The organism is Alcanivorax sp. IL3 (assembly GCF_047495465.1).
Classification (GTDB): domain Bacteria; phylum Pseudomonadota; class Gammaproteobacteria; order Pseudomonadales; family Alcanivoracaceae; genus Alcanivorax; species Alcanivorax jadensis.
On record NZ_CP179931.1, the window covers coordinates 740,418 to 787,500 of the forward strand.

The 47,083-nt window shown below is 60.1% G+C and carries 43 protein-coding genes; 18 read left to right on the forward strand and 25 right to left on the reverse strand.

Going from position 1 to position 47,083, the window contains the following annotated elements; all coding sequences use genetic code 11:
- Positions 1-64: 64 nt before the first annotated feature.
- The 5 genes from infB (at position 65) to pnp (ending at position 6,805) form a co-directional block, all read left to right on the forward strand.
- Positions 65-2,755 carry a translation initiation factor IF-2 gene (infB, locus tag ACMG4M_RS03445; RefSeq protein ID WP_035248413.1) on the forward strand — a complete coding sequence of 897 codons (2,691 nt, stop codon included), beginning with the start codon at positions 65-67 and terminating at the stop codon, positions 2,753-2,755.
- 19 nt (positions 2,756-2,774) lie between these two features.
- Positions 2,775-3,185 (forward strand): 30S ribosome-binding factor RbfA, encoded by a 411-nt coding sequence (rbfA, locus tag ACMG4M_RS03450; RefSeq protein ID WP_035248414.1) that lies wholly within the window; start codon positions 2,775-2,777, stop codon positions 3,183-3,185.
- Between the two features lie 17 nt (positions 3,186-3,202).
- Positions 3,203-4,120: a tRNA pseudouridine(55) synthase TruB gene (gene truB / locus ACMG4M_RS03455; protein WP_414430721.1), complete on the forward strand. Its 918-nt coding sequence runs from the start codon at positions 3,203-3,205 to the stop codon at positions 4,118-4,120.
- A 77-nt stretch (positions 4,121-4,197) separates the two neighbouring features.
- Entirely contained in the window at positions 4,198-4,467 is a 270-nt protein-coding gene (gene rpsO / locus ACMG4M_RS03460; RefSeq protein ID WP_035248417.1) for a 30S ribosomal protein S15, read from the forward strand.
- A 244-nt stretch (positions 4,468-4,711) separates the two neighbouring features.
- Entirely contained in the window at positions 4,712-6,805 is a 2,094-nt protein-coding gene (gene pnp, locus ACMG4M_RS03465; protein ID WP_272998132.1) for a polyribonucleotide nucleotidyltransferase, read from the forward strand.
- Between the two features lie 87 nt (positions 6,806-6,892).
- Here the strand turns inward: pnp and ACMG4M_RS03470 are convergent, their stop codons facing one another.
- The 14 genes from ACMG4M_RS03470 to dksA all read right to left on the reverse strand — a co-directional run bounded on the left by ACMG4M_RS03470 (position 6,893) and on the right by dksA (position 21,619).
- A complete protein-coding gene (locus ACMG4M_RS03470; RefSeq protein WP_035248419.1) occupies positions 6,893-7,204 on the reverse strand; it encodes a TRL-like family protein in 312 nt (103 codons plus the stop codon).
- A gap of 215 nt (positions 7,205-7,419) precedes the next feature.
- Complete coding sequence (acs, locus tag ACMG4M_RS03475; RefSeq protein ID WP_414430722.1) at positions 7,420-9,357, reverse strand: acetate--CoA ligase; 1,938 nt, start codon at positions 9,355-9,357, stop codon at positions 7,420-7,422.
- A gap of 363 nt (positions 9,358-9,720) precedes the next feature.
- Complete coding sequence (panD, locus tag ACMG4M_RS03480; RefSeq protein WP_035248421.1) at positions 9,721-10,101, reverse strand: aspartate 1-decarboxylase; 381 nt, start codon at positions 10,099-10,101, stop codon at positions 9,721-9,723.
- Positions 10,102-10,189: 88 nt separating this feature from the next.
- Positions 10,190-11,047, reverse strand: coding sequence for a pantoate--beta-alanine ligase (gene panC / locus ACMG4M_RS03485; RefSeq protein WP_414430723.1), 858 nt, complete (start codon positions 11,045-11,047; stop codon positions 10,190-10,192).
- A gap of 201 nt (positions 11,048-11,248) precedes the next feature.
- On the reverse strand, positions 11,249-12,037 hold the full coding sequence (panB, locus tag ACMG4M_RS03490) for a 3-methyl-2-oxobutanoate hydroxymethyltransferase (protein WP_414430724.1): 789 nt from the start codon (positions 12,035-12,037) through the stop codon (positions 11,249-11,251).
- 177 nt (positions 12,038-12,214) lie between these two features.
- A complete protein-coding gene (locus ACMG4M_RS03495; RefSeq protein ID WP_272963369.1) occupies positions 12,215-12,916 on the reverse strand; it encodes a deoxynucleoside kinase in 702 nt (233 codons plus the stop codon).
- A complete protein-coding gene (gene folK, locus ACMG4M_RS03500; protein WP_414430725.1) occupies positions 12,900-13,403 on the reverse strand; it encodes a 2-amino-4-hydroxy-6-hydroxymethyldihydropteridine diphosphokinase in 504 nt (167 codons plus the stop codon). Before folK ends, ACMG4M_RS03495 begins: the two co-directional genes overlap by 17 nt.
- A 115-nt stretch (positions 13,404-13,518) precedes the next feature.
- On the reverse strand, positions 13,519-14,874 hold the full coding sequence (pcnB, locus tag ACMG4M_RS03505) for a polynucleotide adenylyltransferase PcnB (protein WP_414430726.1): 1,356 nt from the start codon (positions 14,872-14,874) through the stop codon (positions 13,519-13,521).
- Positions 14,858-15,109 (reverse strand): hypothetical protein, encoded by a 252-nt coding sequence (locus ACMG4M_RS03510; RefSeq protein ID WP_414430727.1) that lies wholly within the window; start codon positions 15,107-15,109, stop codon positions 14,858-14,860. Before ACMG4M_RS03510 ends, pcnB begins: the two co-directional genes overlap by 17 nt.
- A gap of 362 nt (positions 15,110-15,471) precedes the next feature.
- Positions 15,472-16,800: a sigma-54-dependent transcriptional regulator gene (locus ACMG4M_RS03515; protein WP_414430728.1), complete on the reverse strand. Its 1,329-nt coding sequence runs from the start codon at positions 16,798-16,800 to the stop codon at positions 15,472-15,474.
- 36 nt (positions 16,801-16,836) lie between these two features.
- Positions 16,837-19,788 carry a sensor histidine kinase gene (locus ACMG4M_RS03520; RefSeq protein WP_269530065.1) on the reverse strand — a complete coding sequence of 984 codons (2,952 nt, stop codon included), beginning with the start codon at positions 19,786-19,788 and terminating at the stop codon, positions 16,837-16,839.
- Positions 19,778-19,954: a hypothetical protein gene (locus ACMG4M_RS03525; RefSeq protein ID WP_007149317.1), complete on the reverse strand. Its 177-nt coding sequence runs from the start codon at positions 19,952-19,954 to the stop codon at positions 19,778-19,780. Before ACMG4M_RS03525 ends, ACMG4M_RS03520 begins: the two co-directional genes overlap by 11 nt.
- A 199-nt stretch (positions 19,955-20,153) precedes the next feature.
- Entirely contained in the window at positions 20,154-21,041 is an 888-nt protein-coding gene (gluQRS, locus tag ACMG4M_RS03530) for a tRNA glutamyl-Q(34) synthetase GluQRS (protein WP_414430729.1), read from the reverse strand.
- 170 nt (positions 21,042-21,211) lie between these two features.
- Positions 21,212-21,619: an RNA polymerase-binding protein DksA gene (dksA, locus tag ACMG4M_RS03535; protein ID WP_052042879.1), complete on the reverse strand. Its 408-nt coding sequence runs from the start codon at positions 21,617-21,619 to the stop codon at positions 21,212-21,214.
- A 64-nt stretch (positions 21,620-21,683) separates the two neighbouring features.
- On the opposite strand from dksA, the gene ACMG4M_RS03540 reads away from it, so the two are divergent.
- From ACMG4M_RS03540 to sfsA, 3 genes are all read left to right on the forward strand, one after another.
- Entirely contained in the window at positions 21,684-22,460 is a 777-nt protein-coding gene (locus ACMG4M_RS03540; RefSeq protein ID WP_414430730.1) for a hypothetical protein, read from the forward strand.
- Positions 22,461-22,582: 122 nt separating this feature from the next.
- Positions 22,583-23,749, forward strand: a complete 1,167-nt coding sequence (locus ACMG4M_RS03545; RefSeq protein ID WP_414430731.1) for an aminotransferase class I/II-fold pyridoxal phosphate-dependent enzyme — start codon at positions 22,583-22,585, stop codon at positions 23,747-23,749.
- Positions 23,746-24,465, forward strand: a complete 720-nt coding sequence (sfsA, locus tag ACMG4M_RS03550) for a DNA/RNA nuclease SfsA (protein WP_414430732.1) — start codon at positions 23,746-23,748, stop codon at positions 24,463-24,465. The genes ACMG4M_RS03545 and sfsA overlap by 4 nt, the downstream gene beginning before the upstream one ends.
- 312 nt (positions 24,466-24,777) lie before the next feature.
- Here the strand turns inward: sfsA and ACMG4M_RS03555 are convergent, their stop codons facing one another.
- The 3 genes from ACMG4M_RS03555 to ACMG4M_RS03565 form a co-directional block, all read right to left on the reverse strand.
- Complete coding sequence (locus ACMG4M_RS03555; protein WP_414430733.1) at positions 24,778-25,737, reverse strand: serine/threonine protein kinase; 960 nt, start codon at positions 25,735-25,737, stop codon at positions 24,778-24,780.
- The gene (locus ACMG4M_RS03560) at positions 25,734-26,066 is read right to left on the reverse strand and encodes a Rieske (2Fe-2S) protein (protein ID WP_414430734.1); all 333 of its coding nucleotides are present in this window, start codon (positions 26,064-26,066) and stop codon (positions 25,734-25,736) included. The genes ACMG4M_RS03555 and ACMG4M_RS03560 overlap by 4 nt, the downstream gene beginning before the upstream one ends.
- A gap of 105 nt (positions 26,067-26,171) precedes the next feature.
- On the reverse strand, positions 26,172-27,176 hold the full coding sequence (locus ACMG4M_RS03565) for an adenosine kinase (RefSeq protein ID WP_414430735.1): 1,005 nt from the start codon (positions 27,174-27,176) through the stop codon (positions 26,172-26,174).
- A gap of 252 nt (positions 27,177-27,428) precedes the next feature.
- Between ACMG4M_RS03565 and mrcB the strand changes: the two genes are divergently transcribed.
- From mrcB to ybaK, 3 genes are all read left to right on the forward strand, one after another.
- The gene (gene mrcB, locus ACMG4M_RS03570) at positions 27,429-29,666 is read left to right on the forward strand and encodes a penicillin-binding protein 1B (protein WP_414430736.1); all 2,238 of its coding nucleotides are present in this window, start codon (positions 27,429-27,431) and stop codon (positions 29,664-29,666) included.
- A gap of 121 nt (positions 29,667-29,787) precedes the next feature.
- Positions 29,788-30,249, forward strand: coding sequence for a tetratricopeptide repeat protein (locus tag ACMG4M_RS03575; RefSeq protein ID WP_414430737.1), 462 nt, complete (start codon positions 29,788-29,790; stop codon positions 30,247-30,249).
- Positions 30,246-30,713 (forward strand): Cys-tRNA(Pro) deacylase, encoded by a 468-nt coding sequence (ybaK, locus tag ACMG4M_RS03580; protein ID WP_277672966.1) that lies wholly within the window; start codon positions 30,246-30,248, stop codon positions 30,711-30,713. Before ACMG4M_RS03575 ends, ybaK begins: the two co-directional genes overlap by 4 nt.
- 203 nt (positions 30,714-30,916) lie before the next feature.
- On the opposite strand, the gene hemL is transcribed toward ybaK, so the two are convergent.
- The 6 genes from hemL to hemJ all read right to left on the reverse strand — a co-directional run bounded on the left by hemL (position 30,917) and on the right by hemJ (position 37,875).
- A complete protein-coding gene (hemL, locus tag ACMG4M_RS03585; RefSeq protein ID WP_414430738.1) occupies positions 30,917-32,197 on the reverse strand; it encodes a glutamate-1-semialdehyde 2,1-aminomutase in 1,281 nt (426 codons plus the stop codon).
- A 369-nt stretch (positions 32,198-32,566) separates the two neighbouring features.
- Positions 32,567-33,016, reverse strand: coding sequence for a DUF6174 domain-containing protein (locus ACMG4M_RS03590; RefSeq protein ID WP_414430739.1), 450 nt, complete (start codon positions 33,014-33,016; stop codon positions 32,567-32,569).
- Positions 33,010-35,808: a fibronectin type III domain-containing protein gene (locus tag ACMG4M_RS03595; RefSeq protein ID WP_414430740.1), complete on the reverse strand. Its 2,799-nt coding sequence runs from the start codon at positions 35,806-35,808 to the stop codon at positions 33,010-33,012. The genes ACMG4M_RS03590 and ACMG4M_RS03595 overlap by 7 nt, the downstream gene beginning before the upstream one ends.
- 154 nt (positions 35,809-35,962) lie before the next feature.
- Positions 35,963-36,604: a thiamine phosphate synthase gene (gene thiE / locus ACMG4M_RS03600; protein WP_277672969.1), complete on the reverse strand. Its 642-nt coding sequence runs from the start codon at positions 36,602-36,604 to the stop codon at positions 35,963-35,965.
- Positions 36,601-37,359, reverse strand: a complete 759-nt coding sequence (gene thiD, locus ACMG4M_RS03605) for a bifunctional hydroxymethylpyrimidine kinase/phosphomethylpyrimidine kinase (RefSeq protein ID WP_414430741.1) — start codon at positions 37,357-37,359, stop codon at positions 36,601-36,603. The genes thiE and thiD overlap by 4 nt, the downstream gene beginning before the upstream one ends.
- Positions 37,360-37,431: 72 nt before the next feature.
- The gene (gene hemJ, locus ACMG4M_RS03610; protein WP_035248526.1) at positions 37,432-37,875 is read right to left on the reverse strand and encodes a protoporphyrinogen oxidase HemJ; all 444 of its coding nucleotides are present in this window, start codon (positions 37,873-37,875) and stop codon (positions 37,432-37,434) included.
- A 115-nt stretch (positions 37,876-37,990) separates the two neighbouring features.
- On the opposite strand from hemJ, the gene ACMG4M_RS03615 reads away from it, so the two are divergent.
- The 6 genes from ACMG4M_RS03615 to ACMG4M_RS03640 all read left to right on the forward strand — a co-directional run bounded on the left by ACMG4M_RS03615 (position 37,991) and on the right by ACMG4M_RS03640 (position 43,025).
- A complete protein-coding gene (locus ACMG4M_RS03615) occupies positions 37,991-39,409 on the forward strand; it encodes a chloride channel protein (protein WP_414430742.1) in 1,419 nt (472 codons plus the stop codon).
- A gap of 261 nt (positions 39,410-39,670) precedes the next feature.
- On the forward strand, positions 39,671-40,720 hold the full coding sequence (argC, locus tag ACMG4M_RS03620; RefSeq protein WP_414430743.1) for an N-acetyl-gamma-glutamyl-phosphate reductase: 1,050 nt from the start codon (positions 39,671-39,673) through the stop codon (positions 40,718-40,720).
- Between the two features lies 1 nt (position 40,721).
- Positions 40,722-41,447, forward strand: a complete 726-nt coding sequence (locus ACMG4M_RS03625) for a DUF6776 family protein (RefSeq protein WP_414430744.1) — start codon at positions 40,722-40,724, stop codon at positions 41,445-41,447.
- 9 nt (positions 41,448-41,456) lie between these two features.
- Positions 41,457-41,921, forward strand: coding sequence for a bactofilin family protein (locus ACMG4M_RS03630; RefSeq protein ID WP_035248466.1), 465 nt, complete (start codon positions 41,457-41,459; stop codon positions 41,919-41,921).
- A 91-nt stretch (positions 41,922-42,012) separates the two neighbouring features.
- Positions 42,013-42,351: an iron-sulfur cluster insertion protein ErpA gene (gene erpA / locus ACMG4M_RS03635; RefSeq protein ID WP_035248468.1), complete on the forward strand. Its 339-nt coding sequence runs from the start codon at positions 42,013-42,015 to the stop codon at positions 42,349-42,351.
- Positions 42,352-42,545: 194 nt separating this feature from the next.
- Positions 42,546-43,025, forward strand: a complete 480-nt coding sequence (locus ACMG4M_RS03640) for a phosphatase PAP2 family protein (protein WP_414430745.1) — start codon at positions 42,546-42,548, stop codon at positions 43,023-43,025.
- A 184-nt stretch (positions 43,026-43,209) separates the two neighbouring features.
- On the opposite strand, the gene ACMG4M_RS03645 is transcribed toward ACMG4M_RS03640, so the two are convergent.
- On the reverse strand, positions 43,210-44,310 hold the full coding sequence (locus tag ACMG4M_RS03645; RefSeq protein WP_414430746.1) for an anhydro-N-acetylmuramic acid kinase: 1,101 nt from the start codon (positions 44,308-44,310) through the stop codon (positions 43,210-43,212).
- Positions 44,300-45,619, reverse strand: a complete 1,320-nt coding sequence (locus ACMG4M_RS03650; RefSeq protein ID WP_414430747.1) for an OapA family protein — start codon at positions 45,617-45,619, stop codon at positions 44,300-44,302. Before ACMG4M_RS03650 ends, ACMG4M_RS03645 begins: the two co-directional genes overlap by 11 nt.
- 175 nt (positions 45,620-45,794) lie before the next feature.
- Between ACMG4M_RS03650 and tyrS the strand changes: the two genes are divergently transcribed.
- Entirely contained in the window at positions 45,795-46,994 is a 1,200-nt protein-coding gene (gene tyrS / locus ACMG4M_RS03655; RefSeq protein ID WP_035248480.1) for a tyrosine--tRNA ligase, read from the forward strand.
- The last annotated feature ends 89 nt before the right edge of the window (positions 46,995-47,083 follow it).

Sequence of the window (47,083 nt, forward strand, 5' to 3'; positions counted from 1 at the left end):
AAAGGGCAATGGCCCAGGCTATTTTCAATAGCCTGCTAGAGACGGACAGGAGAGTGTTGCTGACATGGCAGAAACGACCGTAAAGAAACTGGCCGACATCGTAGGGACTCCCGTCGAGAAGCTGCTTATGCAGATGAAAGACGCCGGATTACCCCATGGCGATGCCAGCGAAGTGGTCTCCGATGAGCAGAAGCAGCAGCTGCTGGCTCATCTGCGCAAGTCCCATGGTGCCGCGGATACCGAAGCCAAGAAGATTACCCTCAAGCGCAAGTCCACCAGCACCATCAAGACTACCGGTGCGGCGGGCAAATCGAAGACCGTAAACGTGGAAGTGCGCAAGAAGCGCACCTACGTGAAGCGCGAGACGCTTGAAGAGCAGGAACGCGAGGAAGCCGAACGCAAGGCGGCCGAAGAGGCTGCGCGTCTGGCGGAAGAAGAGCAGCGCCAGGCTGAAGAAGTTGCCAAGCGTCAGGCTGAAGAAGCGGCCAGCAAGAAAGAAGAAGACGCCAAGGCCCGTGCGGAAGCCGAGCGCAAGGCTGCAGGCGAAAAGGCGGCAGAAGAGAAGACCAAGCGTGTCTCCGTGCCGAAGACAGCGGCCGCCAAAAAGCCTGCCAAGGCAGAAACGGCTGAAGAAAAAGCCAAGCGCGAAGAAGCCGAACGCAAGCAGCGTGAAGCCGATGAAGCCAAGCGCAAACAGGAAGCCGAAACCCGCAAGAAAGCGGAAGAGGAAGCTGCTCGTCGTACCGCTGAAGAAGCTGCCCGTATCGCGGCGGAGCTGGAAAAACGTGGCGATCAGGAAGAGAAAAAGCCTGAGGAAGAGGAAGACAAAGGGTCTTCCATTGTTGTTGCCGCGCAGGAAGCCAGCTATCAGCGTGAAGAGCGCCAATCTCGCCGCCGTCGTCGCAAGCCGAAATCAGCTGGCGTGGCTCACGGCCAGATGAAGAGCTCCATGAATAAGCAGCACGGCTTTAAAACCCCGACGGAGAAGAAAATCTACGAAGTCGAAGTACCGGAAACCATTACCGTGGGCGATCTGGCCCAGCGCATGAACATCAAGGCCAAGCAATTGATCAAGGCCATGATGAAGATGGGTGAAATGGCGACGGTCAATCAGTTTATTGATCAAGAGACCGCATTCCTTCTGGTAGAAGAAATGGGTCACAAGCCCGTTGCCAGCAAAGGGCAGGAAGAAGTTCTTGAAGATCACCTGGCCGGCATGGTTGTTAACCGTGATGAGGGGGATTTGAATGATCGCGCTCCAGTGGTGACCATTATGGGCCACGTGGATCACGGCAAGACCTCCCTGCTGGATTACATCCGCAAGGCCAAGGTTGCCGACGGCGAAGCCGGTGGTATTACTCAGCATATCGGTGCCTACCATGTAGAGCACGAGAAGGGCATGATCACCTTCCTGGATACTCCGGGCCACGCAGCCTTTACGGCCATGCGTGCCCGCGGTGCCAAGGCTACGGATATCGTGGTGATCGTGGTTGCTGCTGACGATGGTGTGATGCCGCAAACCGCCGAGGCGATCGACCACGCCAAAGCGTCCGGTGCGCCGATCATCATCGCCGTGAACAAGATTGATAAAGAGCAGGCGGACCCGGATCGTGTTCGCAATGAGCTGGCCACCAAGGATGTGATCCCGGAAGAGTGGGGCGGTGAATATCAGTTCATCAACGTGTCTGCACATTCCGGGCAGGGTGTAGATGATCTGCTTGATGCCATCCTGCTGCAGTCCGAGCTGCTGGAACTGAAAGCACCGTCCACGGGCTCTGCCACTGGCGTAGTGATTGAATCGCGTATTGAAAAAGGCCGCGGTACCGTTGCTTCCATTCTGATCCAGGCGGGTCAGTTGAATATCGGTGACATGCTGCTGGCTGGCGCTCACTTCGGCCGCGTACGAGCTATGGTCGACGAGAACGGCAAGCCCATCAAAACCGCCGGTCCTTCCATCCCGGTGGAAGTACTGGGTCTGGATGGTGCCCCGGAAGCAGGTGAACAGGTGCAGGTGGTGCCCGACGAGAAGAAGGCCCGTGAAGTGGCTGAATTCCGTCAGGAGCGTGATCGCGACCTGAAACTCAAGCGTCAGCAGGCCTCCAAACTGGAGAACCTGTTTGAGAACATGGGCAGCGCAGAAACCAAGACCGTCAACATCGTCCTCAAGACCGATGTACGCGGCTCCCTGGAAGCGCTCACTGGCGCCCTGCATGATCTGGGCACCGATGAAGTGAAGGTGAACCTGGTATCTGCCGGCGTAGGTGCGATCAACGAATCCGACGTCAATCTGGCCATGACCAGTGAAGGCGTACTGCTGGGCTTCAACGTCCGTGCTGATTCGAAGGCCAAGAAACTGTGCGAACAGGAAGGCTTGGATCTGCGTTACTACAGCGTGATCTACGAACTGATCGACGACGTCAAGTCGGCCATGAGTGGTCTGCTGGCACCAGAGAAGCGCGAAGAGATCCTTGGTACCGCCCAGGTTCGCGACGTGTTCCGTTCTTCCAAGTTCGGTGCCGTTGCCGGCTGTATGGTCATCGAGGGTACCTTGTACCGCAATCGTCCGATCCGCGTGTTGCGCGATGATGTCGTGGTCTTCGAAGGCGAGCTCGAATCGCTGCGTCGCTTCAAGGACGATGTCCAGGAAGTACGCAACGGCATGGAGTGTGGTATCGCTGTGAAGAGCTACAACGACGTGAAAGCCGGTGACAAGATCGAAGTCTTTGAAGTGAAGGAGGTGGCGCGCTTCCTGTAAGGAGCGTGCCCCGTTAGCCATGAGCCGTCATCGTCGCCCGCAGGGCTTTAACCGTACCGACCGGATTGCCGATCAGATACAGCGTGAGCTGTCGCGGTTACTGCAGTTTGAAATGAAAGACCCGCGGGTAAATCTGGCCACCATCCAGGATGTAACGGTGTCCCGGGATCTGTCCTTTGCCGACGTGTACTTCACACTGCTGGGCAAGGGCGAGGAAGAAGGCGCCGAGGCGGAGGAAGTACTGGTAAAAGCCAGTGGCTTCCTGCGCAGCAGCCTGGCTCAGAGCCTCAACACCCGCACCACCCCCAAATTGCGTTTCCATTACGACATGACCCCGGAAAGGGCGGCACATCTGTCACAGCTGATTGATGAAGCCCGCGCGGAAGACCGGGAATTGCGTCCGGACAACGACGAAACCGAAAACGATTAGTGTAGCGGAGCTGTCAGGTGGCAAAACGTCGTCCTCGTGGCCGTAACGTCAACGGCATCCTGTTGTTGGATAAAGTCGGTGGTGTCAGCAGTAATGGCGCCCTGCAAATGGTCAAGAAAATGTTTGCGGCGGCCAAGGCCGGTCACACCGGCAGCCTGGATCCGTTGGCCACCGGCATGTTGCCGATCTGTTTTGGTGAGGCCACCAAATTCAGCCAGTTCCTGCTGGAGTCGGACAAAAGCTATCGGGTCACCGCCAAGCTGGGAGTGATTACCGAAACCGGCGATGCGGACGGTGATGTGGTCAGCACCACAGCGGTGACGGCGACGCCTGCACAGATTGAAGACGCCCTGATGTCCTTCAAGGGGGATATCGAACAGGTGCCAAGCATGTATTCGGCGATCAAGCACCAGGGTGTGCCGCTTTACAAACTGGCCCGTGAAGGCAAGACCGTGGAGCGTAAACCGCGCCCGGTAACGATTTATGATCTTCGCATTTTGCGTATCGAAGGCGATGAGCTGGAATTCGAAGTGGATTGTTCCAAAGGCACCTATGTGCGTTCGCTGGTGGAAGATACCGGTGAGAAGCTGGGTTGTGGCGGCCATGTCACCGCCCTGCGCCGTCTGTCTGCCGGTCCCTATCCGGCGGAGCGCATGCTGACCCTGGAACAACTGGGCAAGATCAAGGAAACCGGCGGCTTCGAAGCAATCGACGAGCTGCTCTTGCCTTTATCCACCAGCGTGGCAGACTGGCCGCGCATTGAGCTGGGTGACAATGCTGCCTATTACCTGCAGCAGGGTCAGCCAGTGATGACCTCAGACCGTCCTGCGGACGGTTGGGTAAGTATTTACCTGGCATCCAGTGAAGAATTTCTGGGTGTCGGTGAAGTGCTGGAAGACGGGCGGATTGCCCCTCGTCGACTGGTATCGGGCTGAGACGCCCATCCACAGACGGCAGCTATAAATATGCATGGCTGACCGCGTCTTTTTATTGAGCATATTGGAGAAATAGCATGGCGTTAACCACTGAACAGAAAGCGGAAATCCTGAAAGAGCACGGCCAGAAAGAAGGCGATACCGGGTCCCCGGAAGTACAGGTTGCTCTGCTGAGTGCCAATATCAATGGCCTGCAGGACCACTTCAAGGGTCACAAGAAGGATCACCACAGCCGTCGCGGCCTGATCCGCATGGTAAACCAGCGTCGTAAGCTGCTGGACTACCTGGCCAAGAAAGACCGCACCCGTTACCTGCAGCTGATCGAAAAGCTGGGTCTGCGTCGTTAAAAGACCGCAGATCGGGTAACCACAACAGAAGCTCGGCAGTCGCCGGGCTTCTGTTGTTTCTGGCCTGTGGAAAATGGCTGGAGATCACGTTCGGAATACCGCTGGCTAAGGGCTTCGGGCGTATCTGTTGGCTAATTTACGGTTGGGCCAGGCGCCCTGGCGGGCTATGATGCCCGGGCAAAAGATGAATTGTTATCAGAGGCATGGGCCTCGAAGATTGTCGTGAAGAGAGAAGAGACGAGATATGTTCAATAAAATCACTAAACAGATTCAGTTCGGCCGTGACACGGTAACCCTGGAAACCGGGCAGATCGCCCGCCAGGCCACCGCTGCTGTCATGGTTCGTATCGGTAACACCGAAGTGCTGGTTACCGTGGTAGGCAAAAAAGAAGCGGATCCCAACAAACCCTTTTTCCCCCTGACCGTTAACTATCAGGAAAAGACCTACGCAGCCGGCCGTATCCCCGGTGGCTTTTTCAAGCGTGAAGGTCGTCCCAGCGAGAAAGAGACCCTCACTTGCCGCCTGATCGACCGCCCGATCCGCCCACTGTTTCCCAAGGGCTTCATGAATGAAGTGCAGGTAGTCGCCACGGTCATGTCTGCCGACAAGAATCAGGATCCGGATATCGCTGCCCTGATCGGCACCTCCGCCGCCCTGTCTATTTCCGGCATTCCTTTCGGTGGCCCCATCGGCGCTGCCCGCGTTGGTTTCAAGGATGGCATGTATATCCTCAACCCCAGCCGCAGCGAACTGGAAGAATCCGCCCTGGATCTGGTGGTTGCCGGTACCGAGCCTGCGGTGTTGATGGTGGAATCCGAAGCCAAAGAGCTGTCCGAAGACCAGATGTTGGGCGCTGTCCTGTTCGGTCACATGGAAATGCAGCCGGTTATTCAGGGTATCAAGGAATTTGCTGCCGAAGTGGGCACCCCCACCTGGGAGTGGCAGCCCGCTACCGAGAACACCGAGCTGAAAAACGCCATCAAGGAAAAATTTGAAGGCGCGCTGGGCGAAGCCTATACCATCACCGAGAAGATGGCCCGTTACGCCAAAGTGGGCGAGCTGCGTGATGCCTGTGTGGAAGCGTTTGCCACCGGCGAAGAAGGCGCTCCGGAAGCCGGCGAAGTGAAAGAGCTGTTCGGCAAGGTCGAGAAATCCGTGGTCCGTGAAGCGGTAGTGTCCGGCAAGCCGCGTATCGACGGCCGTGCTCTTGATGCAGTACGTGCCATCGAATGTGAAGTCGGCGTGCTGGCCAAGACCCACGGTTCTGCCCTGTTCACCCGTGGTGAAACCCAGGCCATCGTTACCGCCACCCTGGGCGGCATGCGCGATGCCCAGTTCATCGACGCACTGGAAGGGTCCCGCCAGGATCACTTCATGCTGCAGTACAACTTCCCTCCTTACTGTGTGGGCGAAACCGGCATGATCGGCTCTCCCAAGCGTCGCGAGATCGGTCACGGCCGTCTGGCCCGCCGTGGTGTGGAAGCGGTAGTGCCTGACGAGAAGGCTTTCCCGTACTCCATCCGCGTGGTGTCCGAGATTACCGAATCCAACGGTTCCTCCTCCATGGCGTCCGTATGTGGCACTTCCATGGCGCTGATGGATGCAGGTGTTCCCCTGACCGCGCCGGTGGCGGGTATTGCCATGGGTCTGGTGAAGGAAGAAGACGGCCGCTTCGCGGTACTGTCCGATATCCTCGGTGACGAAGATCACCTGGGCGACATGGACTTCAAGGTGGCCGGTACTGCCCGTGGCGTGACCGCCCTGCAGATGGACATCAAGATCGAAGGCATCACTGAAGAGATCATGGAGAAGGCGCTGGAACAAGCCAATGCCGGCCGTATCCACATCCTCGGTGAAATGGCCAAGGCGATCGCTGAATCCCGCACCCAGGTATCTGACAATGCTCCGACCCTGCTGACCCTGAAGATCAATCCGGACAAGATCCGTGACGTGATCGGTAAAGGCGGCGCCACCATCCGTGCGCTGACCGACGAAACCGGTTGCACCATTGATCTGGAAGACGATGGCAGCGTGAAGATCTACGGTGAAACCCGCGAGAAGGCAGAAGAAGCCGTGCGTCGTGTGGAAGAAATCACTGCCGAAGCGGAAGTGGGCGCCATCTACGAAGGCAAGGTCACCAAGGTGGTGGATTTCGGTGCTTTCGTCGCGATCATGCCCGGTACTGAAGGCCTGCTGCACATCTCCCAGATCGCTGAAGAGCGGGTGGAGAAGGTGTCTGACTACGTCAATGAGGGCGACCTGATCAAGGTGAAGGTCCTCGACGTGGATCAGCGTGGCCGTATCAAGCTGTCCATGAAGGAAGCGAAGGAAGACTAAGCTTTTCTTTCTCAGCTCCACAAAAAAGGCCGGCATTTGCCGGCCTTTTTTGTGTCTGAATACCGGGTTTCGCCGGCAATGGCAGACTTAGTCACCACATACGGTGGTGGTGGTCTCGCCGTACAGGCCGAGAATGTTGGTGAAATGAACATCCACGGTACCGACACGGGTGATACCGGCGTTCTGCTTGGCCTTGGCGGTGGAGGCATCGCCGGTGGCCAGAAAGCCCAGATAGTTCTGCATGGTGGCGGAGCCTTCCTTGGTACAGGCGACAGCATTGTCGCGTACGTCTACTGGGGCGGCCATGTCGCTGTAGATCAGGCCGGGGGAGTAGGGGGTCTGACAACCTGTCAGGAAAAGGGAGCCGGAAACGGCGGCAAGCGCAAACAGATTTTTCATTTTTTCTCCTTGGTTTTCAATATATTGATCGCATGTGAAAGGATGCCTTGTGACAGAGATATGTCTGTAGGCTAAGTCAGGCTTTACTTGTAGGAGATCGCTTACAATTGCTACATGGAAATGTTCTGATGCTAGGGCTTGGATGCTCAGACAAAGGAATAAAGGATATGAACCCCCAAGACAGCTGCGGGCTGCCTTGGGGGGAGCGGGCCGGTTTAGTTATTGACTCGGGTGTCGATTAACTGGTCCACCACCGCTGGGTCGGCCAGGGTGGAGGTGTCGCCCAGGCTGTCCAGCTCGTTGGCGGCGATCTTACGCAGAATGCGGCGCATGATCTTGCCGGAGCGGGTCTTGGGCAGGCCGGGGGCGAAATGGATCAGGTCCGGTTTGGCGATGGGGCCGATTTCCTGTGTCACCATGTCGCGCAGTTCCTGCACCAGCTCGTCGCTGCCTTCCTTGCCGGCCATGAGGGACACATAGGCATAGATACCCTGGCCCTTCACGTCGTGCTGGTAGCCGACCACGGCAGCTTCGGAAATGCTGGTGTGCAGTACCAGGGCGGATTCGATCTCGGCGGTTCCCAGGCGGTGGCCGGATACGTTGAGCACGTCGTCAACCCGGCCGGTGATCCAGTAATAGCCGTCTTCATCACGGCGGGCGCCGTCACCGGTGAAGTAGTAGCCCTTGTAGGCGCTGAAATAGGTATCGATCAGCCGTTGATGGTCGCCATAGACGGTACGGATCTGGCTGGGCCAGCTGGCCTTGATGGCCAGATTGCCGGAGGTGGCGCCATCCAGTTCGTTGCCGTCCGGGTCCATCAGTACCGGCTGCACGCCGAACATGGGCAGGGTGGCGGAACCGGCTTTCAGGTCCACGGCACCCGGCAGCGGTGCAATCATGATGGCGCCGGTTTCGGTCTGCCACCAGGTGTCGACGATGGGGCAGCGGGAATCACCCACCACCTTGTAATACCACTCCCAGGCTTCCGGGTTGATCGGTTCGCCCACCGTGCCCAGCAGCTTCAGGCTGGCCCGTGAGGTCTTTGTGACCGGCTCATCGCCCAGCCCCATCAGGGCGCGGATGGCGGTGGGGGCGGTATAGAAGATGTTGACCTTGTGCTTGTCCACCACCTGCCAGCAGCGAGAGGCATCCGGGTAGGTGGGCACGCCTTCGAACATCAGCGTGGTGGCGCCGTTGGCCAGCGGCCCATAGACAATGTAGCTGTGCCCGGTGATCCAGCCCACATCGGCGGTGCACCAGTAGATGTCACCCTCGTGGTAGTCGAACACATATTTATGGGTCAGTGCGGTGTTGAGCAGATAGCCGGCGGTGGTGTGTACCACGCCCTTGGGTTTACCGGTGGAGCCGGAGGTGTACAGGGTGAACAGCGGGTCTTCCGCGTCGACCCATTCCGGTTCGCAGTCGCTGGACGCTTCCGCCATGGCCTCGTGGTACCAGACATCCCGGTCCGCCTGCCAGTCGATATCACCGCCGGTACGTTGAACCGTCAGGCAGGTATGCACGCTATCGGTACTGGCCATGGCCTTGTCTGCATTGACCTTCAGGGGGATGGCTTTACCACCACGGACCCCTTCGTCGGCAGTAATGACGGCACAGGCGCCGGCGTCCTGAATGCGATCTTTCAATGCTTCCGGCGAGAAACCGCCGAACACCACGGAGTGAATGGCGCCGATGCGGGCGCAGGCCAGCATGGCGTATGCCGCTTCCGGGATCATCGGCATGTAGATCACCACGCGATCCCCTTTCTTGACGCCACGGCTTTTCAGTACGTTACCGAACTTGCTCACTTCCTCGAACAGTTGCTGGTAGGAAATGTGTTTGTCCTGATCCGGTTCGTCGCCTTCCCAGATAATGGCAGTCTGATTGGCACGCTCGGGGAGGTGGCGATCCACGCAGTTGTAGCAGACATTGAGGGTAGCACCCTGGAACCAGGTGGCACGGCCTTCGTTGAAGTCCCAGTCGCTGACGGTGTCCCAGGGAGTTTTCCAGTCCAGGAATTCCCGGGCCCGGTCGGCCCAGAAGGTATCCGGGTCATTGATGGACTGTTCGTACCATTTTTCGTAGGTATCGCGGTCCATCAGGGTCTGGGCTTTGAAGTCTGCGGGAACAGGGTGAATGTGGGTCTTGGACATCGGGGCCTCCTTGGGATACTGCCAGTGGGGAGCGCCCGTGGGGCTCCCGGCTTTCCCTTGATTATTGTGTGACGCTCCCTGGCTGGCTATTCAACCATGGTCGAAGGGGGGAGCGGTTTGTTGGCATCAAGAGTAAACAATGTGTTGCTGAATGGCCAAGGGAGGAGGCAGTTAATAGTGAATAGTTAACATTGAATAGTTGCGCGGATGAAGTTTGCGGTTATTGAGGTGCAGATGGACGCGAATGGGTTTGAGTGCTGCCGCTGTAAAAGCTTGCCTGCAAGCGATAGGTCTAGCCGCTGAGCGGACAAAAAAACGCCGGCAAAAGCCGGCGTTTCAGGAATTCCTTTTCGGATTTCGGTATCAGGCAACCTGTACCGGAATCGCGTTGCTGGTGCCCTTTACTTCGTTGCCTTCTGCCATATAGATCAGGCTGGGCTTGAAGTTCACCAGTTCGGCGCTGGAATAGCTGGCGTAGGCGCAGATAATCACCCGGTGGCCGGGCTGGGCTTTATGCGCAGCGGCACCGTTGACGGAGATGATCTTGGAACCGGCTTCGCCACGAATGGCGTAGGTTTCAAAGCGCTCACCGTTATCGATGTTATAGATCTGGATCTGTTCGTATTCCAGGATACCCGCCATGTCCATCAGGTCACCATCAATGGCACAGGAGCCTTCGTACTCAAGCTCCGCGTGGGTCACCCGAGCCTGATGGAGTTTTGCTTTCAGCATGGTGCACTGCATCTTGGTTACCTCTTGCGCTACCCGAAGCCTGCGGATACACGTTGTTACTACCAAGCAGGCGCTTCAAGGGGCCGGAAGTATGCATGAATCACCGGTCACGCACAACGGCCAGACTGACATTGTCTATCAATCGAGTATTGCCCAGTTTGGCGGCCACAGCGACCACCAGATCGCTGTCGTCGAAGCCGGCGGGGGCCAGGCTGCGGGCATTGGCCACGGTCAGATAGTCCACCTGAAAACCGGCCTGCTCGAGGCTGTCACGGTAGCGGCTTTCCAGGCCTCGATAGTCCTGCTCACCGGCTTCGATATCCGCTTTCAGCTGCTGCAGAGTTTGATAGAGTTGCGGCGCAAGTGTGCGCTCACTTTCATTGAGGAAGCCATTACGCGAACTGCGCGCCAGACCGTCACTTTCCCGGCTGGTGCTGGCGCCGACGATCTTGATCGGGAACAGCAGCTCTTCGCTCATGCGGCGGAGAATGGCAAGTTGCTGGAAGTCCTTTTCGCCGAACACGGCCACATCCGGCTGTACGATATTGAACAGCTTGGATACCACCGTGGTGACGCCCCGGAAGTGGCCTGCCCGGCTGGCGCCGCACAGATAGTCGCCAAGGCCATCAACATCCACCCAGGTCTGGTTCTGGCCCAATGGATACATCTCCTCCACGGAGGGAGCAAACAGCAGATCGGTGCCCGCATCCACCAGGGCGGCGGCATCCGCGTCCAGGGTGCGTGGGTAGCGATCAAAATCTTCATTGGGACCAAACTGGGTCGGGTTGACGAAAATGGATACCACCACCACGTCGCAACGAGCCCGCGCCTCCTTGATCAGGCTGATATGACCGTCATGAAGATTGCCCATGGTGGGCACGAAACCGACGGACAGGCCTTTCTGGTGCCAGCCACGCACATATTCACGAACCTGGGAGACGGTATGGACGGTTTGCATCAGGAATCCTCAGGTGAAGCAGTTGAAAGTGGAAAGTTAAAAGTTTCAAAGCGCGGGCGATGCAGTGCTAAATGATGAATGCTCTGCCCGCGATTATAGGTCCAATTTGCTGCTACGGCCTTGAGCGCGGCGACAGATCTTCAAGCCCCAAGGGGCTATGATCGCGTTTTAACTTTGAACTTTTAACTTTCAACTGATGTTCTAGAAACAGTGCTCGTCGGCAGGAAAGCTGCCGTCTTTCACGGCCAGGTCATAGGCCTTGAAGGCAGCGCGGATGTCGCCGGTTTCTGCCATGAAATCCTTGACGAAGCGGGCCGGTTTGCCGGGGCTGATGCCGAGCATGTCGTGCATCACCAATACCTGGGCGTCGCATTCCGGGGCCGCACCGATGCCGATGACCGGCACGCTGACTTCCCGGGTAATGCGGGCGCTGAGCTCCCGGGGCACGCACTCCAGCAGCAGCATGGCGGCGCCGGCCTGATCCAGGGTTCTGGCCGCTTCCAGCAACTCGTTGGCGCCGGCATCATCCTTGCCCTGGACCCGGTAGCCGCCGAGGGCATTGACCGCCTGGGGGGTGAGGCCCAGATGGGCGCAGACCGGGATGCCATTGCGATTGAGAATCTCGATGCTTTCTGCCAGCCAGGCGCTGCCTTCCAGTTTGACCATATTGGCCCCGGCCTGCATCAACGCGGTGGAGGTCTCCAGTGCACGCTCCACGGTGGCGGCGCCCATGAAGGGAACGTCGGCAATAATCAGGCTGCCCTGATTGCCCCTGGCCACGCATTCGGTGTGGTAGGCCATCTGCTCCAGGGTCACCGGCACGGTGCTGGTCTGTCCCTGGATCACGTTTCCCAGAGAGTCGCCTACCAGAATGGCGTCCACGCCAGCTTCCGAGATCAGCCGGGAAAAACAGGCGTCGTAGGCGGTGAGCACGGAAAACTTCTCGCCGTCCTGTTTGCGTTTGTGCAGGGTGCGGATGGTGACTGACATGGGAAACCTCCTGGGGAAATTCAGGGGCGAGCTACAAGCTTCAAGCTACAACACGGTCAAAGCTGTCAGGTTTTGCAGCATTTGTGCCGCGCACAGACTTTGTCGCGGCTTCCTGGCTTTCAGAGCGCACAGGGCCATGTCGCGTTGAAGCTACAGGCTCGAAGCTCGTAGCTAGTTTTAGCCGACTAGCGGCCGGGGGTTAAAATAGTGGCGCCCGGAACGGATGTCCAGCAACTCGCTCACCAGTTGCTGGTAGTCCCGGTCGTGGTTGACCAGATCAATTTCCGCTGCATTGACGATCAGCAGCGGTGCCCGGTCGTAGAAATGGAAGAATTCCGTGTAGGCATCGCTGAGCCGGTCCAGGTAATCGCTCTGGATGCCTTGCTCGAAATCGTTGCCGCGACGGCTGATACGCTGACGCAGCACCTGGGCGGGGGCCTGTAGATAAATCACCAGGTCAGGCTGCGGGGCGTCCAGCGTCAGGTGGTCATCCACATTGCGGTATAGCTCGAATTCATCCTCGTCCAGGGTGACCTGGGCAAACAGGCGGTTCTTGTCGATCAGGAAGTCGGCGATGCGAGGTCCGGCGAACAGGTCCTGCTGCTGGATTTGGCGTAGCTGGTCGGCGCGCTGAAACAGGAAGAACAGCTCGGTCTGCAGTGCATAGCGGGCCGGGTCCTGGTAGAAGCGGGTGAGGAAAGGATTGTCATCCGCCTGTTCCAGCAGTAGATCGTAACCGAAGGTCATGGCGAGCCGTTTCGCCAGGCTGGTCTTGCCGGCACCAATGGGGCCCTCAACGGCAATAAAGCGCGGCAGGGTGCGGGCCTGCCGGCGTTGTTCAATGCGTTCGGTCAGTGTTTTCTCATTCGATGAGTGCATTTCGATCCAGCTCTGCCAGCGGTGAAATCGGTTGTTCGGTTACCTGCCCCAGAAAGCTACTCAGTGCGGTGCCATCCGGCAAGAGGGCGTCGGGGCAAATTTCCAGTAATGGCAGCAGCACAAAGGCCCGCCGGGTCATTTGCGGGTGAGGAACCTGTAAGTCATCGCTATCGATGGCGCGGTTGTCGATTAGCAGGATATCCAGATCCAGGGTGCGTTCGCCCCAATGGCGCAGGCGCTGGCGGCCTGCTGCCAGTTCCAGGGCCTGCAGGGTGTGGAGCAGGGCGTGGGGGGCAAGAGAGGTGTCGACTGCGGCGACCGCATTGACATAGTCAGGCTGATCCTGGGGGCCGACGGGAGCACTGGTGTAGAGCCGGGAGTGCTGGCGCAGGGTTAGACCGGGCAGACGTTGCAGTGCCCACAAGGCCGAGATCAGCCGTTGCGAGGGGTGGTCCAGATTGCTGCCAAGGCCGATAAAAGCGTGCATCAGGGCTCCCGGTTCGGATCAGGGGAGGGGCAAGTTACGAGTGACGAGGAACGAGTTTCGAAAACCAGAACCGGTTGTCTTTCGAAACTCGCTTCTCATCACTTGAGTCGTCTTGTCAGCCTTCCGCTGCCGGTTTCTTGCGCCGGCGGCGGCGTCGCTTGTTGCTGCCACCGCCGGGCTGATTGCCCAGCTCGCTGATCATCTGGCGGCGGCCCTGCTCATCCTGTTCCTGATAGCGGGTCCACCAGTCGCCGAGCCCGGGTTTGATCTCTTCTGCCTGTTCACGCAGTAACAGGAAATCATAGGCGGCGCGGAAGCGGGGGTGCTCCATCATGGCGTCAGCGCGCTTGCCGGCGCGTTTGTCCAGACGCAGCTGCAACTCCCACATTTCACGCATCACGGTGGAGAAGCGGCGGGGGATCGCGGTGTGCTTGATCTGGGTGTTGAGGGCGCGAGTGGCACTCTTGTGCAGGGCCTGGGCCGGCGGCAGGCCGCTGGACAGGTAATGGCCCATGCGTTCCTGAATGATCGGCCACAGCAGTACCGCGTAGATGAAAGCGGGAGTGACCGGTTTGCCATCGGCCAGTCGCTTGTCGGTGTTGTCCATGGCGGCGAGTAGCATGGCTTCCCAGATCTGGCCTTTTTCTCCTTCCAGGGCCTGCTGGGTTTCCGGGAACAGAAAGCGGAACAGGCCAAGGCTCTGCAACTGTTCATAGGAATCCCGGGCATGGCCACTGAGGAACAGCTTGAGCACTTCATCGAACAGGCGGGCGGAGGGGACTTGCAACAGCAATTCCGCCAGGTCGGGTATCGGGTCGCCAGTGGCGGGATCGATATGAAAGCCCAGTTTGGCGGCGAAGCGGGCGGCGCGCAGCATGCGCACCGGGTCTTCGCGGAAGCGGGTTTCCGGGTCGCCGATCAGGTGGATGACCTGCTCGTCGATGTCATCCAGACTGCCGACGAAATCATGCAGGGTGAAATCGGCAATGTTGTAGTACAGCGCGTTAATGGTGAAATCCCGGCGCAGGGCGTCTTCCTCGATATTGCCCCAGGTGTTGTCGCGCAGTACCAGGCCGGTTTCTTCGTGGGCGTGGTGCTGGTCCCGGTCAGGGTTGTCTTCCCGATTCATGGCACGGAAGGTGGAGACCTCGATGACTTCGCGGCCAAAGCGCACATGCACGATCTGGAAGCGGCGACCAATGATGCGGCTGCGCTTGAACAGGCGATTGACCTGTTCCGGCGTGGCATTGGTGCTCACATCGAAATCCTTGGGCTCGCGACCACAGAGAATATCCCGCAGGCAGCCGCCTACCAGATAGGCTTCAAAGCCCGCCTTGTGCAGGCCATAAAGGACATCCAGCGCGGCGCGGGACACCTGTTTGCGGGAAATGGGATGTTGGTCGCGGGGAATGACTCGCGGTTCGAACGTTCTGCGGTTTTTTAGGGAACCCTTCTTAAACCAGCCAGTCATACGTTCTAGGAACTTGCAGGGCATGCGTCAGTATTAGCCTCAAAGGTGTGCAATAAAGCGGCGATAGTAGCACTTTTTCTGGTTCATTGAGATACTGGCCGACGTTGGCCTGGCCCAGAAAGTAAAAAGGAGCCACAACCGAAGTTGTGACTCCCATATTTTGCGCTGATTCTGTTGTTATTATTGTTTGTGTTGTTTTCTGCCTTGTCGCTGCAATCATCAGTTGCAGCAGCATTGCATCGGCTCGTGAAATTATTCTTCTTCTTTCTTGTTGTTATTGTTGAGCCTGTTACGCCGCTGTTTTTATTGTTTGCTGGCGTGGGATTCATAGTGCCCGTCCCACTGGGGCAATGCAACAAAGAGTGAATTCCTTTTAAAACAACAGGTTAAGATAAAAACCTAAAAAAAGCGTAAATAGTATCTGGAAATGTGTAACCCTGGTGTTACCTGCCTGTGTAGCGCGGTAACACTTGTTCCCACCTGAGGTCTTTTGCAGAGCAATGGGCGTTGTTTTCCTCCTGCCAAGGTCAGAAGTTTTTTACATAGCCTGGATCAAAAAGCCGTCTCGCCGGTCGTCCAACAAGGACAGGCGGGGCATTAACGACGACTACCGGCTTTTTTGCGGGGAATCCCAAGCCGTTGGCGGCGTTCCCACAGGCTTTTGCGGCTGATCCCCAGTTTCTGGGCCAGTTCGGTCTCGGTCATGCTGTCCTGGTTCTCCATCACGAAGCGGGTGAAATAATCCTCCAGGGACAGATCCTCGCTGGGATCAAGGCTGGCGCGGCTGACCCGCTGGGGGGTCCGGTTGGGATTCAGCCCCAGCTGTGACGGGCCGATGCCGTCTTCTTCGGTGAGAATAATGGCCCGCTCAATCACGTTTTCCAGTTCGCGCACATTGCCCGGCCAGCTATAGCCGACCATGGCCTGCCAGGCGGCGTCGGTGAAGTAGAGGTCGTGGCGGTTGAGCTTTTCGCAGCCGCGGGCCAGCAGGGCGTTGGCCAGACGTTGCAGATCGTCCTGACGGTCGCGCAGGGGAGGTAGGGTCAGCTCCATGACATTGAGCCGGTAGTAAAGATCCTGACGGAAATGACCTTCTGCCACTCGACCGGGTAAATCCAGCTGGCTACTGGCAAGAATGCGCACGTCCACCTTGCGTGGCGACAGGGAGCCCTGGCGGTGGATCTCGTGGTGGGTGAGCAGGGTCAGCAGACGGCTTTGCACGTCGCTGTTCAGTTCGCCCACTTCGTCGAGAAACAGGGTGCCACCATCAGCTTCCTCGATGCGCCCGGCACTGTCTTCATCGCCGAACAGTTCGGTCAGCTGCAGGTTTTTCGGCAGGGCGGCGCATTGCACCGAGATCAGCGGGCCGCCGGCCCGCTCACTTTGTTCGTGCAGGGCACGGGCGGTGAGTTCCTTGCCGGTACCGGATTCGCCCATGATCAAGACTGGTGTATTGGTAGGGCCTACCCGGTGGATACGATGCTTGAGCTCCTGCATGGCATCACTGTCGCCGATCATGTTGTGTACCGGGTAGCTGCGTTCCATATCCCGGCGCAGAGCGCGATTGCCCCTGTTCAGTCGACCTTCCTTGAGCACCCGCTCCACGGCCAGCAGCATTTCATCGTGATCGAACGGTTTGGGGATATAGTCCACCGCGCCCTGGCGCATGGCGTCTACTGCGGAGCGCAGGCTGGCATAGCTGGTCATGATCAGCACCGGGGTGGCGCCGGCACTTTCTATCAGGGCGGTCCCTGGCTCGCCGGGCAGGCGCAGGTCGCTGATGATGAGATCAAACTGATTGAGGTGCTGTTCCCGGGCCTGCTCCACGGAGTCGGCCTCTGCCACGGAGTGCTCGTGGCGTACCAGCAGCTTGCGCAGGGCGCCGCGAATCACCGGTTCATCTTCAACAATCAGGATGTGACTCATGTATGGCTCTTACTGTCTGTCGAGTTGAGCAGGATACTACGTTTGCGTCTCTTCCGCCGAAGCTTGCCGGTGCACGGGCAGGCTGACCACAAAGCGGGTGCCGCCGTCTTCGCTCAGGGGGCTTTCTACCCGAATGCTGCCCTGATGCTCTTCGATAATACTGTACACCAGAGCCAGGCCAAGGCCGGTGCCGCGGCCCGGTGGCTTGCTGGTGACGAAGGGTTCGAACAGGGCGTCGCGCAAGGTATCCGGGATGCCGTGGCCCTGATCTTCCAACAGAATATCTAGGAAGTCACCGCGCGGTTCACAGTGCACGGTGACCGGCTGCTGGTGTTCGCTGGCATCGGCGGCGTTGCCAAGCAGGTTGATGAAAACCTGGAGCAAACGCTGCGGATCGCCCTTGACCCAGTAGCTGGCCGGGCAGTGATTCTCGAACGGTTGCTGGCGGTGATCCGGGTCCAGCAGCAGCAATGAGATGGCTTCGTCCACGGTATCGCACAGGTTCACCGGTACCTGCTCGCTGAGCTTGATACCGCCGGAATGACTGAAAGTTACCAGGGATTCCACGATACGAGTGATACGCCGGGTTTGTTCCAGAATCTGGTCGCAGGCTTCCTGTTGTTCCTCCGGGTCACTGTCTTCATCGAGATTCTGGGTCAGGCAGGCAATGGCCGTGACCGGGTTGCCAATTTCGTGGGCCACCCCGGCGGCCAGTCGGCCGATGGAGGCCAGCCGCTCGTTATGGGCCAGGTGCGCTTCCATGTGGCGCAGTTCGGTAATGTCCTCGATCACGAGTACCTGACCACCAGCCTGCTCGGCAGTGCCGGCGCCCATCACCTCGGACTTGTGCAGACTCAGCCAGCGCGTCTGGTTTTCCACTTCCAGTGACTGCTGGGGCTGATGGGCGTTGTCGTCGTGGCTGAAGCGGGTAAAGAAGTCGCCCCAGGGCGGATCCAGGTCTGCCAGACGCGAGCCGATAGTGTCTTCAGCGGTAATGCCGGTGAGGCTTTCCATGGCCCGGTTCCAGCCGATGATTTCCCGGTCGGCGCCCAGGGAAATGACCCCCATGGGCAGTTCCAGCAGGGTCTGACGATGGAAGCGTCGCAGGCCATCCAGTTCCGCCGCCAGCCCGGACAGACGATCCCGGTACTGTTCCAGACGGGATTCGATGAACTGGATGTCTTCGCTGGAGTGTTGCTCTTCCTCCGGCAGGTAAGGCAGGTGATCGTCGATCAGTTGGTGGGACACCGAGGGGCCGAGCAGGCCCGACAGATTGGTTTCCAGCTGGTCGCGCAGTCGCCGCAGGGCATAGGGTCGGGTTTCCGTGCGCGGCAGGTGCAGATCCCGCAGGGACATTTCCACTTCCCGGGTGGCAGTGATCGGCCCCAGCGGCTGGCTCATGGCATCAATGAAATCGTCCACGCTCTTCGCTTCCAGTTCCCAGCGATAGGGACGGCGGAGGCTGTCCACGGCGCAGGCTTCGGCGGCGTTTTTTTCCGACCGGGACATGGGGGTGACGATGGAGACGATGGCATAGACCAGCGCATTGGCAGTGACCGAGGCGATGGCCACGTTGTGCCATTGGCTGGCGCCAGTCTGGAAGCGCATGCCCAGCAGCTCCATCAGCGGCTGGAACTGCCAGTTCGGGTAGGCGATGGGTACCAGCAGCAGCATTACCCAGAGGATAAAGCCGACCAGCAACCCGGCGAACAGGCCGTTGCGGTTGCCGGACGGCCAGAACAGGGCGCCGATCAGCCCGGGAACAAATTGCAGGGTGGCCACAAAGGTGAGTACGCCCAGTTCTACCAGGGTGTGTTCGGTGCCGGAAAAACGATAGAACAGGTAGGCGAGAGCCAGGATGGCGGCAATCAGTATGCGCCGGGTCCAGAGCAGATTGCGATACAGGTTTTGGCCTTGCAGCGGGCTGGCGGGCAGTACCAGATGATTCAGACACATGCCGGACAGGGCCAGGGTGGCCACGATGAGCATGCCACTGGCCCCGGCAAGCCCGGCGATATAGCCAAGCACCGCGCCGTGGCCACCGGTAATCATGCCGATGCCCAGGGCGTAATAATCTGGCGGGGTGGGGGCATTACCGGCAGCGGCGGCCCACAGGATGACCGGTACGCACAGTGCCATCAGCAGGAACATCAACGGCAGCGCCCAGCTGGCGGTGATCAGGGCGCGCGGGTTCATGTTCTCGGTAAAGGCCATATAGAACATGTGTGGCAACACTACGGCCGAGACAAAGAACGCCATGATCATGGAATGCCAGGTGCCGTCCTGCAGGGGATAGTAGAGCCGCGCCAGCATTTCCGGATGGTCATCCAGCCAGGCATTCAGGCTTGAAGGTCCATCGAACACACCGTAAAGGCCGAGCAATGCCACCGCCCCGAAGGCCAGCAACTTGATCAGTGATTCCATGGCGATAGCCATCACCAGCCCTTCGTGCTTTTCCCGGGCAGTGGTATGGCGGGCGCCGAACAGGATGGCGAAAATTACCATCATCAGGCAGAACCCGGCGGCCAGATCGCGGGGGTCGGCGGTGCCACTGAGTATCTGGATCGACTCGGCCACGGCCTTCAGCTGCAGGGCCAGCAGGGGTAGTACCCCGATCAGCATGATGATGGTGGTCATGGCACCAGCCAGCCGGCTGCGGTAACGGAAGGCAAACAGGTCGGCCAGCGAGCTGAGCTGATAGGTGGTGGTCAGCCTGAGGATCGGTGCCAGCAGAATCGGGGCAAGCAGAAAGACCCCGGAAATCCCCAGAAAGTAGGACAGGAAGTTATAGCCGTATTGGTAGGCGTAGCCCACCGACCCATACACCGCCCAGGCGCTGGCGTAGACGCCCAGCGACAGCACGTAGACCGCCGGGTGACGTACCCAGTGAGCGGGCAGCCAGCCACGCTCGGTGATCCAGGCCACCGCAAACAGAAACAGCAGGTAGCAACCGGCAATCAGGATCAGATCGCTGACACTATAGACCATCGACATCCTTGCTCTTGGCAATCCAGTAGCTCAGGGCGATCAGGCCCAGCCAGATCAGATAGGGGCGATACCAGGCGCGGCCACCTTCGCTCCACCAGTCGATGATGGCGGGTGAAAGCAGGTAGGTGCCGAGAATAAAGATGATCAGCAGTCGGTCGGTATACATAGGTGGTTTAACCCCTCCGGGCCGATGAGCATACGCCAGGGGGTGAGGCGTGTAAAAGCGGGGACAGCGGCAAGCTACAAGTTTCAAGCTGCAAGGCACGGGATGTGTATTGGTGTTCTGGTCGGTTGTCTCCGCGCTTATACCGTTAAGCGCGGGGATAGCATTTGTTGCGGGGCTTTCCTGATTCGCGGTGCAGCTTTCAGCTTGTAGCGTGCAGCTCCTCTGGAAGTGGCTGCTGACGTCCCGCTGGCCAGTGGTGAGCAGGGTAGTGCGTCGTGCCCCATGCCAATAGCACTGCCGGGCTTTCGCCTTGTAAATCCGAGGGTGGCTGCAGGCCCAGGCAGTGGAGGGCGGCGGTGAGTAGCTGGCTGGCACGAGCGGGGTCGAGGGCTTCGCTGCCTGCGGACTTGGACAGCTTCAGGTTCCGACCATCGGTGACCACCGGTAGATGCGCATACTCAGGCACAGGCCTGCCCAGGCATTCCAGCAGCCAGCGCTGGCGCAGGGTGGAATCGAGAAGGTCGGCTCCCCGCAACACATGGGTAATGTTTTCATCCGCATCGTCCAGGGCGCAGGCTAGTTGATACCCGAACAGGCCGTCGCGACGACGAATGACAAAGGCGCCACCGTCACGGTGCAGGTTGTTGGTGATGGCCCCCTGAATGCCATCCTGGTAGCTCAGCTCCCGGTCGGGAACCTGCAAGCGGATGGCGGTATCGTTGGCGGCGGGCACAGCGGCGCTGATGCCGGGGTGGTTATGATCCAGGGTGGCCAGCTGTTTGCGGGTCAGTCGGCAGGGAAAGGCATGGCCGCTGTCTAGCAGGGAGTCCACCGTTTGCTGATAGGCGGAATGCCGCTGACTCTGGTAGTGCACCGTGCCATCCCAATGCAGCCCGAAGGTGTCCAGCTGACGCAGGATGGTATCGGCGGCGCCGGGCATTTCCCGGGGTGGATCCAGATCATCCACTCGCACCAGCCATTCTCCGCCCGCATGGCGCGCTTCCAGCCAACTGGCCAGCGCAGCCACCAGCGACCCGAAATGCAGGGGGCCGGAGGGGGTGGGGGCGAAACGTCCGCGATAGGTCATAAAGGCAGTGAACAGTGAATAGTGAATAGTTAACAGCGGCGCGCCATGCCTGTGTGAGGAGTTTAAACGCAAGAAGCCGCGCACAAGGGCTGGGCGCGGCTTCAGGCGTTTCAGGAACAACAGCCCGCTATCGCGAGCTGTTAACTGTTCACTGTTAACTCTTCACTGGTTTATCCGGCCAGCTGCTTTTCCTTGATCTCCGCCAGTTCCTTGCAGTCGATGCACAGGTCGGCGGTGGGGCGGGCTTCCAGGCGGCGGATGCCGATTTCGATGCCGCAGGCTTCGCAGAAGCCGTAATCATCCTTGTCTACCAGATCCAGGGTCTTCTCGATCTTCTTCAGAAGCTTGCGTTCGCGGTCGCGGGTACGCAGCTCCAGGGCAAACTCTTCTTCCTGGGTGGCGCGGTCTGCCGGGTCGGGCAGATTGGCCTGTTCGTCCTGCAGATGGTGCATGGTGCGATCCGCTTCTTCCATCAACTCCTGGCGCCAGGCCAGCAGAATCTGGCGGAAGTGTTCGCGTTGCTTCTCGTTCATGTACTCCTCGTTTTTGGCTGGCATGTAGGGCTTGAAGCCGTGCATTTGAGCCTGCGAGGCGGATGAGGCGGTTTTCTTTTTCACGTTTGCTTTTACCTGAGCAGAAGAGGTGGATCGGCTCGGCGAAGTCCCTTTGCCGGCAGTCGCGCTCCGTGCGTTACCGGTATTCGATGCGTCTCTGGCAGCGGCCCGGGCCGCTGCCGATGCCTTCCCGGAGGTAGGCAGTTTTGTTCTGGGTGCAGCGGGTGCTGCTTTTTTGGCTGCCGTTTTTTTGGCAGCGGGTTTGCTGGCCTTCGCCGGCTTGGCGCTGGCAGCAGTGGATTGGGTCTTGCTGGCGGTGGGTTTTGCCGCCGGCGTGCTGGCCGCTTTTTTGGCGGAGGGCTTACTGGCTGGTACCTTTGCTGCGGCTTTTTTGACCGGAGCTTTCTTTGCGGTGGCTTTCTTTGCAGCGGGTTTCGCTGCGGGCTTTGCGGTGACAGCTTTTTTCGCCGGTGCCGTTTTTTTGGCGACCGCTTTTTGGGGAGTGGTTTTTTTCACAGAGGCCTTCTTGGCCGGCGCCTTTTTAGCGGCAGGCTTGGTGGCGGGTTTCTTTACGGCAGCTTTTTTGGCTGCGGTTTTGGCTGGGGCCTTTTTGGCCGCAGGCTTTGCAGTCACCTTTTTCGCCGCTGCTTTCTTGGCCGGAGCCTTCTTCACGGCAGCCTTCTTGGCTGGCGCCTTGCGGGCAGCGGTCGATGTAGTGGCTTTCTTGCTGCTGGAAGCAGACCCGGTAGTTTGTTTTTTAGCCGCCTTTTTCGGGGCTTTCTTTTTGCCGGTGGCCATTTTGAGTAACTCCCTTAGCATCTTCGCGACTCTCTATCCTGTCCCACTATCCCTGGGGCCCGCTTGATATCACCAGGCACGGGCGTAATGTAATCTTTTGACCTTACCCCGTCAGGGTAAGTCTTGTCACCAGTTGGTGAAAATCTGGCCGATTATAGCCATGCCACCCTTATAGGAAAGAGGAATCTTGTGATAACGCTGTCGCACTTCGCCGAACAGATCCCACCCTTCCATGTTATGGCGCTGCTGGAGCGAGCTCAGCAACTGGCTGCTCAGGGGCACGATGTGATTCATCTGGAAGTGGGCGAGCCGGATTTTGAAACCCCGGCGCCGGTGCTGGAAGCCATCGCTGCCGCCACCCGTGACCGGGGGACCGGCTACACGCCAGCGGCAGGGCTGCCTGCTTTGCGCCAGGCGATTGCCGATGATTATCGGGAGCGGTTTGCCGCTAACGTGTCACCGGCGCAGATCGTGGTGACGCCAGGTGCTTCGGGGGCGCTGCAATTGGCGCTGGCGGCTCTGATCAATCCCGGTGACGGCGTATTACTGAGCGATCCGGGCTACCCCTGTAATCGCCAGTTCGTGAATCTGGTGGGCGGTAAACCGCAGCCGCTGGTATTAAAGGCAGACAATCACTTCACCCTGACGGCCAGTGAGCTGCTGGGGGCCTGGCAGCCGGATACCCGCCTGGCCATGGTGGCCAGCCCGGATAATCCCACCGGCAATATGCTGTCACTGGACACCCTGCAGGCCATGGCTGAGGGGGCGGCACAACGAGATGGGCTGCTGCTGGTGGACGAAATCTATCAGGGGCTTTGTTATCGAGGGCCGGCGGAGTCGGTGTTGTCGCGTACCGATCAGGTGCTGGTGATCAACAGCTTCAGTAAATATTTCTGTATGACCGGTTGGCGTCTGGGCTGGCTGGTGGCACCGGAACCGCTGGTGCCGGCCATTGAGCGGCTGGCCCAGAATCTGTTTCTGGCACCCTCCACCCCGGCGCAGTACGGTGCGCTCGCCGCGCTGCAGGAGCCTTCCCTGACTATCCTGGAACAGCGCCATCAGCTGTTTGCTCGCCGCCGCCAGTGTCTGCTCAATGGGCTTGCTCATCTGAAGTTGCCGGTTGTCTCCAATGCTGACGGTGCTTTCTATGTCTATGTGGATGTGAGCCACTGGACCGACGACAGCTTCGCCTTCTGTGCGGACCTGCTGGAAAAGGAAAAGGTGGCCATGACCCCGGGCCTGGATTTCGGTGAGGGTCATGCCCATGGCCGCTATGTGCGGCTGGCGTATACCTGCGCCGAGTCTCGTCTTGTGGAGGCTCTGCACCGGCTGGGCCATTACCTGGAGTCCCTGTGAAGTTTTCTCCTCCCCTGGAAAAGGTCACGCTGCTGCGACGCTACAAGCGGTTTATGGCCGATGTGGTGCGCGCCGATGGCAGCGAAATGACCGTGCACTGTGCCAACACCGGCTCCATGAAAAACTGCGTACTCGGTGAGCCCCAGCAGGCGCTGATCTCCGACAGCGGTAATCCCAAGCGCAAATATCGCCATACCCTGGAAGCGTTGCAGGTGGGCCATGGCCATTGGGCCGGGGTGAATACCAGCCGGCCCAATGCGCTGGTGGAAGAGGCGATCCGCGCCGGGCGTGTTGACGCACTGAGCCCGGACACCGGTGTGGAACGGGAAGTGAAATACGCTGACAGCCGCTTTGATCTGGCATTGGGGGAGCGCAGCGATCCCCACACTTTTATTGAAGTGAAAAACGTCACCCTGGGGCCGGCGCCCGACGACACGGATGATGGAATCATTGCCTTCCCGGATTCCGTCACCGAGCGTGGTCAGAAACATCTGCTGACGCTGATGGACGTGGTGGCATCCGGTAAGCGGGCGGTGCTGTTTTTCTGTGTGCAGCACAGCGGCGCATTGGCCGCCCGGCCGGCGGACGAAATTGATGCTCGCTATGGAGAGCTGCTGCGCGAGGCGGTGCAAAAGGGGGTGGAGGTGCTGGCGTGGAAGGTGGCGTTATCGCCAGACGATTTCCGGCTGGAAAAACCCTTGCCGATACAGTTGTAGGAGTTCCTCTCGAGGGACGAACCACGCGTTAGCGTGGGAAACGCCTCAGAGGCCAGCAACGTCGTTTCTGTGAACCGGGGCGCCTTCAGAGTGACCGGGCACAACCCCTGCCTCGCCTTTTCCCTCGCCGTGGCTCGGATTCGTCCCTCGAGAGGAATTATTCGCTTCGCTCACCCTTCGGGCCGCACGGAACTACGTGCGTTACTCCGCTGCGCTACGTTCCTACAGCGGCTTTGTAGAAAACACGGTGCTTGTTGTCTTTTAAAACCTATCGCGCCGCGAGCGACGCTCCTACAGAAATTCGCTGTTCCTCTACAGGGGGGTCTGCAAACTGCGCAGCTGCTGCTGCAATAATTCCACCTGGACCCGCCAGTAGTTCATCGATTCAAACCAGGGAAAGGCGGGCGGGAAGGCCGGGTCATCCCAGCGTTTGGCGAGCCAGGCGTCGTAGCAGATGATGCGGCGCGTGCGTAATGGCTCGATCAGGGAAACCTGCTGCCAGGGGAAGGGCAGAAAGGTGTCGTAACCGCTGGCGAGGACCCGTAGCTGATGTTGTTGTTCGTCCTGTTCGCCGGACAGCAGCATCCAGAGATCCTGCATGGCGGGCGCGCGCAGGCTGTCGTCCAGATCCACAAAATGCGGTTTGTCATCGCGCCACAGGATGTTGCCGGTGTGGCAGTCGCCGTGCACATTGAGCAGCGGAAAATCCACGTCGCTCAGGCGTTGTTCGATGGTCTCCAGCAGTTGGCCCGAGACATCCCGATACTGGCCACGGTAATTCAGGTCCACCACGTCATTGATCAGAAAGGTGCTGGCGGCACGAATGTCGGCGACCGGGTCCATGGTGTGGCGGAGCTGATAGGGCCGGTCACTGCCGCAGGCATGCCAGCGGGCCAGGGTGCGGCCGAGTTGTTCCAGATGGTTGTCGTTGTCCAGCTCCGGCGCGTGGCCACCCGCTCTGCGGAAGACCGCAAAGGCAAAGCCGTCGCAGTGGAACAGGGTGGTGCCATTCTTTTCGATCGGCGCAACCACGGGCAGATCCCGCTCCACCAGAAACAGGCTGAAGGCATGCTCTTCGAGAATCTGTTCGTCGCTCCAGCGCTGCGGGCGGTAGAACTTGACGATTACCGGCGGGCCCTCTTCCTGGCCCACCTGGTATACCCGGTTTTCGAAGCTGTTCAGTTGTAGCAGGCGGCCGTCGCTCAGGAAGCCGGCGGCGTCTACCGCATCCAGCATGTAATCCGGGGTAAGGTCATCAAAGGGGTGGCTCATGCCGGTTGTGTTACCTCGCCCAGCCAGACTTCGTCGCCGCGAACTTCCAGGGGGACAGGTATCAGCTTGTCACCGCTGCAGGGGCCGGACAAGCAATTGCCAGTATCAATGTCGAACAGGGCGCCGTGGTTGGCGCACATGAGAAATTGGTTGTCGCCATCCATGAACTGGTCGGGCATAAAGTTCAGTTCGATGCCCAGGTGCGGGCACCAGTTGATGTAAGCGTGCATCTGGCCATCAAATTTGACCACGATGACGGGCTGGCCGTCTTTCTGAAATTCCCGCGCGCTCTCGTGTTCGATGTCGTTCACGTTGCAGATGTGTTCCATGGCGTACCTGTGTGCTGTTTATCGGGCGGAGTGCAGCACATCCCCGCCGTTTTTGGGGCTGGCAGAGACGGCCTGTGGCCATGTCTGCCCTTCAAAAAGTGGCGGTTAATCGCCGAGTAAGGTCTGGCGCATTTCCTGATGCACGTCCGCTGAAAGGCGTGGGCCGAATTCGGTCACCAGCCGGGCGGCGGCCGCAGAGGCCAGTTTGCCGGCAGCGGCAAAATCGTGCCCGTGGGTGATGGCGTACAGGAAGGCACCGGCAAACATGTCGCCGGCACCGTTACTGTCGATGGCCTTCACGGGCACCGGATCGATGTGATGGGTCTGATCGCCATCCCATACCAGCGCGCCTTTGGCGCCCAGGGTGATGACGGCGGAACGGCATACGGTCTTGAGCTTTTCCAGGGCCGCTTCCGGGCTGTCGGTATCGGTGTAGCTGGTCGCTTCGGCATCGTTGCAGAACAGCAGATCCACACCGTCACCAAGCATGTCGGACAGGCCGTCCTTGAAAAACTGCACCATGGCCGGGTCGGAGAAGGTCAGTGAGGTTTTCACGCCATGCTTCTCGGCCAGTTGGCGCAGTTTGATGGCCGCCGCCCGGGAGCTGTCACCGCTGACCAGATAGCCTTCCAGGTACACATAGTGGCTGGCGGCGATGGCGGCTTCGTCCAGCTCCGCTTCGGAAACCTGACTGGAAATACCCAGATAGGTATTCATGGTGCGTTCCGCATCCGGTGTCAGCATGACCAGACATTTACCGGAAATGCCGGTGTCGCGGTTGCCGTTCATGTTGGTGTCTACGCCGGCGGCGGTCAGATCGTTGACAAAGATGTCGCCGGTAGCGTCATCGGCCACCTTGCAGGCGTAGTAGCTGTTGCCACCGAAGTAGCGGGTGGCGACCACGGTGTTGCAGGCAGAACCGCCGCTGGTCTGTTTATGAGGCTCGGCTTCGTCGGCCAGAGCAGCGATCAGCTCCGCCTGACGGGCTTCGTCCACCAGGGTCATCAGGCCCTTGCCTACCTCCATGCGCTCAAGGAAGGCGTCGCTGACCTCGATTTCTGTATCCACCAGGGCGTTGCCGAGGGCATAAACGTCGTATTTTTTCGTCATGGAGGCTCCGTGTTTCGGTTCGGATAAGCAAGGGCGGCTATTATGGGCGCCCCGGGTCCGGTTGCAAAATTTACTCAAATCACTGTGAAGGGAACGGATAAGGCAAGAGAGACTCATAAAACACTCACACTTTTCTCTATACTCCGTGCCATGGCGAAAAAAGCGAAAAAGTCCCCCGCACGATCGCGGCGGCAACCAAATCGGAAAAAACGTAGCAGCGGACAACAACGCCGCTGGTTCAGCTGGTCCTTTGTGGGCAAGGCAGCGTTGGTGTGCCTGGTGCTGGGGGCGGCGGGACTGGCCTACCTGGATGCGCTGGTACGCGAGCGTTTTGATGCCCATGTCTGGCAATTGCCGGCGCGGGTGTATGCGCGACCCGTAGAGCTTTATGAAGGCCGCGTGCTGTCCCGCGAGGACATGCTCAAGTTGCTCGATCTGATGCGCTACCGGCGCGATTCCCGTGCGGCTACCCCTGGCAGCTATGCGGTGCAGGGCAACAGCCTGCTGCTGCATACCCGCGGTTTCAACGACAGTGATGGCGGCGAGAAGGCCGAGCGAATCCGGTTGAGCCTGTCCGGCGGGCAGATTCGTTCCCTGGAGGCCGGTGGTGATCGGCTGGCTCGCCTGGAGCCGTTGCAGATCGGCAGCATCCATCCCCAGCATGCGGAAGATCGGGTGCTGGTGCCGCTGGACAAGGTGCCGCCGTTGCTGGTGGAGATGCTGATCGCCACCGAAGACCAGGCCTTTTACGACCACCATGGTATTTCCCTGCGCGGTCTGGCCCGGGCCATGCTGGCGAACGTCAAAGCCGGGCGGCTGGTGCAGGGCGGCAGCACCCTGACCCAGCAACTGGTGAAAAATTTCTGGCTCACCTCCGAACGCACCCTGTCTCGCAAGCTCCTGGAAATGCCCATGGCCATGCTGCTGGAGCTGCATTACAGCAAGGAGCAGATTCTCGAGGCTTACCTCAACGAGGTGTACCTGGGACAGGACGGTGCCCGGGCCATTCATGGCATGGGGCTGGGTGCCCAGTTCCTGTTCGGGCGCCCCCTGGAAGAGCTGGAACCCCATCACCTGGCGACCCTGGTGGCGCTGCTCAAGGGGCCCAGCTGGTATGATCCGCGCCGTCACCCGGAGCGTTCCCTGGAGCGTCGCAACACGGTATTGAAGGTGGCGCTGGATGAGGGGGCCTTGTCGAAAGCGGATTACGATAAATACAGTAACCGCTCCCTGGAAGTGGTGCCGCGTGGGGCCTCCGCGCTTTATGCCTTCCCTGCCTTTATTGATCTGGTGCGCCGCCAACTGGCACGGGATTACCCGCCGGAAGTGCTCAGCGATGAGGGGCTACGTATCCACTCCACGCTGGATGTGCTGGCCCAGCTCGCGGCCGAAGGGGCGCTGCGCGATCACCTGGACCGTCGCGATCCTGACGAAACCAAAAAGCTCAATGGTGCCGTGGTAGTGGTAGCGCCCGCCCAGGGCGATGTGCTGGCGCTGGTCAGCAATCGCAGCTCCCGGGAGGCCGGCTTCAACCGGGCCCTGGATGCCCAGCGCCCGATCGGTTCGCTGGCCAAGCCGGCGGTGGTGCTGTCAGCGGTGAGCCAGCCCAAGCAATGGTCCCTGGCTACCCTGGTGGAAGACGGGCCCGTGGAAGTGACGCTGCCCAATGGCACCACCTGGTCGCCGCAGAACTTTGACAACCAGGCCCGTGGCGCCATGCCGGTGGTGGATGTGCTGACCTATTCGCGCAATCAGGGTACCGCTCGCCTGGGGCTGGATGTGGGCCTGGACAAGGTGGCCGGCACCATGAAGACCCTGGGGGTGACCCGCAATATTCCCCTTTATCCCAGTATTCTGCTGGGCAGTCTGGAGTTGACTCCGTTCGAGGTGGCGATGATGTACCAGCCTCTCTCAACGGGCGGTTTCAGCACTCGCCTGCGCTCCATTACCGATGTGCTCGACAAGGAAGCCAAGCCGTTGGCCCGCTACCCGGTCAATACCGACGAGGTGGTGGATGCCGGCCCGGCTTTCCTGACCCAGTGGGCCATGCAGCAGGTGGTTGAGAAAGGGACCGGCCGTGCCGCCCGGGCCTCGCTGCCGCAGGATCTCAAGGTGGCAGGCAAGACCGGCACCAGTAACGATTTCCGTGACGCCTGGTTTGCCGGTTTCTCTGCCAACCATCTGGCGGTAGTCTGGGTGGGCCGGGATGATAACCGCAATGCGGGGATTACCGGCTCCAGCGGTGCCTTGCCGGTATGGGCGCAGCTGATGGGCAAGCTGCCCCAGCGCAGCCTGTCGCAGACGCCGCCGGCCGGGGTGGAATGGGTATGGATGAACCCGGATGGCAAGCGCGTTAGTGCTGAGGGGTGCGGCGATGCCCGTCGCTACCCGATGCTGGAAGCCTCGATTCCCCAAGACAGCGACGGCTGTGGCTCGGTAAAAGAAGCCGGGAAAGGCATCAAGGGCTGGTTCAAGGGGCTGTTTGACTAGCGTTGCAGCAAACTTTTACCACTGAGAACACAGCGTTCGATAAGGCCGGTCCCGGTTACAGCTGCAGATCGTCTGCATTCCCAGCCGGGTCTTGCCGTGGCGCTGTTCAAGGATAGTCAGGATGTTGAGTGTGCAAAGGCTTGTTCAGCTGATGCTGATCAGTATGGTGCTGGCGGGCTGTGCGGTCCGTCCTCCGGTGGAGGAACCGGCAGAGCCGATGACCGCCAGTCAGGAACTGGAAGGCTCGCCGGCACTGGGTCTGTTGAGTCGGGCGGAACAGGCCCGTCAGCAGGGGCAGACATCGGCTGCAGAGCGTTATCTGGAGCGAGCCCTGAATATCGCCCCGGATTCCTCCTGGCTGTACAAGGAGCTGGCGGGGTTGCGGCTTTCCGAGGGTGATCCTCGCGGTGCGGAGGGCTTCGCCCTGAAGGCGCTGCGCCTGGCTCCCGACCATGACGATTACCGGGCCGGCTTGTGGGATCTGGTGGCCACTGCCCGCGATCGCCAGGGTGACAAATCCGGCGCCCGTCAGGCCCGCAGCAAGGCGACGGCGTTGCGCAATCCCAAGGCCAGGCCGGTATGACACCGGCGGTGCAGGCTGCGAAAAAGGCCGGCGTTTCCTTTCAATTGCACAGTTATGACCATGATCCCAAGGCGCAAAGCTACGGGCTGGAAGCGGCGGACGCCTTGCAGCTGCCCCCGCAAACCGTCTTCAAGACGCTGCTGGCACTGGTGGATGAACAGCCGGTGGTGGCCATGGTGCCGGTGGCTCATCAACTGGATCTGAAATGTCTGGCCCGCGCCCACGGCGGCAAGAAAGCGGCCATGTGTCCGGGGGACAAGGCGCAGCGCCTGACAGGCTATGTACTCGGTGGTATCAGTCCGCTGGGGCAGAAAAAACAGTTGCCGCTGTATCTGGATTTTAGTGCCCAATCACACAATCCCATCTACATGAGCGCCGGTCGGCGCGGCCTCGAAATCGCCATGGCGCCGGGTGATTTGCTGGGACTGACCGGTGGAAAAATGGTGGCGCTGGTTCGCGACTGACTCACTACGAAGCCACTGTAGGAGCGGCGCTTGAGCCGCGAACCGCGCGCCAGCGCGGAAATCGCCTGAAAGGCGATCAGGAGCTTCCGAACTCGACAGGTCTCTCTAGAGGAGGCCGCGAGTAAACCGCACCGCGTTTTCCTCGCCAAGGCTCGGATTCGCGGCTCAAACGCCGCTCCTACAGGTGGTTTTGGGCGACGCTATTATACCTTCGCAAACGCCTTGCGCGCCGCCGCAATGGTGGCGTCGATGTCCTCATCGCTGTGTGCTGCTGACACGAAACCGGCTTCAAAGGCACTGGGGGCGAGATACACGCCCTGGTCCAGCATTGCGTGGAAGAAGCGGTTGAAGCGCTCGCTGTTGCAGGCCATCACGTCGGCAAAGCTGCTGATGCGGCTCTGGTCGGTGAAGAACAAGCCGAACATGGCGCCCGCTTGCGCGGTGGTGAAGGCGACGCCTTCGGCGTGGGCGGCTGCCGTCATGCCATCCAGCAGGCGGGTGGTTTTTTCTGTCAGCGCCTCATGGAAGCCGGGTTCGCTGAGCAGGTTGAGGGTGGTCAGCCCTGCCGCCATGGCCACCGGGTTACCGGACAGGGTGCCTGCCTGATAGACCGGGCCCAGCGGTGCCAGGTGTTCCATGATGGCTTTCTTGCCGCCAAAGGCGCCCACCGGCATACCGCCACCGATGATCTTGCCCAGGGTGGTCATGTCCGGGGTCACATCGTAGAGCGCCTGGGCGCCGCCCAGTGCCACCCGGAAGCCGGTCATGACTTCGTCGAAGATCAGCACGCTGCCGTGGTCATCACAGTACTGGCGCAGGGCCTGCAGGAACGCCTTGGTGGGCGGCACGCAGTTCATGTTGCCGGCCACCGGCTCGACGATGACGGCGGCAATCTGGTCGCCGTATTCCTTGAAGGCGGCTTCCACGCTGGCAGCGTCGTTGTAATCCAGCACCAGGGTGTCGCCGGTCACGGCGGCGGGGACGCCCGGTGAGCCGGGGATGCCCATGGCGCCGGAACCGGCTTTCACCAGCAGGCTGTCCACATGGCCGTGGTAGCACCCTTCGAATTTGATGATCTTGTCGCGGCCGGTATAGCCCCGGGCCAGGCGGATGGCACTCATGGTGGCTTCGGTGCCGGAGTTGACCATGCGCACCATGTCCATGGAGGGCACCAGTTCGCAGACCTTGTCCGCCATGGCTACTTCGGTGGCGGTGGGGGCGCCGAAGCTGAGGCCGTTCTGCACGGCTGCCTGCACGGCGGCAATCACCTGGGGATGGTTGTGGCCAAGGATCATCGGGCCCCAGGATCCCACGTAGTCGATGTAGCGGTTGTCATCTTCATCGTGCAGATAGGCGCCGCTGGCGGAGTGGAAAAACACCGGGGTGCCGCCTACGCTTTTGAAGGCTCGCACCGGGGAATTTACACCCCCGGGAATGTGTTTCTGGGCCTGACGGAAAAGCTGTTCGGAGTGCTTGCGGCTCATGGGGAGTCCTCTTTGTCTGGCTGTTGGCGATGCCTGGCATCGCAGGCCGCGCGGGCGGCGGGTGTGCGCCTGAGCACACACGGGAAATTACGGTTGATGATGTCGTCGGGGCATGAAGACCCCGTGACACGGGCGAGCCTGTGATCCATGCGGAAAGTTATGTGACAACGGAGCAAAGCCAAAACATCCAGATCAAGGCGAGAAAGCGCAGGACTAGTGGGTCTAATTCAAGTTTTCTCAACACAGAGCTGGGTGTTTTGGCGCAGCGAACTGTTACAGAACTTTCCGCATAGATCACCAGGGCCCGCCACGGAAAGTGGCGGCATTATGAGGGGTGAGTGACGGCTTGGCCAGTAGGGCGTCCGGGGGTTAGGGGGTGGCCGCTGTCGGCGCCAGATCCTTGATCCAGTATTGCTGCTCGTCATCCGCCATGCGTGGATCGAAATCCAGGCGGATATGGCGGGGATAACCCTGCTCTGGGTGGTAGTCCACCTCTACCTGGTGCCACCCTTTGCGTTGTTTTTCCTCAATCAGGGCAAACCAGGCTTCCACGGTGCGGGCCAGGGGGCGCAGCTCCTGGTTAGCCGGGTCTTCAAGCCGGGCCTGTTGGTCGCTGACCAGGATGCTGGCGGGCTGCAGCGCTCCTGGGCCGCAGTAGCATTGCTGGCTGGCCTGGTAGCGGTAGTGCTCCAGGCCCTGGCCGGCCCAGCGTTGTCGGGCCTCGGCCAAGGGATTGTTTTCGCTGGCGTTGCTGCCCGCCTGGCAGGCGGACAGCAGGGTTGCAAGCAGCAGCATTATCAGCGGGCGCGAGCTCAGCATGAGGCACTGCCTTTACGGCGAAGCAATACCAGCAGTGCCAGCAGGCCAGTCAGGAAGCCTGCGCTGCCGCCGTCATCGCCGAAATCTTGTGGCGGAGTGTCGTCGCTAAGGGTGTTGTCATCGCCGGTTGGGGTGATGTCGTTGTTCAGGGCGATGGCCGCCGCCGCCGAGGGCGTGGAGCTGCCGGCACTGTTGAGGCTGGCGACCCGGTAGCGATAACGGTTGCCGATGGTGACTCGGGTATCGGTGTAGCGGGTGCTGTTGGCATTCAGCTCGGCGATGGCCTGCCAGGCCAGCCAGGTGTCGCCGTCCCGGCGCTGGCGTTCGATGCGGAAGCCGAATTCATTGTCGGCATTATCCTGCCATTGCAATACCGCGGTGGTGTTCTGGCGCTGTGCCTGCAGGTTGTCAGGGGCAGCCGGTGCGCGCTCGAAGAGCCGCTCCGCGCTGTTACTGAGCGGTGAGGGGCTTACGGCATTGAAGGCCTGCACCTGATAGCGGTATAGCGTGCCTGCGAGGACTGAGCTGTCATCGTGGCGGCTCTGGTTGCTGCCCAGCTCGGCGAGGCTTTGCCATTCACTCCAGGTCTGCCCGTTGAATTGCTGGCGCAGAATCCGGAAGCCGGTTTCGTTGTCCGCATTGTCCTGCCAAGTCAGGCGGACGGCGTCTTCCAGCAGGCGGCTGGTCAGGTTGGAGGGCGCTTCGGGTCGTGAACCAAACTGAATCTCGGCCAGATTGGAGGGGGCGGAAGCCAGAGTGGCGTTATGGGCAATGACACGGTACTGGTAGCGCTCGCCGAGCACAGCGGTGCTGTCCAGGTATTGCGCACTGTCCGCGGCCAGATCTTCGACAAGACGGGTCCAGACTGTCCAGCTGCCATTGCTGTCCCGGCGGCGCTGGATTTCGTAGCGTTGCTCATTGTCCGCCTGATCGCTCCAGGTCAACTGGATGCCGCCGTCCGCCAAGGTCGTGGCCAGGTTGGCCGGGGCATCCGGTGTGCCTTCGACCATGATGCTGACGATGTTTGAGCTGTCGCCGGTGATGTCGTTGCCTTCGGCAATGACCCGGTATTGATAGTTGAGATCAGTGTCGATGCCGGTGTCGGTATGGGTCTCGCTGTCTGTCGGAAGGCTGATCAGCGGCGTCCAGCTGTTGTTGTTACTGGAGCGCTCGACCCGGTAACCGGTTTCGGTAAATGCCCGGTCGGTCCAGGTCAGAGTCACCTGTGGTGGCTCCTGCTGGACCTGGGCCTGCAGGTCGTTGGGCTGGCTGGACACAATGTCATAGGCCAGAGGAGTGCTCAGTTGGTTGTTACCGGAAAGGATGTCCTTCACTTCGCTGCCACTGATCGTGGCTGTCTGTGTCAGGAGAGCGTCAGCCGGGGTGCTGCTGATGATGCGTAGTGTCAGGCTGGCAGGGGCGAAGGGCGGTGTCAGAGAGCAGCTATAGCTCCGCTGATCCGGGGCAATGCTGCAGTCACCATCCGGCAGGGTCAGTTGGTCGATCCGGGCATTGCTGAGACTCCCCTGCAGCTGGATCTGGTCCGGTGCCCGGGAGGCTTGCTGGTAGTCCACGGTAAAGGCCAGCGCCAGGGTGGTGCCGGTGCTGTTATCGAAGCGCTCAGGGTTGGCATTATCGGCGCTGAATCCTGCATCCACCGGGTAGTTGAAGCAGGCATCGTGGTTGCCCAGGCTGTCGACCTTGGCGGTCATCTGGTTTACCGAGCAACTGGAAAAGCCAGTGGCGCTGCCGTCAGCCCAGCTGGACATGATGTAGCCATTGCCGCAGTAACGTTCCGGATTTTCCTCCTGGTCGGCTTCCACATTGTCGTGGTTGGCGCCGAAGTTATGGCCGATCTCATGGGCCATGACCACGGCAGTCAGGGGAATGTTGACGTATTCCTGGGTGACGCCGGTGGCGTAGCCATTGGTATTGCAGAGGGTGCCGACATAGGCAAGGCCCACCGTGGAGCCGTCGAATTCACGGCCGGAGAGCAGTTCCATCAATGGGCTGGCCGTGCTGGTGTCGGCGAAGGAAAAGCCGTGGTACTTCTCACGCAGATCTACCAGCAGTTCATTGGCGCTGGTGGATTCCAGCAGCAACTCTTCGCTGGGAAATTCCACGTGCAGGGTATCGAAGACCATATTCAGGTCGTTGCGGTAGAAACCGTCGATGATGTTGAGCAGTTCCACCACCTTGTCCTGGTAGGTATCCGGGTGCTTTTGTTGAAACAGGTGGTCGACGATCAGGTATTTCTCCGGCAGCAGGCAAACACCGTCCACCTGCTCGGTGCACATTTCTTCCAGGGTGGCTGCGGCAATGTGGTACTCGCCTGAACGAGCGCTGGCTCCTTCCCGGGTCGGCAGTTCCAGGGAGCTGTGGGTGCCATTGCCTACGCCGCAGGTGCCGGGCGCCTGCAGGCTTTGCAGGGAACGGGCAACGGGGAGATTGTTATGCTGGCTGAACGTGTCGCTGTCGATAACGTGCATTTCGCCATTCAGTGACACGACCCCGGACCAGTTATCCTCGAGCTGGGACAGACGCACCCAGCTTCCCGGAACCTGTTCCAGAGAGCCGCTGTAGTGATTGCCCTGAAGGAGTTTGCGATCCGCATCGGACATGCCGATCCGGGCGGTGCTGGGTTCCAGTACCGCCCGGTAACGGCTGCCATCGATGAACAGTTCGGTGCTGGCTTGTGGATCTGCAGCGGCGACATGACTGCCCGGGAAAAGCAGGGTAGCCAACAGCAGGCCATGCCAGGATGCCAGTGGCCGATGAAAGCGCATTGCCATGGGTGGTGCTCCCCTCTTACTGGGTTTTTCGTATTTTAGGTGTAGTTACTTCGGTGTAGACGTTGCGGGGGATTTTGCGTACCTGCGGGCGGGTATGTTGTGCGGCGTATCCCATTCCTCGCTATCTGAACGGGCGTGCAGGGTTATTTGAGGTTCAGACAGCGTTAAACAGGGCGCTGAGCTGCTGCGCGGCCCGCTCTACCTGGTCGGGAGCGGGGGCGGAGAAAAGGGCGTGGATTACGGCCAGAGCGTCGGCACCCCGCTCCAGTAGCTGGCCGCCGTTGTCGGAATTAATGCCGCCGATGGCGACCAGCGGAATCGTCAGCTGTTGACGGGCCTGGTCGAGGATCGCCGGATCAGCGGGCGGAGCCAGGGGTTTGGTGCGAGAGGGGAAGAAGCGGCCGAAGGCCACGTAGTCGGCGCCTGCAGCGGCGGCCTGCTCTGCCAGTGCCAGATCGCTATGACAGGTAACGCCAATGATCTTGCCTGGGCCCAGCAAGCGTCGGGCGCGGGCGATGCCGCCGTCGCTCTGGCCGATGTGGACGCCGTCGGCATCAATGTCTGCGGCCAGGGCGGGATCATCGTTGACCAGAAAGAGGGCGTCATGCTGCCGGCACAGGGCTTGCAGCTGGGCGGCCCGATGGCGCCGTTGCGCCGGGGTGGCGGTCTTGTCCCGGTATTGCAGCAGCCGGGCGCCACCGCGCAGGGCCGCCTCTGCGGCTGGCAGTAATTGCCGATCACGAATCAGGGCCGGGTCAGTGATGGCGTACAGGCCATGGATGGCGGGGTGCTTCATCGCCGATCGGGCACATGTTGGCCCTGGCCCGGGCGGAAGGCGTTGCGCAGGAAGCGGTCCACATGGGCCTGGCCGTCTGCCACCGCATTGGCCAGGGATTCCCCGTGGCCGCGCAGGCAGGCGATGGACGAGGCCAGGGTGCAGCCGGAGCCGTGATAGCTGTGTGGCAGACGCTCCCAGTTCCACTGTTGCTCACCGTCGGCGCTGAACAGATGGTTGGTGACCTGGTCGGTGTCGTCGTGGGTGCCAGTGATCAGAGTGGCGCAGCCGGTGCGTTTAACCAGCTCGCCGCCGCAGTCGGCGACGGTGACCTGACCGCTGAGAGCCTGGGATTCGGGCAGGTTCGGGGTCATCACATCGCAGTGGGGCGCCAGTCTTTCCAGCATGGCGTCGGCCAGGGATTCGCTGGCCAGACTGCCGCCGGCTTCGGCGGCCAGCACCGGGTCGAGCACCACGGGCACGCCGGGCAGTTGCTGCAGCAGCTCGGCGATGAAGTCGATGATGGCTACGGAACCGGTCATACCGATTTTCACTGCCTGGTAGTCGTAGTCTTCCAGCAGGGTGGCTGCCTGCTGACGTAACAGATCCACGTCGGTGAGCCGGAAACCGCGCACGTTCTGACTATTCTGCACGGTGAGCCCGGTGATCAGGGTGGAGGCAAAGCCGCCCAGGGCGCGAATGGTTTCAATGTCCGCATGGATGCCGGCGCCCCCGGAAGGGTCGTGGCCAGCGATGACGAGAATATTGGTTTTCATAAAAGAACGCCTGGCGCTTGACGCCTGACGTGCGGGCGATCTTCTCGTCCGGTGTCAGGCGTGCAGCGTTTTTCAGAATGGTCGCACTACCGCCAATATAACAATGGCCACCAGCAGAAACACGGGGATCTCATTGAAGATCCGGTAAAACTTGTCGCTTTTGGTGTTGGCGTCGGCGGCGAATTTTTTCATGTAGGCCAGGCAGACATGGTGATAGCCGATCAGGAGAAACACCAGGGTTAGCTTGGCGTGCATCCAGCCGAAACCTTTATAGGCTTCCCAGTTGGCCATCAGCATCCACAGGCCCAGCAATACGGTGACGATCATGCTGGGGTTCATGATGCCCCGGTACAGTTTTCGCTCCATCACCTTAAAACGCTCCCGGCTGACGGTGTCTTCCGCCATGGCGTGATAGACGAATAGACGCGGCAGGTAAAAGATGGCGGCAAACCAGCAGATCACGGCGATCAGGTGGAACGCTTTGATCCAGAGCAGGTGGTCAAGGGCGAACTGCATCATGATGTGGCAAATCTCCGGAGTGTAGTGAGTGGAGGGATCGGAAGTCAGAGCGTAGACTATACCGACTTCCTGCCATTGTTTCGTCAACCTGCACTGATTGCCAAGGAGTCCCGTGAATAAGCGGCCACGCCATCGTCGTCTGATGCGTTACTACCTGTTTCGCACTCGCCGCGTGAGTCGTCGTCAGCTGGGGTCCTGGGAAGACTGGAAGTTGCGCGCGGTGTTCTGGATCGGTGCCGTGCTGGTGGGGTTGTTGGTGGTGGCGTTCGCCTGGGTGGCAGAACTGGCGTCACACACCTTTATCCAGATACACGAACAGTCGCCACTGTTGCCGGTGCTGATCACGCCGCTGGGCATGCTGTTGATCGTCTGGTTGATGCGACAGCTGGGCACCGAATCCCAGGGTAGTGGTATTCCTCAGGTGCTGGTGGTGCTAAAGCAGCGCTACCATTGGCTGCGCCCCACCTTTCTTTCTCTGCGTGTCATCTTCGGCAAGTTCATTCTGACCTGCCTGGGGTTGCTGTGCGGCGCCAGTATCGGGCGCGAAGGCCCCAGCGTTCATATGGGCGCGGCAATGATGTATTCGGTGGGTCGGCTGGGGCGCCTGAATCAGAAATATGTGGATAATTCCCTGATCGTGGCCGGTGGTGCTGCCGGGGTGTCGGCGGCGTTCAATGCGCCGCTGGCGGGGATTGTTTTCGCCATCGAAGAATTGTCCGGCTCCTTCGAGCAGCGCACCAGCGGTACCCTGATCCTGGCCATTGTTCTCTCCGGGGTGGTGGTGCTGATGATCATGGGGCACTACAGCTTTTTCGGTCACCCGCAGGGCGCCCTGGATATTACCCGGGACTGGGCGGCGATTGGCGTCACCGGGCTGGTGTGTGGTCTGTTCGGCGGTCTGTTCAGTCGGTTGCTGATCAAGGGCAGTCAGTTTCTTTCTCCCCATGCCAAGGCGCACCCCTATCGAGTGGTGCTGATGTGCGCGCTGGTGCTGGTGTTGCTGGGGTTGCTCACCGGCGGTGCCACCTACGGCAGTGGCTATGAGCAGGCCAGTACCCTGCTGGACGGAGAGCACCCGGGGAACTGGAGTTTTGCCCTGGCCAAGATGTCCGCCACTCTGGTGTCCTACTTCACCGGTATTCCCGGCGGGCTGTTCTCGCCGAGCCTGGCTGCGGGGGCCGGGTTCGGCAATGTGATTGGCGGTTTCTTCCCGGAGTCTTCCCTGGTGGGGATTACCCTGGTAGCCATGGCCGCCTTTCTGGCTGGCGTGATCCAGCGTCCCATTACCTCTTTTGTGATCGTCATGGAGTTGACCGGTAACCGCCATGACATCCTGCTACCGCTGATGGCCGGGGCGTTTCTGGCAACGGCGGTGGCCAAGCTTGTCTGGGCTCGCCCGCTCTATGATTCTCTTGCCGAGCGTCTCTCGGATGGGCGTGGCATGGCCCTTGAAAAGCCCCGGGAAAAAGGCGATGACGGGGGAGCGGAGTCGGCCGCGGGCAAGGAATCCGAACGGCAATTGCCCGGATAAGTTGCCGGCCCATGGTGGCGCCCCTATCATGCGGGGTCATTTGTGAACCTGAAGCTACGGCTTCAGGGTGGATGCATGGCGCAAGAATTTGTTGCCACAGGAGATTTTCTGAACAAGTGTCGTATCAGGGAATACGATCGACCGAAGACTTTCTTTGGAAAATAATAGTTTCTGTGGCGGCAAAGGCTTGTGTCAGGCGCCGCGATGACGTCGTGGCTTCAGGTTAAATGCAGTTCCCTGATTAGCAGGGTGGAGAATGATATGGCAGAGCCCCTCAAGGTCGGCGTAGTTGGTGGCACCGGATACACCGGAGTGGAGTTGTTGCGCCTGCTGGTCAACCACCCCCATGTGGCTCTCGATGTGATTACCTCTCGGGGGGAAGCCGGCACCGCCGTGGCGGACCTGTTCCCTTCCCTGCGGGGACGCACCGACCTGGTCTTTAGCGAGCCGGACGTGAAGCGGCTGGCTTCCTGCGACGTGGTGTTCTTCGCCACCCCCCATAATGTGGCCATGCGCATGATGCCCGAGCTGATGGACGCCGGGGTGCGCGTGGTGGATCTGTCTGCGGATTTCCGGCTGCGTGACCATGAATTGTGGAGCGACTGGTACGGCGAACCGCACGCGTGCCCGGAATTGCTGGCGGACGCGGTGTACGGCCTGCCGGAAGTGAACCGGGAAAAGCTGCGTGATGCGCGACTGGTGGCCTGTGCCGGCTGCTATCCCACTGCCATCCAGCTGGGCTACCTGCCGTTGCTGGAAAACGGCTGGATCAAGCCGGAGCAACTGATTGCCAACGCGGCCAGTGGGGCCAGTGGTGGCGGCAAGGGTGCCAAGGTGCCGATGCTGCTGGCGGAAGCCGGCGAGAGCTACAAGGCCTATGGCGCCAGTGGTCACCGTCACCTGCCGGAAATCAAACAAGGTTTGGCGGATATCGCCGGTGGGCCGGTCAGGGCCACCTTTGTGCCGCACCTGATTCCCATGATTCGCGGTATTCACGCCACCCTCTATGGGCAGCTCAACGACCAATCGCCGTCCCTGGAAGAGATCCAGGCGGCCTACGAGGCTCGTTACGCCAATGAGCCCTTTGTGGATGTGATGCCGTTGGGTAGCCACCCGGAGACCCGTTTCGTGAAAGGCGCTAACACCTGCCGGATTGCCTTGCACCAGCCCCGGGGCGAGAACGTGATTGTAGTACTGTCGGTGATCGACAATCTGGTCAAGGGTGCCTCCGGACAGGCGGTGCAGGCCATGAATATCATGTTCGGGCTGGATGAAGGGGCGGGACTCGCAGTCGTTCCGCTGATGCCCTGATATGGCGCGCAAACCGAAAAGCCGGGCAGGCATTGATGATGTGATGTTGATGCCGGTGAGCCCGTCCCGCCAGAAAAAACGCCGCCGGTTGTGGACCGTAGCCCTGTTGATCCTCGCCGTAGTGCTGTTTGCCGGCGGTTTCTGGACCGGTAGCAGTGGCGCCCTGGATACTTCTGCGGCCAACCAGCGCCTGCGCAGCGATCTGAAGAGCACCAAGCGTGAGTTGGAAGCGGCCCGCAATGAGCTGGCTCTGTACCGCACCGATACCGAAGTTACCCGGGAGGCTCGGGAGACCCTGCGCCAGGAGATAAAATCCCTGCGTGATCAGGCTGCCGAGCTGGAAGAGGCGGTGGTGTTTTACAAGAGCGTCATGGCCCCGGGCGCAAGCGAAGGGCTGCAGATTGAAAAAATGGTGCTGCAGCCGGATGATGAAAACGGCTTTTACCGTTACCGGGTGGTGCTGGTGCAGGCAGGAGATAACCGTAATTATCTGTCCGGCGACATCAGTCTCACCCTGCGTGGCAGTCGCGAGGGGGAGTCTTTTTCCCGGAATGGAACCGACTGGCTGGAAGATGGCAGTGAGACGCGCTTCCGGTTTCGTTACTTTCAGGAGCTGAGTGGCCGCTTTCAGGTACCGGAAGGGGTGGAGCTGGAAGCCGTGGACGTAGAAGCTGAGAGCGGCGGCAGAAACCGTTACCAGATACAAAAAACCGTAAAATGGCAGTAGGAGAGACCCGTGCTTGGCCGAGACAAGAAATCCGCAACAGGTAGTACATCCGGTTCGTCCCAGGATTATCGTAACCACACCCTGGTCGCGCCCAGCGCCACGGTTCGGGGCGATATCGAATTCACTGGTGGCCTGCACGTGCAAGGCACCGTGGAAGGCAATATCAGTGTGGGCAAGGACGGTGGCCGTCTGATTATTGGTGAGACCGGGGTGGTCAAAGGGGAGATTCAGGTGCCCAATGTCATCATCAACGGTCGTGTGGAAGGGGATGTGCACGCCACCGAGAATCTGGAGCTGGCCGAGAAAGCCGCCGTGGAAGGGAATGTCTATTACCTGATGATCGAAATGGTCATGGGGGCCCGGGTAAACGGCAAGCTGGTGCGGCTGGACGATGAGCGTCGCAACCTGCCGGCACCGGATGCCACTGGCAAGAATGCCGGCAAGACCGCGACCAAGGCTGCGGCAGCTGAATAATTCTTGACTGTTTTAGTCGGGTACTGGAACATAATCAGCCCGTAGGCCGTTCCGGCCACGGGCCAATCCGCCATCCGTTGCTAGCGAGAGTATGACCGAAACCGCCCCGATCTCATTCACCGATGCCGCCGCCGCCAAGGTCAAGGAACTGCGTGACGACGAAGGCAATCCGCAACTCAAGCTGCGCGTGTATATCACGGGGGGAGGCTGTGCCGGTTTTTCCTACGGCTTCACCTTTGATGAGGCGGTCAACGACGACGACACCATCGTTGAAAAGGAAGGCGTTACCCTGCTGGTCGATGCCATGAGCATCCAGTATCTGGATGGTTCCCAGGTCGACTACGAGAAGGGGCTGATGGGCTCGCGCTTTGTGGTCAGCAACCCCAATGCGGCCACTACCTGCGGTTGCGGGTCTTCCTTCTCCGTCTGACGCCGGACCTTCTCGCTCGCCCTAGTACACAATAGGCCCGTCCTGCAGCATGATGCGTCTTGCTTGTTGCATCTCCTGCTGTCACAAAACATTCACCATTTGATCAACTTTCCGTCGTTTTCGTGGGTGACACTGTCCCCATGATGACTACGAAACCCACATTTCAAAGAATGACCGCCGCGGATACCCGTGCCATGTGCTGGTTGCTTCAGCAGCCCCAGGCCGCCCGTCGTGCCCGCATGGCCCGCCTGGTGTCCCGGCTCGGTGATGGGCCCTTCTATGTGGCCCTGACACTGCTGATCTGGTGGATGGATCGGCAGGGGGGCAGCGAGTTTGCCCTTACCGCCATGGCCGCCTACGCGCTGGAAGTGCCGCTGTTCGTACTGCTGAAGCACCTGATCAAACGACCACGGCCAGCGGATGCGCTGGAAAGCCTGTCTGCCTTTATCCAGCCGGCAGACCGCTTTAGCTTTCCCTCCGGCCATACCGCCGCTGCCTTTGTGATGGCATCCCTGCTCTGCGTATTCTATCCGCCGGTGATGCTGCTGGCCCTGGGTCTGGCGGTGATGGTGGGGCTGTCACGGGTGCTGCTGGGCGTGCACTACCCCAGCGATATCCTCGCCGGCGCCACCCTGGGTATCAGCTGTGCCATGTTTGCGCTCTGGCTGGTTTAGTTCTCCCTCCTCTCGACGATCCTCTTCCGCCCTGGCCATAGGTCCGCACATTTTTCTATACCTCCCCGTAGGAGCGGCGTTTGAGCCGCGAACCTGCTTGCGATAAAGGCCGAATGGTTCGCGGCTCAAGCGCCGCTCCTACGGGGGGGGGGTGGCGAGGTAATGAGCGGCTGCTCTTCGCCTTTCAGGGCAGGGTGACCTGGCCCAGAATGGTTTCCCTGGACGCCCCGGTGACCACCGGCGCATTTCCGCACTGTCCTTCCAGCCGTGCCCATGCCAGCCAGGCAAAGGCGGCGGCTTCTACCCAGTCCGGGTGAAGGCCTTCGCTTTCGGTGCTGATCACCGGAATTTCCAGATGATGCTGTAGCCGTGCCAGCAGGTGGAGGTTGTGGGCGCCGCCGCCGCAGACCAGCAGCTGCTGTGGGGCGAAATCCGCCAGCGCGTCGCTGATGCTGCGGGCGGTCAGCTCGGCCAGGGTGGCCTGAACCTGTTGAGGTTCACTGTGGCCTGGCAGGTGTGGTTTCAGCCAGTCTGCATGGAAAAGCTCGCGGCCGGTGCTCTTGGGGGGTGGCAGCCGGAAGTAGGGATCATCCAGCAGCTTTGCCAGTAGCCTCGGGTCTGGCTCGCCTCCAGCGGCCCAGTCACCGTTGCGGTCGAAGGGTTGCTGGCGGTGCTGCCGGGTCCAGAGATCCATCAGTACATTACCCGGCCCTGTATCGAAACCGCCCAGCAGGGTGTTGCCGTCCAGCAGGGTCACGTTGGCCATGCCGCCGATGTTGGCAATGGCGCGGCGCTGGCCGGGTCGGGCAAACAGTTGTTGGTGGAAGGGCGGGACCAGGGGTGCACCCTGGCCGCCCAGTGCCATGTCCTTGTTGCGGAAATTGCTCACCACGGTGATGCCGGTTTCCACTGCCAGGGTATCCGGGCAGCCCAGCTGCAGACTGAAGCCGTTTTCGCCGGGCCGGTGGCGAACTGTCTGGCCGTGGCAGCCAATGGCGCGGATCTGCTGTGGCTTCAGGCCGGTCTGTTCCAGCAGGGTCTGGCAGGCCTGTGCATAGCATAGGGAGAGTTGGCGGCTGACGGCGCCGGCCCGGTCAATTTCGTTGTCGCCGGGCTGACAGAGGGCCAGCACCGCGTCTTGCAGAGGGTCGGGCAGCGGCTGGTTAAGGGTGGCCTGCAGGGAGAAATGTCCGTCACCGATCCGGGTCAGCACCGCGTCGATGCCATCCACGCTGGTGCCGGTCATCAGACCAATTAGGTAATCGCTGCGGATGTCAGAGGACATCGCTGCTGGCCAGGGTTGAGGCCTCGGCGAACAGGGTCATCTGGGCCTTGAGGCGATTGGCGGCAATCAGAAACTCCGAACGCTCATTGTCGTTGATGCCCCGCGCCTTGGGCAGGGGCACGGTGAGTGGATTGCGGTGAGAGCCGTTAATGCGGAATTCGTAATGGAGGTGCGGCCCGGTGGCGAGGCCGGAGGCGCCCACATAGCCAATGGTCTGGCTCTGTTTGACCCGTTTTCCTACGCGGATGCCCCTGGCGAAGCCGCGCATGTGTGCGTAGAGGGTGGTGTAGATCTGGCCGTGTTTGAGGATGATCACGTTGCCGTAGCCGCCCTTTACTCCGGCAAAGATCACCTTGCCGTCGCCGGCGGCCTTGATCGGGGTGCCGGACGGGGCTGCATAGTCGATGCCCTTGTGGGCGCGAATCCGGTTGAGTACCGGGTGTTTGCGGCTCAGGTTGAAGCGGGAACTGATTCGGGAGAAAGCTACCGGGGTGCGGATGAACTCCTTGCGCATGGAGTCGCCCTTGATATCCAGGTATTCCACATCGCCGGACCGGGTTTCGTAGCGGAAGGCGGTCAGGTGGCGGTCCTGATTCCAGAACTCGGCCATCAGGATGTCGCCCTCGCCGACTTTCTCGCCATCCAGATACAGCTCTTCATAAATAATGCGGAACCGATCGCCCCGGCGAATATCGAGGACGAAATCCACGTCCCAGGCAAACAGGTTGGCCAGCTGCATGGTGAGCTTGTCGCTGATGCCGGCAGCTGCGCCGGCCAGAAACAGGGAGTCAGTGATGTCCGCCTCGGCAAAGCGGGTCTGCTTCTGGTATTCGCGCTGGCTCAGGCGGGTTTCCCAGCCGCCGCCCCTGAGGCGGGCAGTGAGCGTTTCCACTTTGGAGGGGTGGTACTGCACCTGAGTCAGTCGGTTGTCGTTATCCACGGTGACCTGGAGGGTTTCGCCGGGGCGGATCTTGGTCAGCCGTTGCAGCTTGTCGTCGCTGTTGATCAGGGCAAATACCTGGCCGGCGCCGACGCCCAGCGGTTGCAGCAGCGAGGACAGGCTGTCACCGGCTTGTACGGTCAGGATTTGCCACTCTGGTGCCTGTGGGGCTTGCGGCTGGGGCTCGGGTTTGCTGGCCGGTTTGGCCGGTAGGGAAATCGTCTTGGCCTGTTGTCTGGGTTGTTCCGGGGGGCTGTCAGGGCTAAGAGCAATAAGGATGACGCCGCCCAGCAAAACCATGCTCAGCAGTAAATGGGTGCGGGGGAACTGGCGCACCAGCCTGCCAGCAGAGGATAAAAGTTCTTTCATGGAGAGTGTGAAGGACCTGGTTGGGTAAAAAGCCGGTCGTGCCCGGGAGGCACAGCGAAAACTGACCTGCAAAGATACCTGCCTTCTCTGGCCGCGTTCAAGTGCTACAATAACCGGCTTTCTCGCAGGGGCTTTATTCCTGTGTTAACGGTACCCGGACAGTATAGAGGTAGGCATGGCCACGGTGGACGAACAACTGGCGCTCATTTCCCGCGGTGCGGATGAAATCATCCAGGAAGACGAATTGCGGGAAAAACTGGCCTCTGGCCGGCCCCTGAAGATCAAGGCAGGCTTTGATCCCACCGCCCCGGATCTGCATCTGGGGCATACCGTGCTGATCAACAAGATGCGCCAGTTTCAGGAGCTGGGCCATCAGGTGATTTTCCTAATTGGTGATTTCACCGGCATGATCGGTGATCCCACCGGCAAGAGTGCGACCCGACCTCCGCTGACCCGGGAGGATGTGCTGCGCAATGCGGAGAGCTATAAAGAGCAGGTGTTCAAGATCCTTGATCCGGCGAAAACCCGGGTGGTATTCAATTCCGATTGGATGAATGAGGTGGGTGCTGCCGGCATGATCAAGCTGGCCGGGCAGTACACCGTGGCGCGGATGCTGGAGCGGGATGATTTCGACAAGCGCTACAAGGGTAATCAGTCCATTGCCATCCATGAGTTTCTCTATCCGCTGGTACAGGGCTATGACTCCGTGGCGCTGGAGGCGGATGTGGAGCTGGGCGGCACCGACCAGAAATTCAACCTGCTGATGGGGCGTACCCTGCAGAAGGCCTACGGCCAGGCCCCGCAGATCTGTCTGACCATGCCGATTCTGGAGGGGCTGGACGGGGTGCAGAAGATGTCCAAGTCGCTGGGGAACTACGTGGGAGTGAATGATGCTCCCGGGGAAATGTACCGCAAGCTGCTATCTCTTCCCGACAGCCTCACCTGGCGTTACTATGAATTGCTCAGTTCCTGCTCCAACGAGCGTATTGAGGGGCTGAAGGCAGAGGCGGACACGCTGGGCTCCCCGCAGGAGGCCAAAAAGGCCTTTGCGCTGGAGATGGTCGAGCGGTTCCACGGTGCTCAGGCAGCGGCGAGTGCGCCCAAATCTGCGGGTAACCAGATTGCCCTTGGCGAGATCCCGGATAACGTGCCAGAAGTGCTGGTTGAGCTGGAGGGAGAGGAGGAAATTCGCCTTTTCCAATTGCTTGCCAAGGCAGGCCTGACTAAAAACGGTAAGGCGGCCAAGGATGCATTCGGGCGGGGTGCGGTCTATCTGGATGGTGCCCAGCTCACCGAGGAGCGCAGTTTTGGCCGGGGCGAGAGTCTGGTGCTGCAGGCCGGCAAGAAGAAGATAGCCCGGGTAACGCTCAAATAGGCCGGAATCGATGGTTTTTCCAGCGATTTGAGCAGAAAGTGAGCGGTTGAACGGTTTTTCAGAAAAAGTGCAAAAAAGGGTTTGACTCC

What these genes read in the sequence shown, in the direction of transcription:
- infB (WP_035248413.1), top strand. Translation starts at nt 65, where the DNA reads ATGGCAGAAACGACCGTAAAGAAACTGGCCGACATCGTAGGGACTCCC.
- rbfA (WP_035248414.1), top strand. Translation starts at nt 2,775, where the DNA reads ATGAGCCGTCATCGTCGCCCGCAGGGCTTTAACCGTACCGACCGGATT.
- rpsO (WP_035248417.1), top strand. Translation starts at nt 4,198, where the DNA reads ATGGCGTTAACCACTGAACAGAAAGCGGAAATCCTGAAAGAGCACGGC.
- pnp (WP_272998132.1), top strand. Translation starts at nt 4,712, where the DNA reads ATGTTCAATAAAATCACTAAACAGATTCAGTTCGGCCGTGACACGGTA.
- ACMG4M_RS03470 (WP_035248419.1), bottom strand. Translation starts at nt 7,204, where the DNA reads ATGAAAAATCTGTTTGCGCTTGCCGCCGTTTCCGGCTCCCTTTTCCTG.
- acs (WP_414430722.1), bottom strand. Translation starts at nt 9,357, where the DNA reads ATGTCCAAGACCCACATTCACCCTGTTCCCGCAGACTTCAAAGCCCAG.
- panD (WP_035248421.1), bottom strand. Translation starts at nt 10,101, where the DNA reads ATGCAGTGCACCATGCTGAAAGCAAAACTCCATCAGGCTCGGGTGACC.
- panC (WP_414430723.1), bottom strand. Translation starts at nt 11,047, where the DNA reads ATGCAAACCGTCCATACCGTCTCCCAGGTTCGTGAATATGTGCGTGGC.
- panB (WP_414430724.1), bottom strand. Translation starts at nt 12,037, where the DNA reads ATGTCAGTCACCATCCGCACCCTGCACAAACGCAAACAGGACGGCGAG.
- ACMG4M_RS03495 (WP_272963369.1), bottom strand. Translation starts at nt 12,916, where the DNA reads ATGCACTCATCGAATGAGAAAACACTGACCGAACGCATTGAACAACGC.
- folK (WP_414430725.1), bottom strand. Translation starts at nt 13,403, where the DNA reads ATGCACGCTTTTATCGGCCTTGGCAGCAATCTGGACCACCCCTCGCAA.
- pcnB (WP_414430726.1), bottom strand. Translation starts at nt 14,874, where the DNA reads ATGACTGGCTGGTTTAAGAAGGGTTCCCTAAAAAACCGCAGAACGTTC.
- ACMG4M_RS03510 (WP_414430727.1), bottom strand. Translation starts at nt 15,109, where the DNA reads ATGCTGCTGCAACTGATGATTGCAGCGACAAGGCAGAAAACAACACAA.
- ACMG4M_RS03515 (WP_414430728.1), bottom strand. Translation starts at nt 16,800, where the DNA reads ATGAGTCACATCCTGATTGTTGAAGATGAACCGGTGATTCGCGGCGCC.
- ACMG4M_RS03520 (WP_269530065.1), bottom strand. Translation starts at nt 19,788, where the DNA reads ATGGTCTATAGTGTCAGCGATCTGATCCTGATTGCCGGTTGCTACCTG.
- ACMG4M_RS03525 (WP_007149317.1), bottom strand. Translation starts at nt 19,954, where the DNA reads ATGTATACCGACCGACTGCTGATCATCTTTATTCTCGGCACCTACCTG.
- gluQRS (WP_414430729.1), bottom strand. Translation starts at nt 21,041, where the DNA reads ATGACCTATCGCGGACGTTTCGCCCCCACCCCCTCCGGCCCCCTGCAT.
- dksA (WP_052042879.1), bottom strand. Translation starts at nt 21,619, where the DNA reads ATGCACGGCTTCAAGCCCTACATGCCAGCCAAAAACGAGGAGTACATG.
- ACMG4M_RS03555 (WP_414430733.1), bottom strand. Translation starts at nt 25,737, where the DNA reads ATGAGCCACCCCTTTGATGACCTTACCCCGGATTACATGCTGGATGCG.
- ACMG4M_RS03560 (WP_414430734.1), bottom strand. Translation starts at nt 26,066, where the DNA reads ATGGAACACATCTGCAACGTGAACGACATCGAACACGAGAGCGCGCGG.
- ACMG4M_RS03565 (WP_414430735.1), bottom strand. Translation starts at nt 27,176, where the DNA reads ATGACGAAAAAATACGACGTTTATGCCCTCGGCAACGCCCTGGTGGAT.
- ACMG4M_RS03575 (WP_414430737.1), top strand. Translation starts at nt 29,788, where the DNA reads ATGTTGAGTGTGCAAAGGCTTGTTCAGCTGATGCTGATCAGTATGGTG.
- ybaK (WP_277672966.1), top strand. Translation starts at nt 30,246, where the DNA reads ATGACACCGGCGGTGCAGGCTGCGAAAAAGGCCGGCGTTTCCTTTCAA.
- hemL (WP_414430738.1), bottom strand. Translation starts at nt 32,197, where the DNA reads ATGAGCCGCAAGCACTCCGAACAGCTTTTCCGTCAGGCCCAGAAACAC.
- ACMG4M_RS03590 (WP_414430739.1), bottom strand. Translation starts at nt 33,016, where the DNA reads ATGCTGAGCTCGCGCCCGCTGATAATGCTGCTGCTTGCAACCCTGCTG.
- ACMG4M_RS03595 (WP_414430740.1), bottom strand. Translation starts at nt 35,808, where the DNA reads ATGGCAATGCGCTTTCATCGGCCACTGGCATCCTGGCATGGCCTGCTG.
- thiE (WP_277672969.1), bottom strand. Translation starts at nt 36,604, where the DNA reads ATGAAGCACCCCGCCATCCATGGCCTGTACGCCATCACTGACCCGGCC.
- thiD (WP_414430741.1), bottom strand. Translation starts at nt 37,359, where the DNA reads ATGAAAACCAATATTCTCGTCATCGCTGGCCACGACCCTTCCGGGGGC.
- hemJ (WP_035248526.1), bottom strand. Translation starts at nt 37,875, where the DNA reads ATGCAGTTCGCCCTTGACCACCTGCTCTGGATCAAAGCGTTCCACCTG.
- argC (WP_414430743.1), top strand. Translation starts at nt 39,671, where the DNA reads ATGGCAGAGCCCCTCAAGGTCGGCGTAGTTGGTGGCACCGGATACACC.
- ACMG4M_RS03625 (WP_414430744.1), top strand. Translation starts at nt 40,722, where the DNA reads ATGGCGCGCAAACCGAAAAGCCGGGCAGGCATTGATGATGTGATGTTG.
- erpA (WP_035248468.1), top strand. Translation starts at nt 42,013, where the DNA reads ATGACCGAAACCGCCCCGATCTCATTCACCGATGCCGCCGCCGCCAAG.
- ACMG4M_RS03640 (WP_414430745.1), top strand. Translation starts at nt 42,546, where the DNA reads ATGTGCTGGTTGCTTCAGCAGCCCCAGGCCGCCCGTCGTGCCCGCATG.
- ACMG4M_RS03645 (WP_414430746.1), bottom strand. Translation starts at nt 44,310, where the DNA reads ATGTCCTCTGACATCCGCAGCGATTACCTAATTGGTCTGATGACCGGC.
- ACMG4M_RS03650 (WP_414430747.1), bottom strand. Translation starts at nt 45,619, where the DNA reads ATGAAAGAACTTTTATCCTCTGCTGGCAGGCTGGTGCGCCAGTTCCCC.
- tyrS (WP_035248480.1), top strand. Translation starts at nt 45,795, where the DNA reads ATGGCCACGGTGGACGAACAACTGGCGCTCATTTCCCGCGGTGCGGAT.